This window comes from Paenibacillus assamensis DSM 18201, assembly GCF_000422445.1.
In the GTDB taxonomy this organism is placed as follows: domain Bacteria; phylum Bacillota; class Bacilli; order Paenibacillales; family Paenibacillaceae; genus Paenibacillus_B; species Paenibacillus_B assamensis.
This window is the reverse complement of sequence record NZ_KE383837.1, coordinates 346,029-403,699: the sequence shown is the minus strand read 5'-3', so window position 1 is coordinate 403,699 and position 57,671 is coordinate 346,029. Positions and strand designations below refer to the sequence as shown.

Here is a 57,671-nt window from a genome sequence, read left to right as displayed (position 1 = left end):
TAATGATGAATTTAAGTTCCACTTTAAACCATGGCATGAAGTTCTAATAAATAGATTCGAAGAACATGAAAAAATGATGGAAAGCTATTTTGAAAAATATTCAGCTTGGATGAACAATGATATGATGAAAATGTATTCAGGAGTCCTTGATATTAAGATTTCTAATTCTATTAGAGCACATAAGCGTTATGAGCAACTAAGGCTAGAAGAACAAGAGGAAGGTTTTGTGAAGTATAGAATCTCAGTAAGCTGTGGATATCATATTTTTGCACTAGCTAATACTTTGATAACTATTGATGAATATAATAGAAGTGCTTTTAGCAGTGTTGAACAAATTGCAGTTAATAAAAATTTATGGGCAAATCATATAGCACCTGGTATTGGAGAAAGCTTAATTTCAGATGAAGATGAAAAGAATTATATTCCAAGAGGTCTTATGGATTATAGTAAATTATCTAAGTTCTGAATATATCTTCAACTGACTGCAAATTCAAGGAAATCCCCTATTGGCATACTTATTGGGCAAGAAAAAGTTACACCAATCCTTAATTTCGCTGAGCTATAGGGTACTTCGTAACTTGCTTCTCATCAGGTGAAATGACTTGAAATAGATACAATAAAATATTTTGTTATACATAAAATTTTGATTTCGGAGGTTGTGTTTTGAGTCTTATTGAAAAATTTTTGAAAAGTTATTCAAAAGAATATGATTTTTATTTGAAGCTAGCTCAAATATGCGCGATGCAATGTGAAAATGTACTTGAAGGTAGCGGTATTAGAGCAATTGTAACGTATAGAGCTAAGCGACCAGATAGACTTAAAGAAAAGCTAGAGAAAAGAATTATAGAAAAACGATATAAAACAGTAGAATCAATCTATAAAGACATTGTAGATCTTGCAGGAGTTCGAATTGCAATATACTTTCCAGGTGATAGAGAAGTAATTGATAATTTCATCGAGAATAATTTTCTTGTACATAGCAAGAAAGAGTTTCCGGGCGAGGCTAAGCCATCGTATGATAAACGATTTTCTGGCTACTGGGCATATCATTATCGTGTTTCGCTAAAATCTGAACTAGTAGCAGATTCAAATAAGAGATATACGGACGTTATTGTTGAAATACAGGTTGCGTCTGTCTTGATGCATGCATGGTCTGAAGTTGAGCATGATTTAGTATATAAACCATTAAGTGGGGAGCTGTCTATAGAAGAGTATCAAATATTAGATGAACTAAATGGACTTGTTCTTGCTGGGGAAATTGCTTTAGAGCGGTTGCAGAATGCAGCAAAAATTCGTGTAACTGGAACCGGGAAGGAATTTAACAATCATTACGAGTTGTCTTCTTATCTTTATGATTCTATGAAAAGTCATATTAAAAAGGGAGATTATGAACCTATCATGGGTAGAGCAGATGTTTTGTATAAATTTCTACAAAATGTTGAATTGAACTCTCCTGAAAAATTATCACAGTTTACAAACGATTTAGACCCTGATACTGAAAACAGACCAGTTGTAGATCAGATTATAGATAGAATTCTGCTTGGGAACGAAGAATATTATAAGTTCTATAATAAAGCAAAAAATGAAATTGGTACTAGGAACCCTTACAGCACTAAAAATGAAAAAGCATCATTTCTGCTAGATACTAAAGCAGCCCTAGGATTCTTTCTATCTAGATGGATTGTTTTTGAGTCTTTGTTAGGGAATATTTCCAATCACCAGTTCAGTGGTACAATTACAGCATTTGAACGAATAAATCCAGGTTTTAATTTTAGGCGTTTAGAGTCAATGGAGATTTTTGATCAAGCATCATTATTTGAAATACAAAGTATTAGAAGGCTCAGAAATGAGGTAGTGCATGGGATTAGTAAGCATCCCGATAGTGTGTTAATAAACGCAGGAAATACATTAGAAGCAGTTTTAGAATATACAGTGAGGAATGTCCCAGAAGAATATAAAGATATAATAAATGAAGCTATTAGTCAGATGAAAAAAACTTGATAATAAAGTTTGAAATACTATGAAAATCTTTCAATTCTCATTCATATGGGCATCCTACTGCAACCTTGGTCTGCGAGATGGATTTTAAAGAGCAGATTACCTCTTATGGGGGAGTAATGTAGAAACGTTAGGTGAAAAGACCCAAATAATAAAGAAGGAGATTTAAAATGAATACAGCAATAGATCCAGAAAGCGGCAGACTTTTAGCGGTTCATGAATGGCTAAAGGTATGTGGGAATCGTAGAGAAGGATTATGTCCTGTATGCAGTGAACAGGTCTCTCTACGAGCTGATAAATCAGAAAATACAAGAACACATTTTACACATAGAAAAGGTTCAGAGTGTCCTACAATTGAAAAAAATCATAAGCCATTTGAACACTTAGTTGCTAGTGATAGTGATAATGAGAATGGAAAGTATATTAAATCACTTATTATTAACAACTCATATTTAATTTATGAAAAGTGCAAGAGTATGGCAGAAAATTTGAGTGTAAAAGAATTTAGAGAATTAATTGATTTTGCAACAGCGAAGGGAGTTTGGAACTTTAAAGGACTAACATTCATGTATGTACCGTATATCCTCTTGACTTGCCGAGAGAGGTTTATTAAGAAAGATAGTGAATATAGAAAAAAAGATTTTTATTTTGTATTGGATCCAAATGTAAAAAAAGTTGATGAACTATGGAATGATACTCAGAGCAAGAAACAGAAATTGTGGAAAATAAATCTTGATGATAACAATGTAATAGAATTTTTAATTAACGACTCTCTTGTGCCGGAATGGTTTACATATACAAAAGAACACATAACTAACAAACTTTCTTGAGATTATTTTAGGATGCTTGATATATCTCATAGTGGTGAGATCCTTTGGTCTAGCTTAAGTATTTCAAAGTATTATGTTAGGTAGATAACACTGCTAAATAGCGGTACCACCTAGTGACTCTATTCTAAAGCTATTAGGGTTCATAGATGATGAACTATAAAAAAATCTAATGGGGGCTCATCGATGAAGTTTATGAGTATCCAGGAAACAATGGTAGCGTTTCTTAAATATAAAATAAGTGCTCGAATTAATGACGGCACGTATAAGCCCAAGATAGATTCATTTGTAAAATATTTAATAGTACACAAAAATATTGACGAAAGAGATGATATATCAACAGATTTAAAAGCAATTACTTATTTAGATATACGTGAAAGTATGAGGTTTTATATTTGGACGACAAGAAAAGGAAACTCCAAAGAAGTAACATCAAAGGGGAATTTAGGAATATATTTAACAGTTGTAAATGAATATTTTAAGTTTTTACAGAACAATGGAATAGCAAATGAAAAACTATTAGCTTGGTTTGATTTATCGGAAAGTAATAAGCGATCTTTAGAAAGTATTATAAATGAGGTTGCTCATGACGAAAAACTTCGCGATAAATCGGTAATGGAGCCTTTGAGCCATGATGAATTGCGCATGCTGCTAAGGGTTTGTAACCATCATATTAATCAATTTACAGTAACAAAAATGTTTGACGGAAAGAAAAATACAATTTATCGATCTTATGTAAGCTCTCTTATTTGTAAGTTGATCTTTGAAACTGGAATAAAGTATAGAGTAATAAAAACAATAAAACCGGAAGATTTTTGTGTAAGTACGGGAAGAATTACTTTACATAAAAAATACAAGATAAAGTTGAGCAAACAATTAACCTACCAACTTACAAAGTACTTAGAAGTTCGTATGAATGTTGCAAGTGAAAAATTGGATGAAGAATTGTTTGTGCATTTTTATGATGAGTTAGATCCTGGTGTAAATACTTATGTTGGAGTGTTTTTAAGGAAAATCGGACGCAATGATACCACGGGTATTGGAAAAACAATGATAATTAAAATGATGCAGAACGGAATACCGGAGGTAATTATTAAAGAGTTAACATCGTACGAGTCAAGTGTGATTGATGATTGTAAAAAGCGTGTCCAAGAATATAAGGAAGATTATAGTTTAATTAATGAACTTATAAATAATACGTTGTAAGATAATTTGAAGAGCATCTTTGCTTAGCCGCTGTCGTACTATGATGTGGGTTTAACTCCCTTGGCTATATGTAATATGAAGAAGGGAGATTAGATAAATAGATCAGTTTCTTTAATTACCTTAAATATATTAATTTTGACGTCTCGGTAAGGCGTTATTTTTTTGAAAATTACTCGATTTTAAACCAAGGAAACAATATTAAAACTAAAACTAAAACCCTGCTCATCATTTAATTGACAACTTGTTTATTACAGTATATTTTAGGATATGGGTGAAAATCCCTTAATCCCCTCAAATTTTATCCCTCACATACGTTAACATAAATTTTTCGTTACTGATGTAATTTAATATTTCAATGAGTGGAAAAGGATGTGAATGTAAAGTGCCTACAACTAAGACGCTTGCATTTGGAGATCTGATTCGACATCACAGAAATAAGGCAGGATTATCTCTGAGTGAGTTTGCTGATATAGCAAAAGTAAACAAAGGAACCATTTCGAAAATTGAGAATGGTGAGGTAAAGAAGCCGGAATATAGAACGATTAAAATACTAGCAGATGCTCTCCAAATACCCTATGACGAATACATTCCTCATTATGTGGAAGCGGAGCTCAGTCCTGATGTTCTTACTCAGATACTGAATGATGCCATAAAAGATAATCGACCACAGTCGCTTATATCGAGAATTTCCATTAAATTTCTTCAATCTGAGCGATTAGACAGTTATGATGCTACCGCCCAACTCTTTGAAACCTCACGTGAAGTAACCGATTCCGAGACGAAATTGACTTTATTAAAAACAATCATAAATTATTCCCGAGGTCATGGGGTGATGCACTTTTTGGCTCGTTCCTTGTTTCAAGAGTATCTCATTGAGCGCAATGATTTTAGTAAATTACATGATACTTACCAATCAGGAAAATACATTCTTAAATATACAGAGTTACTTCCCGCAGGGGAATATGCTCAACTGCTCTATCGACTCGCCGGCCATGCTTACGCAATTCGTAAATACAGTGATAGTGCAAAATACTGCAAAATTTTCCTTGAAATAAGTGAACAAGAAACTAATGATTTACGAGTATATGCTGTCGATATATTGAGAGGCTCTTACTACCATCTAGGAAATTACGAACTTGCTGAAAAATATTCTTCAGAGTACCGAAAGTGTTCACCATCTGTCGAAGGGGAGAATGACCGTTTGATAACTGCGATGCTAAACGGGAAACGAGGGAATATAGAGCTTGCAATTGAACAGTTCGATAAGTGTCTTCAGCTTTGTACTGATAGATTCGTTGTACATACCGTAAATGAGTATATATCACTCTGTTTCGAGTACGATCATATAGTTAAAATAGAGAATCTCCTCGTAACCTATGGGAGAAAGATCCACGCTCAAATCTATACAACTCCTAGGGAAAGGAGTGAGCTTGCAAGGTTTTACAAAATTAAGGGGGATTTTTATACTCAAGCGGAAAGTTTTAATGAAGCAATTAGCGAGTATATCGAAGGAGCTTATGCATATGCATGTATAGATGATATTGATAGTGAACGCAATTGCTTGCGGCTGGTTTTTCAAGTGAGTAAAAAACATAACTTAACCGCTGATGTAATGGACCTAATCGGGGACTATTATAATCGTTTCAAATCAACAGGAGGGTCAATATGAAGAGGAAAGCTACAGTCTTTAAATTGCTGATCTCAACTGCTTTATTTGGAGCCATCCTCATTTCTAATCTCGGGGAAATTATTGACGGGGGAATAATAGCTTTTGATATTAACTATCCATGGTAAACCTAAAAAGACGCCAATCGGCGTCTTTTTTTGTTGCCTTGGAAGAAAACCATATACTCACAGGCAACCCAATATATGATGTCATTGGGGAGCAAGCCTGATTTGATAGGTGAGTGATTGAGGGGAATCGCTCACCTAAGTATCAAACTAAGGAATGATTCTATGCTGAATGAAATTGAATGCTTAAGGAAGCAAATGCAAAAGGAGTATGAAGACGGATTAACATTGCTGGATGTCAGAATGATCAACATGAGCCAAAGCCTAGACAGACTCTTAGTAGAGTATCACCATTCGCGAACTTTTGAAAGCAATTCATTACATGATTATTCAATTACTAGAAAAAGAAATTTAATTACATGAAGGAGGTGAGGCAGGTATAGTAATTAGCATGTAATCACAACTTCATAGAATTGCATCCTACTTCTATCACAGTATTTACAAACATTTAGGCTGTGAAAAAATAATAGGAGGTAGTGACTCGTGAAGAAAAAAACAGGTTTTAAAAAATTATTTGTACTTGTACTTACATGTTGTGTTATTCTATCGTCAACAACAGGGACGGCATATGCTACTGAACAAGGTGAACAAGACTTAAAACCTCGCTCATATCCAGAAAAAATAAATGTGCAACTACAAGGGCATGGCGAATATCATATTATAGAGAATACAAATAAATCATTCTCTAATGAAAGTGATGGCACAGAAGCTACGTTTATTGCAGAAGATAGAATGTATAAACTTCAAGATGGCCGATATTTATCTGTAATTGATGAGAATCGCTTACAACAAGTTAATAAGATTGAAATTAATTTAAGTGATACAGATAGCATTAATAATATAGCAGAGACGTATTCATTGAGTGATGATATTAAAAAAGATCTCTTAGCACAGTGGAATAAAATGAAAGCACAAGGAAAAACTGATGCAAAAGCAGCAGTATTTACCCCTACCACACCCACCATCGCTACATTGTCTAACCCGGCCCCATACTACTATAAATACGATAATAAAATGTTTAGAGACACCCAGATTATTTATTACAATGTCGATACAATGATGCAAGAGATTAAGTCAGGAGTAGGAACAAAAGAGGTTGCCAAGGTACTCAAAGACATCACTTTAGAAGTAGTGGGTAATGTGCAAATAGTAGCAAAAATAATGCCATTATTAAATGCTGCTACATCCGTCTTTAATGCATTTCTTGAACTGATCGGCTATCAGGAAATTAGAGGTTCATATCAGGATATGATACAAGTCGGTCTTAAATATGATATTTATAAAAAGTACACAGATGTTAATGTAGCCATGGATCTTGTGCATTGGCAGTCGGGAGCAAGAACTCAAAGTACAACAATTAAAAAAATTGATACCCGGGCTTATTTTATTGTGGGTAATCAGGGAGTAACCCATGAATTCACAAAACATTCATATGAAATATATGAAACGCCAAATTGGTCGAAATCATGGATAAAGGCAAATCAGAATTACCCATGGATGGCTTGGAATGAACAATTACAAATTAAGATTTTTAATGTTCCAATCATTTTTTAAAGTGTTTGATATGAATCAAAGTTAAAGAAGAGGTAAAGGAGAATTTTTATGTATATATTGAATTTGGCAATTTTACTGCTTATGTTAACGTCCATAATCATTATATGCCTACTTATATACAACATATTGAAAAAAAGATGGATACGTGCTAGTAAGTATTTAGCAATTGTAATTACTTCTGCGCTGATCATTATACTTTTTTATTCTCCTGTTACTATTCCAATACCTCAAAATGCTGAATATCAAATTTACCCTGATAACGGAAGCTATACAATTAAGGATGTTGAAAAAAAGAAAGAAATAGAGAAGTTGCTGCAAGATGCGAAGCTTACTCGAACGGTAAGGACAACGGTTTTTCGTGCTTCTCCAGTACCTGCTAAGGATACAGTAGAAATTTTTATTGTTCCGTCTCCGGTCGGGCTAATCATTCGCCTAGATCGTCCTGAATTATCATTGGTTAGGATTAAGGGTCAATTTTTCACCATTAATGGTGCGAATGAATTTGTAAGAGGGCTAAAAAAACTACTATAACCTTTGCTGGGTGTTCATAGTCATTATAGTGAATAAGGTTAATAGGAGACAGCAAGAAAGATAGCCAAATATTATTCGCAAATTAATAATGACAAGAGTTAGGGGACTCAATCTCTTTCAACTCTTGTCATTATTGTTAGAATGAAGTTCTCCCTTAACAGGATGGTGATTCTAATGCAGAGTAAGTTATCAAATCCACAGCGCCAAGCTATCGATTATATTACTCAGTATGCCAGAACACGAAAAAGTGCTGCTCGAAAATCACTTGTAGAAGTTCTCCAGATGTCCAATATCCCTTGGAGCACTTTTGAAAATGCTTGTACAAAGATCTTTGCGAACGCTAGGGTCGCATTGCATTTTCATCCTGACCGATTAACCGTGGATATGAAAACGGTGGCACAGTCATTGCTTGAACAGGGCATCTACAAGAGTCAGTTTGAAACTCATATTTCGAATGGGAGCGTATCCGCTTACTCGGGTGGCGCACGAGATCTGTGGGAGAAAACACTGTTTGGCGGTGCTTATCAGTTAGATGGTGTGACTGATGATCAGCGTCCGAAGTATGGGGCGTTGGATGTAATGCTGCGCCCAGATGGCCCAGCTCCGCGATTCGGCTCGTGTTACTTTCTCCTTGCACCAAATGTCTCAACGCGCTGTACGTATACGTATTTGGATTCACATCAAAACCCCGTAGAAAGAGGCACCTATGAAGAGTTTGAGGATATATTGGCAGCGACTTTTAAAGATGCATTTTTTCGAAATGAGGCTATCGGCGAGAAGGAGCTGACACCTCAGAAATTAATCGATCATCTATTAATAAATCTAGAACAACCATTAGAAGACCCTTCAAATCGTAAGCCTAGTCGAAATCTCAACCACTATATTGAGTCCCAGGTTCATGGTGATATTACATTAAAGAACGACGTGGATATTCTAGTTGCAGATCCTTCGTTCAAAGGTTCTTCCACGGGAGAAGTATTGGAGCAAATGTGTATGAAGTATTCTATTAAACTATATTGGCATATGGGATTCGTTATGAAGGCAGACGAAGTACCTTCAGATTTCAGGGGACCAACGATGCCTTCTTTAGCGAAACGGATCGCACAACATGGCTATATTGATGCCAATGTAATTGGGGCTGCCGCGTTAGATTTGAAACGTAACTCGGAGTTATGGAAGGATAGGGGAAGTAATGAGGAAGCTCTTCAAGAGCTCAAATATATGTGGCATATACTCGTTCGATACGGAAACCGACAAGTGAATAAACCAATATAATAGATTGTCAACATTAAACTAGACAACTTTCTTAAGGGCTGTTTTCTGAAATTAACTGGGCTTATATGGCCTTATGTTTCATGAAATGATTGTACTAATTGTACCAATTAATATAATCATATAAATCCAATATCAGATACTGCATGCTATTTCATTTCATTGGATAGGATTGCTATGACTCGTTACACACAGCCTTGTGAGGTGTATACTGGGCAACTATGTGAGAGGAGACAAGGCCTTTCGCCTTCATGATGCGGCCGATTCGTCTCCTAAGTAAAATAAACTAACTTAATCCGCTTCCCGCTCTTAAGAATGGGGGCGGGTTTGTCTCAAAATCTGATGAATTAACGCAAACGTATTGATTATTTTTTATTTTTAATTTAAACAAGTCTTGTTTCCATTAACACCATATTTATGTCATATTGACAACTGGTTGAAATATGATAAGATCTTGATTAATTGTATTCCCCCATGGTTTTAGAGCTTAATTTTCCATCATCCACTATACAAACCATTCCCCGACAATAAAGCTTGATCTGTTTAAACATCGATAATTTCAAAGGATGTGAATGTAAGATGAGTCATTCTTTAACCAAACTTACATTCGGAGATTTGATCAGACAACATAGAGTCAGTGCCGAGTTATCTCTGAATGACTTAGCATCACTCACTAATGTTAGTAAAGGTACCATATCTAAGATAGAGAATGGTGAAGTTAAAAAACCAGAATTTAAGACAATAAGAACCCTTGCTGAAGCCCTTAACATTCCGTACGATACATATATTGAAATGTATATTGAACTTGAAAGAAATCCTGAAGTACTTCATACGATGCTTGATGATGCAATAACCAGTTGTAAATCAATATTGCTCATTGACAAGATCGCAACTAAGTATCTTGAGTCAGATAGAGCAGATAGTTATGAAGCCGCAGAACGATTATTTCATACGACCTCATGCATACAAGATTCTTCCACAAAACTCATGCTGTATAACCGTATTGTTGATTATTCCCGCTCTCATGGGATTATGCAGTTCATTGCGAAGGGATTACTTCAAAAGTACCTCATTGAGCGTAACGATTTTAGTAAATTAAAAGAAACGTATCAATTGGGTCGCAGCACGCTAGACTATATTAATTTCCTAAGTGAAAAGGAAAAAACAACTTATTTTTATGCATTAGGAATTCACGCATTTAGTCTCTTGAATTTTAGGGAAGCTATTAGCCTAATGGAACGTATTGTACTTAATGAATTTTCAGAAAGCGTCTACAAAACTACTGCTTTATTTAATATGTGCAATTCATATTATTACTTAGGACAATATGATGCAAGTCAGTCATATCTTAATGAATATAGTGCGTTATCTCATCCTGATGTAGAGGAGAATGTCAGAATATTAAATGCACTGCTCTGTGGAAAAAGAGATACAACTGAGGGAATTAAACATCTTCAAAGATACATTAAAAATAAACCTCTGGATTACTATATTATTTTTGCAGTAACGGAATTAATGGAACTCTATTTAATAGATAAAGACTATAGTGCAGCGTTTGATCTATTATCATATGAAGGGCCTATGAAGAAAGCATTGAATGATGAGCGTACTACTCCCTTTAAAATTGCTACATTCGCTCATTTTTATAAGCTTGCAGGAAATTTATATATAAACAATGATCCTAACACGGCGTGTAAATACTATTTGAATAGTGTATCTGCATACGCTGGTATTGGGGATATAGAACGTGTGTTTCTAGTTATGGCGAATATAACGGAATTACTTACTAGTGATATCGAACTAAATCAAGAAACGCGAAATAAAATAAACGAGGTAATCAAATCAATAGGGAGGATTGGTTAGCATGAAAAGAAGGATACTGTTAGCTCCAACTTTTTTAATGCTGGCACTATTTTCGTTTACCTTGATGAATGTGGATTTAGTCGTAGTTTTAGTTGATACACCTTGGATTATTAAGTAGTAAAAGTAAACAGTATTACTCCCAGAAAATAGACACCAACTGAGGTGTCTATTTTTCGTGGGGTTTCTACACATTTTTTACCAATTTTTCGATGGAAACCCTCAATATAATGAGGAAGGGGAGAATACTTAATCATAGGTGGGAGAATGAGGGGATTCACCCACCGATATACTAATAACATAAGGATTCGATATACAATGTTAAATCATTTGAATCAGATGCGATTAAAAATTAATCAATCATACATTCAAGGCGTTAAATTAACCGACGGTCTGATGCTCTCAATGAGTCAGAACTTAGATCATTTATTAAATGACTACCATAGATTGAAACAGCATAGAAAACCAATAAAAAATGAAATCGGTAACAAAATCTATGGAAAATGGGAATAAAGCCGATCATACATGTGAGAGTAAGAAACTTGCAGTTGCGCCCAAGCTAATGGTCTTTACAATGTTTGAATTTCTCGGCCGAGATTCAAAAATAAAAAGTAAGAGGAGATTCAGCATGAAAATTAAAAGTATTGCTATGTTCATTCTTGCTATAGTTTTGCTTTCTGTGAATGCTATTGGTGCAGCCGCTACTTCAAACGAAACGTATGAACTACGTTATATGGATGGGCAGCAAGTTCTGAAAGACAATGTAAATAATATAACTTATTTAAAGGCATTTACACCCGATGGAAAGGAAGTTTCTTTATCTGAATATAAAGTTTTACTCGAAAGTTCCGAAAACCATTCTTTTTCTAACACGAGTCCATCAAATGCAGATGAAGACTTGAACTTGAATCCTCTAGTCGTATCCACTATTAAATATGAGGAAACACAAAAGTGGACAGAAGTAATGCCTCCAAGAGTAGCAACCCCAGTAACAGACTGCAGAAATAGTGCTGATAAATGTCCAATACGATTAGAACAAGGAATTACTACTACTGAGGAATTCTCTGTGGGAGTTACAACAATGGAAATTCCTGAAATTCGAGCAGCAGCGAGCTTTACATGGTCAAAGTCCCTGGCATCAACAACAACGATAGGTACTGATCTTTTCGTAGCTAAAGGAAAGCAGGGTTATCTAACCTGGGCACCTAAGTACACGTTTAGTAAAGGCAATTTGAAACACTATGTTACATTACCAGGTGGTATTGCAAGTGTCGTGAAGGAGAAGAAGGGTGTATGGGGTGCATCTCCTGTGAAAACAGCGACAGGACATGCTGATGGAGTTATTGCATTAGCAATTAAAAATTAAAAACCATTAAGAAAATAGATTGAATCCTATTTTTTGGGATTCAATCTATTTCTTAACTAAGGAGTGTTACTGTGAAAAGATCTACTATTTTAGGTGTATGTCTTATTGCTCTCAGTGGTTTAGAACAAATATTGATTTATATGATAAACAGTAAAGCTGACAGTTATGAAATGCTCTTACAGCTTACCCCCGAATTTATTTGGAGTATTCCTATGATTACATTTCTGCTTGGAATTCTACTCATCGTTTTACCTCTAATACCATACAATAATCAAAACACGGCTGATAGGAAAAAAAAATAAGGTAAGAGGCATTTTTAAACTTCTCTTTCTGAATATATTACTCAATGCCAGAATACGAAATAGCGCTACTTGAGAATTATTAATGGAAGTTTTCTATATGTTTAATATATCTTGGCATCCACTCGTTCGATACGGAAACCGACAAGTGAATAAACCATTAAAATGACAAGCAATTGATGAAGGTATTTCCGTCTATACTCATCAATTCTTGTCATTTGGTCGTATTTCAATAAGCTATAGCTAATGGCGACTGAAGCTATTTTTGAAAACTAATTAACTGAAATTTGAAAGCCAAGGCTTAATTATAGGCAGAATGATTTCAGGCTGCATTGCCTTGGTATAATCCTTACCCGTTCCTTCTAAGATGAAAAGATTCCATCCCAGTGCACCAACTCCTATTTATTTCGTTGCAGGATACCGATAATCTCAACCGTTACATTGCCAATGTTCTCTCCATATCCAATTGTGTCTTATTCGCCGACAAACGTAAGTTTCGTAATGGTTAATTTTGGTTGACAATATGTCCTTAATAGAATTACATAAAACCAAGGAGTTGAAAATATATGTATATGATTGCTCAGAAAAATATAAAGGTGTTAAAGCAATTAAAAGAAATTTTTACACAGTTAGAGGACTTGTACGAATCCGAGCAAAATTTATCTGTAACAACGCAGCATACAATCAAAATAACAGAGTTCTGCTCAAAATTAACTGCAGTTCTTCATTCTTGCAGGCTGGAGGACTTGAGAGTTATATATGCAATATGTTCTATAGGATATCATGAAAGAGGAGAAAGACATTATTATGAAAATAATACGAGAGAAATTATCGAATTAGAGCTTAGTGAAAGTGAAGAGGAACTACTAAAGAAGCATAGTAAGTACATTGAATTTCTTAATGAAGAAGAGTTAAGCGATTATTTCTTATCCAGAGTAAGATTAACTCAAGATTTAAATGAAGGAATGAAAATCTTAAAATTAATATAGAGGTGGTAGATGTATGATTGTTTCGATCATGATTCAAGAAACTCCCTTCTTCTATGACGTAATAGATGAAGTGGGGAATAATCTATATAAATTGCAACTTGAGTTTGGACAATGGCTTAGTGAAATTGAGGGGAATCATCCATTTAAAAAATATACAGAAATTATTGAAAGCAACGGAGAAGTGTCATTTGCTGGCTATATAAATATATATGGACCAGATGCTTTTATTGGATGGGTTAATGTTGAAAAATATGGTGAAAAAGTTGCAGTTAAAATCAAAAATGATACCCATCTAACACCGGCAGTAACGATTCATTTTTGAAAAAATAAAATGCATTAAGGCCCTTAAAATACAAAAAAGAAGGACTGAGTCCCCCTTTTTCTCAATACGTATATTAGACTTTAACTGTACCTGTTTGTCTGTCTGATGCAATAAATATGTGATTGCCAGCCTCAGAATGCTTCTCGCTTGCATCTGAAGTAAAGAGGATACCAACAGAAACCATCAAAAATAATAAGGCACTTACCAATAAGCTTGTAGATAAAGATTGGGAGCTTGAACTTTTCAAAAGTACCACACCCTTTACATAAATATGCTTACAGATTGTATGATATCGCCCACCGCTTATTCGTGTCAAGGCTGAACAACACGTCAATGGTGGTAGAAGCGGTGAGAAATATAGTATAATTTTCCCGTATTTCAATAAGAGAGGTGCATTAATTGAATAAAACGGTTCTGAATAATGGAATGACGATCATTACAAATAAAGTCTCTTCGAAAATTGTAGCCTTGGAGTATGTCGTTCAGGTAGGGGCGTTTCACGAAGAAGGATATCCCTTTGGTATTTCTCATTTTCTAGAGCATATGATGCTCAACGGGACAACTAGTAGAAGCAAAGAAGATATATTTGACACGATCCAGTACCTTGGTGGGGACATCGATGCCAACACATCTTTTTATAGTACAAGTTATCAGTGTACAATCATGAAGAAATTTTGGAAAGACGGGTTAGAAGTGGTTTCAGACATTGTTTGGAATGCGGCAGTGCCAGAAGGTGAGATTGAGAAAGAAAGAAAAGTCATTGAACAGGAAATCAAAATGCTTTCAGATGATCCAATAAATCATTTACAAGAAGGTATCTTTGCAAACTTATTTAAAGATAATCCTGAAAAATACACCGTAATCGGCACGGTTGATTCCATAAGTGGTATTAATAAGGCCAGACTTGACGCGTATAGAAAACAATTTTATACACCTGATCGAGTAGCACTTGTTGTTTCTGGGGATATCGAGCATAGTGAGATTGTTTCATTTTTTGATAACTATGATATACAACCTTCAAGCAAATACATTGAAGATCTTCGTCCTGAAGCTTTTAACACACTGGGTTCAGAAACCTATACCATTCGTAGTGATTTTGACCAAGGGTACTTTTCATGTGCAATGATTGCTCCATCACGACAAAGTGCAGATTATTATGCTTTTCAGTTAATCATTAATTTGCTATCGGAAGGACTTTCTTCGAGACTGTATCGAAAGCTGAGGGAAGAATTAGGATTATTATATGGACTAGGCATGGAGTATTTAGAGCTCAAAGATAGTGGTCTGGGTTTGTTTACTGCAATCACAGATGCTAAAAATTTTGCAGAAGTAAAAGATAATTTTATTAAGGAACTGAACAAATTAAAGGAGCAACCGCTCCGTGAGAAGGAATTGCAACAAATTAAAAATGTTTCTACCTATTATTTGTATAGTGCCTCAGAAACGAGCTCTAGCATAAATGAAATAATAGTTACAGATTATATGTTTGCAGAGATTCAAGATATTGAAGATACCATTCAGACGATATCATCGATTACAGCTAACGATATTATGAACTGTGCAAATAAATATTTTGTAGAAAGTAACTATATGTTTGTCGAAATGATTCCTGAGTGATGAACAATTACGATCGGAACACTTGTACGAAGAGGCCTGGAAAGGTAAAATATAACTACAATTGAATCTTGGGTGAGCATGATTTTCAAGAAAAAGTAAAACCCACCCCAAGGTTGCAGCCAAAGGTGGGTTTATCTCCGTATTGACTAAGAAGGGAATACCCATCCAAGCCAATTGTATGGACCAAGTGTTCGCGCACTTGGTCTTTATTAGTTATATAATACCACATAAATGAGTATGCATCAAAGCATTGAGTGATCAGAAAGTTCCATCAATTCGGATATTAACAAATACGTTCATTGGGTATTAGGCTCGTAAATAATTGAACATATCTGACTTATCGCTAACTAAGACGACTTTTTCCGAGTCGTCTTTTCTGTCTTTCCTTACATTTATGACAAAGGTGACAAAATGGTAAGGTAGCTGTCATGCTATTCTATGGTTGGTCAGTTTAAATTCCTGCACAATAGAGACAACAGCCAAACAAAGTGTAGGGGGATTTACAAATGCAAGCACCTGTCGTTGACATTCAAGATGTTAAAAAAGTATATGGAAAATCAGGCGCGAATCAATCGTATGCATTGAAGGGCGTATCATTCTCGATTCAAGAAGGTGAATTCGTCGGTATTATGGGACCGTCGGGTTCGGGTAAGACAACACTGTTGAACGTCATTTCGACGTTGGATACAGCTTCGGATGGTGTTATCAAGATTGCAGGCACAGATATTAGCCATATGAAATCAGGACAGTTGGCGGACTTCCGTTCGCAGAAGCTGGGCTTTATTTTTCAAGATTTCAACCTTATTGAGAATTTGACGGTCTATGAAAATATTGCGCTGCCGTTGTCTTTGCAAGGTGTTCCATCGCGCAAGATTGGACCTAGCGTTAACAAGGTAGCGGCAACACTAGGCATTGCTGAACTATTGCAAAAATATCCTGCGGAGTTGTCAGGCGGTCAGAAGCAGCGTACAGCAGCAGCGCGTGCACTTGTGCATGAGCCAGCGATCATCCTCGGCGATGAGCCGACAGGGGCGCTCGACTCTAAAAATGCAACGAGCATGCTCGAAGCGATGACGAATCTCAATGAGCAGCACGGCGTGTCCATTATGATGGTAACGCATGATGCATTCAGCGCGAGCTACTGTCAGCGTATTCTGTTCATCCAAGACGGAGAGTTATACAAAGAAATTCGCCGTACCTCCACTCGTGAAGTATTTTATCGCGAAATTCTAGATGTACTTGCCGACTTGGGCACGCAAAAATGACAACAAAGGATGGTTACACATGTTAGTTAAACTTTCGATGTCAGGACTGAAAAGCAAGCTCAAAGATTATTTGGTGCTGCTCGTCGGTCTGGTCATATCGGTTTCGATCTTCTATATGTTCCAGACGCTGGCGTTAAATAAAGCGTTTATTGAATCTAACTCAGTCATTAGCAGCATTCAATTTGTGTTCCATGCAGGTTCTGTGCTGTTGGCGATTATTACGTTTTTCTATATATTGTACGCGAACTCGTTCTTGATGACCTTGCGACAGAAAGAATTCGGCATGTACATGATGCTAGGGGCCAAGAAGCATAAAATAATGATGCTTATGTTCCTAGAAACGATGATTCTCGGTATTGTATCGTTAGTTATCGGTAATACAATCGGGATTGGCTTGGCACAAGGTGTCGGTCAACTACTGATGAAGCAGCTGGAGTTTACGGCTGGCGGCTATGAGGCGTTCTATATGCCATCGCTGCAAATTACGTGTCTGTTCTTCTTGGTGCTGTTTATACTATCTGCAATTATGAATACATTGAAGTTGTCACGTATATCGGTGTTGCAGCTTGTACATGCGGAGTCGCATACCGACCGCCCTGCTGTAAAAGGGATCATGACAGTAGTGACGGCTGTTCTGTCGATTATATTGCTGGCTATCGGGTATTGGGCTATGTTCAATATGGAGATGTTGGCACAGCTAGGCATTATTATTTCGTTAATTACGACGACATCAGGAACGTATCTGTTGTTTATGACATTCCTGCCGCTTATGATAGGTAGATTGAAAAAGAATAAGAAAAGAAATGAAAAAGGTCTTAATTCGTTTACGTATGCGCAGCTCAGCTTCCGTGTAAATAGCTTAACAAAAGTACTTGCTACCGTAGCAATGCTAATTGCACTAGGTGCAGGTGCGATAACGGCGGGAATGGGATTCCAGAACAATGTCATGACGACAGTTAATGGATTCACTCCATATGACACGGTGATTCATCAGCCGACGGAGCAGGAGAAGGCAGTTCTTGACTCGATTACATTTACAAACAAACAAGAGTACCGCTATAAAGTAGATGAGAAATACGTATATTATGTAAAAACAGACTTGGAGCAGCACCCTCCGCTCGCTCCATATGGAGTAGGAAGAGAAAGCTTTGGTCAGTACAAGCCTGTAACGGAAGCGATCTCAACAGGGGTCATTGAAAGCGGAAATTGGGCTGAGGCACTACGAATGATTCAACCGCATGATTTGCATCGAGGGAAAGAAGTACAAATTGTGGATGAACAGAAGTATAATCAGCTTCAGGCAGAGGAAAGCAGTGTGATTGTAGGTATATCGGATGATTTTCTTACCTACAAAGAGAAGTGGGCTCAGCTTGATGAATTAGAAATGGAAAAACGTCAAGTACAAGAAATGATGCTGGATAGTAAGTATGCATCGTATCGTATGATGCACGGCTTCTCCAGCGGAACGGTATTTATGGGCTTCTTCCTTGGAATTGCGTTCTTAGCGATGATGGCAAGCAGCTTGATGTTCAAAATATTGTCTGGCGCTACGAAAGATATTAGTCGCTATCAAATGCTGCACAAAATCGGTGTGCGCCGCGAACGACTGGTACGTTCGATTTATAAAGAGCAATTCCTGGTATTCTTGTTCCCAGCGATTATTGGAATTGCCCATGTTGTACTTGGCATGAAGATGTTCTCATTTATATTGCGCAATCCATATGATCGCATTTGGGTGCCGCTGACGATATTTGCGGTTATATATGCGGCTTATTATTTCATCACGGTTCAATTGTACAAGCGTATTGTTCTTCCATCTAAATAGAAACTAACAACGAGATGAGGCAGATGAAAGTATGAAGAAAAAGAGTGTCACAATTATGATGCTAGTCGTTCTTGTATCGATCTTACTGGCTGGCTGTAATATGCAAAGACTAGGTGCAGATCAATATTACGTGCAAATTAAAGGCGAAGGTAAGTTAGAAGACGGCTCCCGCTATTATACGTTGAAGGGCTATACATCGGATGGAGAAGATAAGGAAATTACATTTATAAGTCATAAAGATAATGCAGGCAAGCTTCGAGAAGATGCTTATCTACGTATTTATGCCAAGCCAAAGGATAAAAAAGCAAAACAAATCAACGAAGTTACATCGTATGAAGAGGTTAAAGCGGAAGATATTCCTGCCAGAGCGAAAGAAATGCTGGACGCACAGTCACCGTAATCGAATGTCATTATTTGATTGCACGGTGGATATAGAGTAGATAATCAAATGAAGTGTGGATAGGGCAGGCCGAAATGGTCTGCCTTTCGCTGTATGCTGCGCTAATTTCTTATAACGATGTTCGGGTACTTTTGGCTGGTTAGTACCTTGTTTCGATAGGAACAGGCAAATGTAAATAACGTTTCAATAACGTAGTCACTTCAGTGCGGAGCAGTCCGCGCAGTAGGTAAAAGGAGTGCTCGTAACCTTGCACGACATATTGCACACGCACGCCGTGAGGTTGACGCTCTTCTTTTAGTACTTTAATGCCAGTACGGCGAAATTGGGTACGAATTCGGGATAAATCCGCATTGACTTCATCTTGAGCACGACATAAGGATTCCATATATACATGCGCCATTTTTAAAGTGGAACTTCCGATATGGGCGATGTCGCGTTCCAGCACATCCAAGACAAGGGCGGAAATAATATACTGCTTTACCGCCATCTTATGTTGGGTGCGATGTGGAGCAGTCGCTTGAGGTTGGGGTGCTTGATTGGCCAACTTATTTCTTCCTCTCTATTCGGGGATATTAAATGAATGCGAACTAACGTTCTTATTTATATCCAATATAACGAACGAATATTCGTTTAGCAATAGAAAGTTTATATGGTTATAATTGGATTGACGCAAATGAATTCGGATGCGTTACCCTTATAGAAGGGAATATGAGCAATGCAACACATAATCAACAGATAGAGACAAAGGATGAGAAAGAAATGAACAACGTACAATTCCAATTACAATCGCAAGAAGGGGACACGGCTGTTTATCTATTTCAGACGATGAATCACGACAATAAGCAAGTAGAAGGAATGTTTGAAGTCAATCTCCCTGCGTATTGCAAGCTGAGTGAAGAGGGAGCAGAAGATGCGGAGCAGCAGGCCATTTATTGGTTGACGCCGATCCAGTCGGATGAGCAGTATTGGAGCGGGATGAAAGTCTTTTTCCGCGTGTATAAGCATTATTTAGAGCATCGTGCATACATAGGCAGCAGCGAGTAAGAGGCACTGCCATATATGCAGTGTACAATTCATTATTATGTATGGAATCGATAATTCAGTGGATGGAAAGGAGGGGGGGGGCGCTTGCGACTAACGTTGCATCGAGGAGAAGTGTTATTTCGGCAGGGGGATCCGGGAACGTATTTATATCGAATTGTGAGCGGCGTGTTCAAAGTAACTCGGCTGCATGAGAATGGCAATATTTTATTGTTCAATTTATTATTTCCTGGAGAAATCGTGCCCCATCATTCCTTGCTGTCAGCGAAAGATTGTCATGGCACGGCTACAGCGCTCACGACAAGTGAGGTAGAGCGCATACCAGCCGATGACTGGTATGCGGAGGTTGCTATGCAGCCGGAGAAGGCGATTGAAGTAGGCAGAGTATTGCAGGAGAAGCTGCGCTTTATGCAGCAGCGCATCGATCATTTGACAATCGGTTCACCAGCCGAGAGGCTGAAGCTGCTAAAGCAGTCGTTAAGTGGCTATACCGAACAACGACCACTCACCGACATTTTGACACAAGAAGAAATCGGACAGTTTATCGGTGTTCGTCGGGAAACGATTAATCGCTTATTACGAAGTGATGTGGAATAGTGCAATTTATTTTTATAAAAGGGTTAGGCTGAAGGCGCATGATGGGTATGTGTGGATTTGCTGCTTACCATCACATAAATCATGATGATCATGGATAACGTAATCAAACCAGCAGGAATCCAGAAGATGTTCGGTGTAACGCCGTCGATAAACAGAGGCAAATGGTAGCCGATAAGGGTTGCCGTTTGTGAGATGAAAATGTACAGGCTGGCGCCGAACCCTGCCCGATGCACAAACATACGCTGCACATAGCCCATGCCGACGCCGTATAGAACAGATACAAAGACAGAGTATATCGGCTGCACAACAAAGAACATCGTCAATGAATCGCTCCAGCTATATACGATATAGGTCACAAGTGCGAACATACTTCCGAGCCAAATAACAGGCTTATACCCGTACTTTGCAGCCCAATAGCCGGCCGCTGTCATGAACAGCAGTTCGAACACTGCTTGAATACTCCACATATAAGACATGAGCCGCGGATCACCGAATAATTCATGGACGACGAGCGGCAAATGTAAGCCTCGAATCGCATCTGAACAGCTTAGCAGTAATATGGCCAGCAGCATGAGCAGCGAAAATGGCTCGGTTGCGTTGGAGCGAACTTGCTGGGCTGAGCTGTCCGTTGTTACTTCTTGATAGAAGAGCAGCAGCAAGCAAAGTGCAGCGTATCCCGCAAGATTTCCCCACAACACACCTTGGAAGGTAGCAAGCAAATATAGATTGGCACCTAGCAGCAGTCCGCTGAAGAAACCGATGCTGTACGTTGCCCGCAGCCATATTTGCGCGATTTCGACGATAGTGGGTGCTTTGCTCGTAAAATGATTGCGTGCCATAGCAAATAATTGCCCGAAAATTAGACCAGATGGAGATACTGCCAATATCATCCCGACGAGTGCAGAGGTATAGCTGTCGGCCCTCATATATAGGAAGAGCCCAGTCATACAGAGTAGGGATGCGATAATCGGCAGTCGTTTCTTATATTTCATTTTATCGCTAATGAATCCGACCGAGATTGTTATGATCATATTGAGAAACAGAGAAATCGCAAAGACAGATGTAATCTCCTCCTTACCAAGCCCAACCGAGTCTTGCAGGTAAATCGCATTCATTGGCGCTAAAATACCTGTCCCTATCCCGTAGATGAAGAGTGTTAGCAGTAACGTTCGTGCCCCTTGAATATGTACAAATGATTTCAAATCCCGCCATATGCGCATTGCTGCTCCACCTTTCTTATTTCTCCTTATTCGTATTTTAAGGAACCCAACAATGTCGTGTGATATTTTTAACATTTTTCAACAAAAAATCACATTTAGTTCTTGCCTTTCTCCTAATTATGCCATAATCTAATTTCAAGCCAATAAGTGGAATTGGCTAAGTGTCATCATGTGAGCTACTAGTTAGTTGCTTAGGAATGAAATTCCTAATTTTTAGGATTGGAGGTGAAATAGGTAACGATGCTGCCCATTGAAAGAAGACAACAGATTTTAACATGGGTTGAACAAGAAGGTAGTTTGCGTGTGACAGACATTAGCAGTCGGTTGCATGTATCGGAAATGACGGTGTATCGCGATATTAAGCCTTTAATTGATGAGCAGAAGGTGATTAAGACCTCGAATGGAATTGCTTCGCTGCCTCATCGTCATGCTGCGAGTGCAGTCCCGACTTGTTCGTATTGCTATAAGACCGCGAACACAAGGTACTCCGTTAAGCTTATCACGAAGAGCCAACAGATTGAACATACTTGCTGTGCACATTGTGCGCTGCTTCGTTATGAAGATGTCGAGTGTGATGTGATTCTTTGTCATGATTTTTTGACGGACACGACGATTAGTGCCAAGATGGCTACTTTTCTGTTCCATGCGGATGTAAACATCAACTGCTGCCAACCAACGATACTTACTTTCGATTCCTACCAACAAGCTATCAAGTTTCAAACGGGCTTCGGTGGGGAAATTTATCGCTTTGAGGAGGCTGTCCAAACACTAAGACAACAAATGAACGCACAATCTTGTGCGAATCGAAACCGTTAATAAGGGGGTTATTTATATCGTGGAAGCGAACCAAGCGGTTCAGACGAATGCTGTGTCCGTGAAGACGAAGACCAAGGCGTCTTTTTACCAAATTGTGTGGAGATGGCATTTTTACGCAGGCTTGTTCGCTGCACCATTTCTTATCGTACTTGCCATAAGCGGAGGCGTATACTTATTTAAGCCTCAAATTGAATCGATGCTGTACAAAGATTTGTACTACGTAGAGCAGGCATCGGATGCGCAAGAAGCGACGGCACTGGCTCCGTCCGCACTTATTCATTTTGTGCAACAAATGCATCCAGATGGGCAAATCAATTCGATTATGTTTTATGATGATAGAACGAGAACCGTAGAAATCGGTATGACTGAAAATGATATCGCGTCTTCAGTATTTATAAATCCATATAGCGGTGAGGTACTGGGCTCACTCGTTAGCGGAGAGAGATTTACAGATATTTTTGTGAAAATGCACAGCGAACTCATTATTGGTGGAACAGTTGCCAATTATCTTGTAGAGCTAGCGGCCTGCTGGACAGTTATATTGCTGCTGACAGGTTTATACATGTGGTGGCCGAGAAACCGCGCCTCCATCTGGGGGACGGTACTGCCAAGATTTCGTCAGAAGGGGAAAGTGTTTTGGCGTGATATGCACGCAGTGCCTGCTTTTTGGCTGTCGCTGTTTATTCTTATTTTAGTACTAACAGGGCTTCCGTGGTCTGCAGTAACGGGCAAGCAAATCAGCAGTTTGGCTACATCTACGAATACAGGATATCCGCCTTATGCGCTTGGCCATGGTGCCAAGCCTGAATCGACCTTAAAGACGAAGGACGTTGCCAAAGGCGGTCCATGGGCAACAGAAAATTTGCCCGTTCCCGTTTCGATGGCAAGCAGTTATGTACCCTTGACAATTAATGAGGCAGTAACGATTGCAGAAGGCGCGAAGGTAGAGAAGCCATATCGAGTCATGATGCCGAAAAGTGAAAAGGGCGTGTATACGGTTACGACTTCGCACACGGTTCCTGGTGGAGAAGCAACGTTGCATCTAGATCAATATTCGGGCGCCATATTGAGCGATGTTCGATATGCCGACTACGGCCTGATGGGTAAAGCGATCACGGTGGGTATTGCGCTGCATGAAGGGCGGTTGTTCGGCCTTGCTAATCAACTGCTGGGTCTTATTACTTGCTTAGGTGTAATCGGTATTGTCATTAGCTCCTTTGTCATGTGGCGCAAGCGCAAGCCTCAAGCGAAGCTTGGCTCGCCGACGCCGAGCAAAGATAAAAATCGGACAAGAGTCGTATTTGTCCTTATGCTCGTCATGGGTATTTTAATGCCTTTAGTAGGCATTTCGATTATCGTCGTCTTTGTGCTGGATCGATTCGTGTTATCGCGTATCCAACCAGTAAAAGCGTGGCTGCATGGAGCTTAGGAGGCGTCATCATGATAAAAAAAGTAGCGGTTAGCATTATGCTTGCGTTCGTTCTCATTAGTTCGGCAGCGTGTACAGCTAGTACAGATACGCAAAAGAAGCAGCATGTATCCAGTCAGCTGTATGCGGAGATTATTACGCCTGAATCAATCGCTTTGAAGCAGGACACTGTGCTCCAAGTGCGTCTTACCGATCATAATGAACCTGTAACAAAGGCAGACCTTGTACAGTTTGAAATCTGGGACGCGAAAAAAGGACAGGGCCAAGAAGGAAGTCAAATGATCCCTGCTCAGCATGATAAGGATGGACTTTATACGGTGACAACAACGTTCGATCAGAATGGAGTCTATTTTGTTCAAACCCATGTTTCCGTAGGCGAGCAGCATGTGATGCCGAAAAAGCAGTTGATCGTGGGCGAAGTATCCGCGGAAGAGTTGAAAGCAGTTCAAGAGGAAATGCTCAAGCATGAACAGGGTGCTTTTGAAGGGCACGGCGGTCATCATCATTAATGGTTAGTATACCTTTTCAATGTGAATGATGATGTCCCACATCGCATATGTAAAATGAAATTTCTGCGATTGTGCATCCTTTTCTGGCCGACAGCTGACTTGCGTGAAAAAGGATGCAGATGTGAATGTTTATCCCGTCATTAGCACTGAATCTTATAGATATAAGAAAAATGCCTGCATTTGAGCAGGCATTTTTCAATTTTGCGTCTATATCTGCTTAAATACCTGCATATTTACATGTTTCACAAACATCTAGATAGAGGCGTTTAAAAGAGCGTATTTTATAAATTACATATAATCACGTTTTACAACTTTTTTGTAAAAATGATTTCTAGAGCAGGATCAATGTCCATTAATAAACTCCCCGAATCTTTGTACCCCAACTTGCGGTAGAAGTGCTGCGCATCTTCATTAGATTGAGAGGAAGTCATTACTTGTTTATGCCCCATAGCTCTCATTTCCGCTTCCCAGAACGCAACGAGCTTGCGACCGTGTCCTTTATTTCTGTACGCATCATCAAAGTAAAGCATATTCATAAACGGAAAGAGGTCCCAGAAGTAGCCGTAACGCAGCCATCCGACTGCTTGCTCTTGCTCGTTTATAGCTATAATAAACTCTTTATCTTTTAGCTTTCTCATTATTAGCGATTTACACATATGCTTGTCACGTTCAAGTATAAACGGGTAGTAGCTTTTATCTGCAATTTCAAATCTCATTGGAATCCCCTCACATGATGATGTTGGATAAGTAAAGTGACCTTCTATGTAAAAATAAAACTATGAAAATTATACCATAATTACAGGTGCTCTATCATGATATTTTTCTCTGGGTAAATTAAACTCGGAATAGGGCAGCAATGGCATCCCCCTTAAAACGGCGATCCGTCTTAAGAGGGCTTAGCTACCTAAGCGTTAAAGGCGGAAGGAAACTGCTGTATAAAACCTTGAGAAAACATATCTGCCATTGCCAGAGCTTGCTGTTCGATTCGATCATAGATAGCAATATCAGAGGCATATTGTTTGTTCAATCGATATATAACTTCTGCTTTTAATAAATCTAGATGTTCACGCATCATTTTTTTCATTTCCGCTTCTGGCCAGTATGGATTTATGCTGCTAAAGAACGTAGCGAGCTGATCGGCATTTGCATACCATCTTTTCTCAGCATCAGCTGCTTTTACGCTATCTCCTGCTTTGGCTGCTTTGACAAGCTCGGCTGCTATAACAAGATGATCGCGGAACAAGGTCTCAAATTGGGAGGCAACTTGATTCCCATAGAAAAGTCGAAATACAGCCCCCATATCTGGGACATTGCGCAATAGTCGCTTGGTGGTCTCTTCTTCATCAGCCAAGCCTTCCGCAATACTAATCACTGTCATTCTCGTCCATGCTACATGCTGTTCCCAGAGCATGCGCATCAAATTCATAAATTGCACAGCAGTACTGCTAATGCCCGTTCGAGACCATGAGTGGAAGAACAGATGGTTGTCAGGGTGGATAGGATGTGGGTAAACAGGAATCCCTGTTGGATACATATACATTATTTTGAACTCCTTCACCTTTTTTCACAGCATATGTAAAGATATTTCTTTGGGTGAATGTCACGAACGGATGATCAATAAAAGCTATTTATTGGTAAGTTAATAGAATAAAATCGAAATAAGAGTGAATTTTTGGTAAAATAGAAGAGGTATGATAGCCATAAGGGGAATTACTGAATGGATGCAGCAGATAGCAGATAGTCAATGAAAGGAAGAACGTAATGATAAGCCATCTATGAATGACATAAGATTGAAAGGATACGACGAGTGAATACACAAGCATTAATAAAAATGATTATTGCAATGTCCATCTTCGGCTCGGTTGGCTTCTTTTCGGTTCAAACAGGGATACCTGCGTTGGAGCTCGTATTTGTCCGATGTATCTTTGCGACGATGTTTCTAAGTCTGGTTTGGTACGTGACAGGAAGCTATAAATCGGAGCAGTGGAAGTCAAAAGAAATCATGCAAATTTTGTGTTGCGGGTTATTTTTAGTATTAAACTGGGTGTTCTTGTTCAAGTCATTTGAATTAACGTCGATAACGATTGGGATTACGATTTATCATCTTGCGCCTGTTATTGTACTTATTGCAGGCAGTATCTTTTTTAAAGAGAAGCTAACGATGTTTGCGGTACTGTCTGTTGTCACTTGCTTTGTCGGCACAGTGCTTATTGTGGGTGTAGATGCATCAATATCGTGGACTGTACTCATGTCATCTGGATTACTATGGGCCTTTTTGGCGGCGGTTTGTTATGCGCTCTTGATGATGCTTGGTAAAGGTGTACAAGAGATGAGTTCATACACGGTGACTTTTTTGCAGACAGCATTAGGTATTGTTATTCTACTCCCGTTTGTTAATTTTACGGAATTTTATGATTTGACCTCTGCAAATTGGTTTTATATTATCGCGACAGGCATTATTCACACTGGCATTGTTTATTTGCTTTTCTTTGATAGTTTGCGTGAACTGCCTACCGCTGTTATTTCGGCTTTGGTATTTGTGGATCCAGCGGTTGCGATCTTACTGGATATCGTTATAACTGGTTTTGTGCCTAGTTTGATTCAAGGGGCAGGAATCGTTCTTATTTTTGTAGGGATGGTGTTTGCTGTTAGAAAGCCACCGACCAAGCATCGCTTAACGGAAAAGGCTTAAATACATACTACCTAGCTAGTTTATAAGGAGCAAGCAGGAGGAGGCGCATAGATGAACAGACAATATCCCATAGGGACATTTACTTGGGAAGGAACCATTACATCTGAACAGAGACAGCAGTGGATTGCAGAAATTGAGCATTTGCCAGCGAAGCTGCGTGCACTTGTGGAAGGGCTTAGCGAACAGCAGCTAGAAACTCCCTATCGGGAGGGTGGCTGGACGATTCGGCAGGTGGTGCATCATATTGCGGATAGCCATATGAATAGCATCGCTCGCTTTAAGCTCGCGTTGACGGAGGATGTGCCAACGATTAAACCTTATGATGAAGCGAAGTGGGTAGCACTTGGGGATTCGATTGATGTGGATGTTGAGGTGTCCCTTGCTTTAATTGAAGCTTTGCACAGGAAGTGGGTTATTTTATTACAGTCGATGACGGAGCAAGACTTCCAGCGGACATTCTATCATCCTGATTCGCAGCAGGAGATTCGTCTCGACTATAATGTTGGCCTATATGCATGGCATGGCAATCATCATGCCGCTCATATTGAGCTGGCTAAACAGAATATAGCCGTAGGCAATTGAAGCGTATCTTATCAATTGATTCTGCTCTTACAATAAACAGGAAATGAGTGATGGAGATGAAGAAGAAAGTTGTCATAGCCGGCGGCACAGGGTTTATCGGGAAATACTTCGAGAAGCAATTTCGCAGCATGGGATACGACGTCATTATCATCTCTAGACAACCACATCATTTGGCATGGGACGACAAACAAGGAATTGTAGAGGCAGTAAATAACGCCGATATGCTTATCAATCTAGCAGGCAAGTCTGTGGACTGCCGCTACAATGAGAAGAACAAGCGCGAAATTATTCGTTCCAGAACGAGTACGACCCATCTGCTTGGTAGGGCAATTTTAGCGTGTTCCCATCCACCTACCTTATGGATCAACTCCAGTACGGCAACGATTTATCGGCATGCAGAAGATCGTCCAATGAGCGAGGAAGGCGGAGACATTGGGACGGGCTTTTCTGTTGATGTAGCGAAGCAGTGGGAAGAAGCGTTATTTTCCTTTAACCTGCCTGCTACACGGCAAGTTGCCTTGCGGATCGCCATTGTACTAGGCAAAGATGGCGGGGTGATGACACCGTTTAAGAACTTAGTACGATTTGGGCTTGGCGGTGTGCAGGGTTCGGGCAATCAGCGTTTTAGCTGGATTCATATTGAGGATTTGTTTGGAATCGTTATGTTCCTGCGCGAGCACGAAGAGCTGAGTGGAGTGTTCAATTGCTCTTCTCCTTATCCAGTTACGAATCGCGAGTTGATGGAGCAGTTGCGCAAGACGATGAAGGTAAAGGTTGGACTGCCTTCGCCGCGCTGGCTGCTTGAGATTGGCGCCGTCTTTATTAAGACGGAGACAGAATTAGTGTTGAAAAGTCGCTGGGTCATTCCTGAAAGGCTGGAGCGGGCGGGCTACACGTTTACGTATGATAGATTGGATAAGACCCTTGATGATTTGCTGACAACTTAGAATAACCTTTGTGCATGTACGCATCACAATTATGAAGAGGTGAATCTAGTTGAAGCGGACGCTGCTGCAAGCCTTTCTATTTTCCGTTGTTATCTGTCTCCTTTACTTCGTTATTCAAATCGCAATTGGTATGTATAACACGATTACTTATGTACCAGACATCGTGAAACATTATGAAACCGTTGAATATGTATCCGAAGAAGTAAGTATCGGAGCTAAGGGGGGCATAGTTGAAACGATTGTTCCGATTGCTATTATATTGGTTGCTGGGATGATTAGCTTTGTTGCTGGTAAGTATGTAATGAAGAAAGTAAGACGTAATATGTAATTGGGCAATATAGGGGGATTTTCTATCGTAGGCGAATAGGTTCCTTTCCCCAAATGATATAAATGCATATCATTTAATTAATAGTGAGGTATGTAATGGAGAAAAAAATAGTTAAAGCGGGATTGTACGGCCTTATTGTTGGTATATTATTTTCTATTGTCTATTATCCAGATGTAATAACCGTACAGCAATCGATGGGGTATACAAGTTATGTAATTCCACTTAGAGAGTATGTACTAAAAGTGCTGCGCAATGCCATTAAAATCTGTTTTTCTGCGATGATATTGGTGGGGATGGTTCACTTTTATAAGTCTCTTCCCAAAGCAGAGTATTCCAACAAACAGTTTGTATGGGGTGTTATAAAGTCATTTCTTATTGGAACGATTCTCTTTTTCATTGTTTTTTCCTTATTCGGTCTACTGACTTGAGGTTGTTCAACCTGAGTAAGCTGACGAAGTGTATATAGAGATAGGTCGTTTATAACCGCTCACATGTTGCGTCATGTGAGTGTTTTTTTTCGTTTTTTATATTACGCATTACTCTTTCATTATACTTGTAAAAAATGGCCCGAATGCTGCTTTGCATCTATCTATGTTGAATTTTGTGAGGTGTATCAATCGTTATTATGTGATATAGGGAGCCATTGTAAGCTTCGTCTTTGTTGCTGAGATGCTTATATTTGTCTCGTAAACCACTAACTATTTTATACGCATATACGAGATTATCAGCGAATGTTGGATGCAAGTACATCTACAGGTTAATATGATGTCTCTATAAGTTAAATAGTTTAGTAGTCCGGGAGGGTTAGCTAATGTCACAATCGAACATTCCGAATATTACACCTATCATATCTGTGACACGCGATGATGCAATCACGCTGCTCTTGTCATCGATTGCTTTGGAGGAACTTGGTTTAAGTCATATTTTGAATGCTGAAGGAGAGAAGCTGCAGTATGTGCTTGGCACGCTGCCAGGTGTGACTTCACCGCCAGCAACCATTAGTGACTTGCTCACGATGAATACGAGTGTACGAGATACGATACGTGAGTTAACGAAGAAGGAATATTTATTGGACAGCAAGCTAAACAGCATTTTAAACACACCGATCTCGATTGGTCCGACAGGTCCTCCAGGCCCCACTGGTCCATCAGGTGGTCCAATTGGACCAACAGGTCCAACCGGAGCAGGAGCCACAGGCGCGACAGGGGCCACGGGAGCGACAGGGCCGGCAGGAGCTACAGGAGCCACTGGTGACCCGGGTCCAACTGGTCCGACAGGTCCAGCAGGAGCGACGGGCGCGACCGGAGCAGCAGGGGCAGCAGGAGCGACTGGTGCAACCGGTCCATCAGGTCCAGCAGGAGCAACAGGAGCAACTGGGGTGACGGGAGTAACAGGCCCGACCGGACCGCTGGTAACGGCGAACAATGCCACTGTATTTAACCCACTGAACGTAGCCGTGGGAGCTAATGGCAGCGTAGTGTTCTCTACCAACGGGACAATCAACGGGACGGCCATATCACACGTCCCGGGCTCTACGGATATACTTCTAGATCCGAACCAGACTTACTACGCGACTTGGAATGCCAATGCGAACACATTGGCTGCTGGTCAGCTTCGAGCGTTTGCCTTGTTCCTGAACGGCGTGGCAATACCGGGGTCGATTCAATCCGTTGCGAATACTGGAGCTAATGACCCTATCCAACCGACAATTACGGGCGGTGCTGTATTTAATACGGGTGCAGGGGCAAACATTTTGACGCTACGGAATGCCTTAGGAGCGGCAACAACGATAGCAGCACCAAGTGTTACAGTTATCAAGCTCGTATAAATATATAGAGTTGTCAATGGATATGTGGCTGGCTACATCCATCGCTAAGAAGATAATAAAATAAGAGTTAGTAAGCGGCGGTCATTTCCCAATGCCATTTGGGGATTGGTCGTCTATTTTTTTGAGCTGTATATGGCGGTAGAAGGTAATTTATTTCTTTCTAAGGTTGTTATTTTATAAAAATTAGATCTTAAGAACTATGCAGAAGTAGCTATTGAAAGTTTTAGAATAATAATTTACAAATTATCGAGTGAATTCCTTGAAAACAAGTAATAAAGTACTATGAAATTTGATCTGAATGGTGAATATTCAGCTTCATTCTTAATTTAGTATAATCATAATATTGTTTATACACGGAAGTACGATTCTAATTGTGTTATTCAAAGTACATACATAGAAAAATTTTATAATTTTACATATTTGCTTATAGAGAGACTACAATGGGGGCAACTGCTATGAAATCTAGTGTAAAGCGCTGGCTTGTGCTAAGCGTGAGTATGCTTTTTGTGATTCTAATTGGTGTATCGCAAACGGCTTATGCAACGGACTATACTTACAATCTAGCCCCAGGTGAATCCGCTCGGGTCAGTTCGAAAGATGGTAGGACAGTAACAGTTCATGTAAACGGACTAACGTTTGATTTCGCGACAAACAGCGATTTGAGAGGGGCTAGTGGCTACGGGAAATCGACAACGTCATCCACACATCCTGTTAAGAATGACGAACGTCTCATTATTACAAATACATCAAATGAACTTGTTACGATAGCTGCTGATCAAAATAAGGCAGATATTGTTCGCTCGAAATCTCCTGCTCTTGTAAGCACCTTGCTTCAGCCAGGTGAAAGCGCGGAAATAACGAATATCGGGATAACGGATGAGTATTTTTATGTAGGTGGTAAAAATGATCATGCCGACTACGATGAATATAATATGCTGCAATCCTATAAAGTGGATCATACAGGCGGGCAAATGGTTCTAGATATCGCTAAAAAGATAGCGATAACTAATCGGGAGCAAGAGGCGATGGAAGTATACGCGCCGTATTCCTATTTTAAAATAGAGTCCAGACAGCAGCCTGCTGTGTTTCATCGATACATAGAGGAAAATAAGACGCTGGAAATCAATGATGTAAGCGATAACATATATTACGTATATTTTGATGCGGCTAAAGGAACGATGCAGTACGATTATGTCTCCTATTTGAATAACGAGATAGACCGCTATGGAAGCTCGTCGGATTCCTCTCGCCAGATTGGTAAAATCAAATATGTCGTAACGAACAAAGAAGTTGAACCTTTGCATGTATATGGTCCTTATGAAGCATTTGCTCTCTATGAGAGAGATGATTTTGCCTTGGAAACGAAGACCTTGCACAAAGGGGAAAGTATGCAGATTAGGAATACGTCTGCTCAATCTCATTCGCTCAACTTTAAAGGAACATATAATTTTGCTGAGTACGATAGCTACGGACAGGTCGTTGATTTTGACAAAGGGGTGTTATCCAGCAGTAAAACGATTGAGGCTGGAAGCAAGCTAATCATTAGCAATAGTGGTGGAGTGGATGTTGAGATTATCGGGCCGAAGGATGTGTTGCAGTATGAAACGATCTTCTATCCTGCCCTAATCATGAATAATTCGAAGCAGCCTGTGGTGTTTAACGAGAGTTCGATTATTCGAGAATCGGTAAAAGTGCAGAATACAACGACGAATCATACTAATGCTCCTGCTCATGATTTGCGTCAAAATGCTATTCAAAACGGGCAAAATTATATACATATATTTGATCAATCGTTTACAACAGACGGCAATCATGCAGCAGATAACGGGGAGAACGTAGTTCATTTTACAGAACAAGTACTTCGAGCTGAGAATGCTATTTTAGGTAATGAAGTCGTCATGGATAAAGTGAATAATGGTCTTACAAATGAATATACTGCGGAGCAGACAACTAGTTATCGTAGGGTGAAGGATGGTCAACGTATTGCTGTCATGAATGACAGTTAGAAAGGCCAGTGATCATACCTTTTATTTGGTGAACGTAATTTTACCAGCGGCTAAACGGGATTTCTCGCGAATTGAATACAGTCTATCAAAAAAATGACTATCCTTAGATTCTGGATATATGTTAATCCAAAATAAATCGATAAATCTAAAGGACGTGAATGTAAGATGAGTAGCTCTTTAACGAGACTTACAATCGCAGATAGGATTAGACAATATAGAACCTCTACCTATCGATTTCAGAAAGCCTGGTGTTCAACCTCAAAATGGAATATAAAGTTATAGTGTCCTGATTATTTGCCAAGGTGTTGAATATTGGATGTGGGATTTCTACAATTCAATGGAGTTCAAGAATAATTAGAAAATGACAACAGGTAATTACTTAGAAGCTTTAGATACGCATGAAATTGGACATACCATTAAACTGGGATATAACTCGGGTTGGTCGAGTATGAACAATTCTTGGCTGACTAGCATTACAAATCCAGCAGCCGTTTCAGTTCCTATGAAATGAAAGCATCGGGCAGTTCTTATCTGTTGTGCTAAATATGTTACACTATCACTATATGCTGTGCAGTACTCATTAAATAGTAGATAGGATGGTTCATACGGTATAGCACTGCATCCCAACGATGTAGAACTAACAAATGGCAAGGAGATATTATCGACGATGAAGCTTATTTCATGGAATGTAAACGGCTTGCGGGCTTGTGTAAATAAAGGGTTTATGGACTATTTTCAGGAAATGGATGCAGATATCTTTTGTGTACAGGAAACAAAGCTGCAGGAGGGTCAAATTGATCTGGACCTAGGCGAGCAATATTCGCAGTATTGGAATTATGCGTTGAAGAAAGGTTACTCTGGTACTGCGGTATTTACGAAGCATAAGCCATTATCTGTACGATATGGAATTGAGGAAAATGAAGAGCCGGAAGGTCGTATTCTCACGCTTGAGTTCGAGACTTTTTATTTGGTTAATGTATATACGCCTAACGCGAAACGGGATTTGTCCCGTCTCGAAGAGCGGCTCGTATGGGAGGATCGGTTCCGCAGCTATTTGCAGCAGTTGGATGCGATTAAGCCGGTCATTATTTGCGGTGACTTGAATGTGGCGCATCAAGAAATAGACTTGAAAAATCCGAAGTCGAATCACGGCAATTCAGGATTTACAACAGAAGAACGGGGAAAGATGACGATTCTTCAGGAGGCTGGATTTACGGATACGTTCCGCTATTTCTACCCTGATCAGACGGATGCATATTCATGGTGGTCTTATATGCCAAAGGTAAGGGAGCGGAACATTGGTTGGCGTATTGACTACTTCCTTGTTTCTTCGAGATTGCATGATTCCTTAGTGGATGCACGCATTGATTCAGAAATACTAGGTAGTGATCATTGCCCTGTTCATTTGATTATGGATGCTGAGAAGCTGCTCGCAGCAAATGGAAACACAGCAGGTGCAGCGATTTAATACCGGATTAAATTGAGCAAAGTAAGTGATTTCATATAAACAGTTGTTTACTCTATCAACATTGCAAATTTGAAACATAAACTAGAGTAGTGGACCGAATAAATCGGTCCATTTACTTTATTTTGGGAGGCGGTACGCCTATGATAGAAGAACATCAGGATGAAAACATTCCCTTTGCAGCGCAATTAACGGTGACAGCTATAACCAATGATCGCGAAGGAGCGGTTACCGATATACTCATATCCTATCGCCCTAATGCTATTTTGGCACTTGGAGCTGTTGTATTTACACTGCCAGCAGGCTTTACAGCGAATACAAACGATACACTGAATGGTACAACATTGTTAAGCAGCCAAATATCCAATAACGGGGGCAGAGTAACACTTGGGTTAACACTTGATTTATTGGGGCTTGCCCAATTTGATTTGCTGCTCAAAGCCAAAACGCTGCCGACTGCGGGGACGTATCGATTTAAAGCTGAAAATACGTTGTTATTTCTCGGCTCACAGGGGGTCGCAGAGACGGATTTCGAGGTGGAAACCGATTCGCTTGCTTATGTAACGAATAATATAGATAGTACGGTATCCGTTATTCGACTCTTGAGCGCCACAACGGTGCAGACGATAACAGGTATTACGTTTCCTGCGGGATTAATTGACACACCAAGCGGGGGCTATGTTTATGTCACGAATTTATTAACAAACCTCGTCTCGGTCATTGATACAGCCACCAATACAGTCGTTCAATCTATTTCAGTAGGGATATCTCCTATTCGCTTAGCTGTTTCGCCTAACGGAGCATTCGTGTACGTAGTGAATCGAGACAGTGGAACGGTATCCGTGATTGATACAGCAACAAATACGGTGACGGCTACGATTTTAGTAGGGAATAGTATTAATGGGGCGGCGATAACACCTAGTGGAACTTTATTATATGTAACAGATTCGATTGAAAATGAGGTGCATGTAATCAGCACCGTGACGAATACAGTTATCCAAACGATCCAAGTAGGTTTTTCCCCGATTGCGTTAGCAATTACGCCTAATGGTCAAAGGGTGTATGTGCTTAATTCTGGAGACAGCACAATAACGGTTATTAGTACCCCTACGAATACAGTGGTGCAAACGATTACTGGAATTGGGGCGTCACCGCAAGGAATAGCGATTACCCCGTCTGGCAACTATGCATATATTACGAGTGTAAATACGAATGAGGTTTACGTACTTGATATTGCGACGAATACAGTTACTACTACTTTTCCTGTAGGAAATGGCCCAATTGGCATTGCTTTATCTTCAGACGGTACGAAAGGTGCCGTTACCAATTATTATGATGGAACGGTCTCGGCAATTGATTTGTTAACAAATACAGTGCTTCACACGATTACGGTTGGTGCGGGGCCTTTTGATGTTGCTGTAAAGTAACGATTATATTTTATGAGAAAATTAGATTTTGAAGCGTATGCCGTTTTATATCACATTGTGATTGAGCTGGTACATGTGATGTAAAGGGCTATTTGTGTTGTTTATGAATAGCAATGAGCGAATTGACCTTATGAAAAAGGATTTAGGAGGAGCTGGTGGCTCCTCCTAAATGTTAAACGACGATTATACAATTTGGTAACAGGACCAAACGATACCTTGGTTCGCATCGCCGCCTAGACTTAATCCAATCGTCAATCCGTTGGCGAGATATTGTAAGGCGATCGTGTCGCCGGCATTCAGTTCCACGTCACCAGCTAATACGACCTCACCGCTGCCCAATATAGCTCTGAGTGTAAGAATTAGTGCTACGTTTACGTCTAGGACAGGGAACAGGCCATTTATAAGATCAGTTGCAGTTGGGGTTAAACGTTGTATAGCAAATGCGGGTTCTACACCTGCGCCGAGTGAAATAGAGATAGTTGCCGTTGTTCTATAGTTAATCGTAGCTTTCATGGCATATCTTCCTGTAACAGGTACGGTAAATATCCCGGTCGTTGCATTAAAGTTAGGGCTGCTGTAATATGGGCTTGCTGTTGACCAGTTCGTTAAAGTGGAAGTAGCTGATAATGATAATGCATTTATCCGAGCAGAGAATCCATTTGCACCAAATGCAGACCCAGTAGCACCAGTGACGCCCGTGACACCTGTAGCCCCCGTAACGCCAGTAACACCAGTTGCGCCCGTATCACCGGTAGGTCCGGTGACGCCCGTGACGCCCGTGACGCCAGTAGCGCCTGTGTCACCCGTAGGTCCGGTAACGCCAGTAGTACCAGTTGCGCCCGTATCACCCGTAGATCCGGTGACGCCCGTAACACCAGTTGCGCCCGTATCACCCGTAGGTCCAGTAACGCCCGTCGCCCCAGTTGCACCTGTTGGTCCAGTAGGGGAGGTTAATAACTCAATCTGAACGTTTGCAGAACCTGGAGTTACTTCGATTTCCAATGTGTTGGAATTAAAAGAGATGAAGTCTCCTAATCCAACGGGAGCACTTCCCGTAGTGCCGCTGACAGAGAAGAGTACAGCAGGCAGTACACCCGTCGCACCCGTTGCCCCGGTAGCACCTGTATCGCCAGTCGGTCCCGTGACGCCCGTCGCCCCGGTAGCACCTGTATCGCCAGTCGGTCCTGTGACGCCCGTCGCCCCGGTAGCACCTGTATCGCCAGTCAGTCCTGTGACGCCAGTCGCCCCGGTAGCACCTGTATCGCCAGTCGGTCCAGTAACACCGGTAGCACCCGTATCGCCAGTCGGTCCCGTGACGCCAGTCGCACCGGTAGCACCTGTATCACCAGTCGATCCAGTAACGCCAGTCGCGCCGGTAGCACCCGTATCGCCAGTCGGTCCCGTGACGCCAGTCGCCCCAGTGGCGCCTGTGTCCCCGGTAGGTCCAGTTGGACCTGTGTCACCCGTGGCGCCCCCGGCCGGTCCAGTCTCGCCCGTCGCGCCCGTCAATCCAGTGGCGCCAGTTGCACCAGTCTCACCCGTCGCGCCAGTTAATCCGGTCTCGCCGGTCGGTCCCGTGACGCCAGTAGCGCCAGTTGCCCCGGTCTCACCCGTGACACCAGTCGGTCCCGTAAGGCCGGTAGCCCCTGTGTCCCCGGTAGGTCCAGTAGGTCCCGTCGGCCCTGTATCGCCGGTAGCCCCACCAGCAGGCCCGGTTGCACCTGTTGCACCCGTAGCTCCAGTCTCGCCCGTGACACCAGTCGATCCAGTAACGCCGGTGGTCCCCGTATCACCCGTAGGTCCAGTAACACCGGTGTCACCCGTCGGCCCAGTCGGTCCAGTAACACCGGTAGCCCCCGTGCCCCCTGAAGGTCCAGTAACACCGGTGTCACCCGTCGGCCCGGTTGGTCCCGTAAGACCGGTAGCCCCCGTACCCCCAGAAGGTCCAGTTGGCCCCGACGCTCCTGTTGGCCCAGTGGCTCCCGTCGGCCCAGTCGATCCGGTAGGTGAACCTAACAAATCGATCCGTACGTTTGCGGAACCAGGTGTAACTTCAATATCCAATGAACTGGTACTAAAGGAAAGAACATCTCCAACTCCCATTGGAGCGGTTCCTGAAGGGCCGCTTACAGAGAAGAGAACAGCTGGCAGCACGCCTGTCGGCCCCGTAACACCCGTCGCCCCAGTCGGCCCTACCGAGATAGGGGTGGACAAGATAGCATCTAGCTTGTTGCCTAGAATGTATTCTTTTTTCGTAAGAGCGCTGAGCGTGTCGCGTACGCTGGCATTCATTTGAAGAATATCACTGATTGTCACAACAGGTGGTGTAACTCCTGGTAGAGTACCTAGAACATACTGTAGTTTTTCACCTTCTGCATTTAAGATGTGGCTGAGCCCTAGTTCTTCAAGTGCGATAGAAGAGAGCAACAGGTTAATCGCATCATCCCTAGTTACGTTAATAACCGGAGTAATATTGGGGATGTTTGATTGCGACATAGGAACACTCCTTTCTCTTGTGATGAGCATTCTACTAGACGCCATAATGGATACAATTCTATAGAGGTCGGACGAACTAATTTGTCAAATGACCTGTCAAGTACATAAGCGTCTATAGTCGTTTGATTGCTAACATAGGATATTCACGGATATAGCTTATGCTTGGGTGTAGAGACAAATTAGGTGGTATTCCCAAATGGCTGGGTAAACAAAGATGCTAGAGATGTTCATTCATCATTTGGTATATTCACCGAATTGCTTCATCTAACATACTCATGGTTTATAGCCTATACATAGGCAATATTGAAAAGAGGGAGCAGCATGTTACAGTCATGGTTGGGAGTGCTTGTGTTTTTGCAAAAGGGGAAGCGAAACATGGAGGAGCAACATATTTACGAAAAAATGACTATTGCTGGTCAAGATATAGGGTTGAATGTATGTATAATCAATCCAGAAGACGTTAATTACCGCTTAAATAAGGTCAATGCACTCATCTATTTGCCTTCCTCTCAAAAATGGACAAGAAAATGGATGGACATACCTCGATTTATTTTTGATCGATGTCGTAGTTTTAACAGGGAAAAATATTATATCGTCAGGAAATTTCGTATGAGGTACAGCCATTTGACCTTTCTCAATTCCCCGCTCCGCAACAAATGGCTTATCTATAGCGCGCTGCATGAACAGCCAGCCTTCCAACCATTGCTGCCGAACACGATACTATTCAATAGAGCTTGGGATATTAAGCACATGATAAATAAGTACAGCATGGTCTATGTGAAACCGGCTAGTGGGACAGGTGGAAGGGGGATTCTTCGCATTGAACACCATAACAAACATCCCGGACATCTGTTTGTGGAAGGGCGGGATCGCCATCGTCGTATTATTAAACCCCAATATGTAAAATTCGATCGCTTGGGCAGATATATGTATACATGGGTAAAGAAAGAGCGTTACATTGTCCAGCAAGGTATTGATGTAAAGCTTCCTAACGGACGAGTTCATGATTTAAGGATGCTAGTTCAAAAAAATGAGATTGGAATGTGGTCGTTAACAGGCATAGTAGGCAGGGTAGGTGCACAACAAAGTGTAACCTCCAATCTTCATGGCGGCGGACGTGCAGTTCGTATGAGGACATTGCTTGAACGATGGATTGGAGACCGACAGTCTATTTATGAAATCGAGTATCAATTGGAGCGGTCCGGTATGCAGATTGCGAAATACTTGGAAGCGAAATATGGTTCGTTATGCGAATTAGCCTTGGACTGGGCTGTAGATAAAAATGGGCGTCATTGGCTCTTAGAAGTGAATCCCAAGCCTTCACGTGAAGTGTTTCAAGATAGTGGGGACAAAGCTGCCTATTTTAAGGCAATTACAAAGCCGATTCAGTATGCGAAGTGGATGATGTCACAACAAAAGGTTAGATAGCATCAAACGGCTCTCTTCTTCATAGACTCATACAAGCAGCGTATGCCTGTCACTCTGGTATACGCTGTTGTCATGGTTATAGGACAAATATTTTGGATGCAACTCTTTTTTACTTGTAATCATAAAAAAAGCATTGTCCTCATAGAATTAGGATAAGCATAGCAAGCCTGCTCAGTTAACGCTGGGGTTTGTGATAAAAAGGGATGAGCTTAATGAAAAGGGAGATGAAAAGGTAATGTCAATGCCAACTGTTCCGGATATAAAACCAGAAATCGTCTTAAGACGCCACGAGGTAATCAACTTGCTGCTAACTTCAATCGCCCTTGAAGAAATTGGTTTGTCACATATCATCAATGCAGAAGGTGAGAAAATACAAGCACTTCTTAAAGATTCATGTGTTAGCTTGGATGATGCGTTAAAAATAAACCACAGCGTAGAACGAATGATGCGTAGTGTCATTAAAAATCAAATGCTGCTTCAATTTAAGCTGGAGGACATTATCGCTCTGGAAGACCGTGAAGAATATTTTGAAGAATAAAGGATAAAGGCAGTAATTGGATAAGAAAGGAGGAGCGTCGTGAGGAAGAAAAATGATCTGATTTATGAAGACCCGATATCCAAAGAAGAAGCAGCTGCGCAGTTAATTAAGGCAATTGCACTCGAAGAAGAGGCATTATCTAATCTCATTAATATGGAAACAGACAAAGCCGCAGCCTTTGTGGGTAAGAATCTTGATTTTCCTACAGGTCCTTCTAATTCAGAAATTATTCAATTTAACCACACGGTCGTTCAGTTTTTAGATACGCTGCTTATGGCTGAATGGCTGCTGCTGAAAAAAATCGATACGGTCACAAGTATGCGGGACTTTGATTGTGAAGACAGCCTAGAAGATAGGGATTTCAGGCGATTCACAAAACGAGAAACGTATAATGACGATGTATTTGACTATTAAAAACAATGAATAAATGAGGCGTTATATATGCTGCTCTCTAACATTGGAAATTATGATACCCCTTACTATCGTATGGAACGTGCCATTTTACGCTTAGTGCGTGGAAGCTTGTATAGACGCTTATCTGCAACTGAACGAGAAGCTGCTGCTATAGAAGCCAAAGTGTATTCTTTAGTCCATTCGATTATCGATCTTCATCGTTTCCGAGATCGACGGTTACTGACTAACCGTTATAGGGACAAACGCTCTATCGAGTCAATAGATGCACATGCGCATATCGCTGCAGATATCGTAGAGAATATTCAAATTGTTAAAGAGGAAATCCTATATCATCCATTTGAGTGTGACCTACATATGGATTTTATTTTAACGAGTTTGGACAAGATTGTAGATCATTACACAGAAAATAAAGGTCAAATCCATTCAAAACCTAGTTCTTTATTAGAAGCGGAATCTGTTGATAATATGGTTGAAGATGTGGTTGAAGATATGGATCTTGAGATTCTCGGTGAGACAGATGAACTACCAAAATTAGAAGATTCAGAAATGCTGGAAAAGCCTGAAATACTAGAAAAACTGGAGAAACAAAAACCGAGAACGATAAAGGCGAGGAAAAATGATAGTCCGGCTGTACAAAATCAGTTGGAATCGAAAAAGCCCTCAGTTCCATCTTTGCCCAAAATAACTACATTTCTCACTGCAAATGTAGGAAATATTTTATACGAACAAGGCGAATATATGGATATAGGAACCTTGAACAAAGGGGAATCTATACATGAAAGAAAAGAGTCTAGAGCTAATTAACGGTAACAGTTATCTATTCGAAGAGGATTTAACGGTCGGGGTTTATATGAATAAATCCAATCAATCCGCAGTTCTTATTGACAGTGGTGCTAATAAAGAAGTTGCGAAACGGATTGATCAAGCCTTGAAGCAAAGTGGTTGCCAAGTAGCAGCCATTATTCTTACACATGGTCATAAGGCGCAATTGGGTGGGGTCAGTTATTTTAAACAAAAATATAAACAAATAAAAGTGTATGCTACATCATGGACGGCGCAATTTATGGAGAAGCGAGCACTGGAAAATTGGCTGTCTGGCCATATTCCTTGCGTAACAAAGGAACACGAGCAATCTGAGGCTGCGGATATGATTACGGATATTATCCCTTATCGTGATCGTCATCTGGTTATCGATCAGGTATCCTTTTCCATCGTTACGCTGCCCGGCCATTTTCCTGGCATGATTGGTGTGATAACTCCTGATCAAGTCTTTTATTGTAGTGATGCTGTATTTGGAAATAAGACATTGATTAAACAAAAATTGTTGTACTATACCGATGTGAAAGGCGCTAGAGCAAGCTTGCGCAAGATCGCGCAAAGCAAGCGGTATGCTTATGTTGTGTCTCATGGGGGAAAATGCAAAGATATTGCCTCGCTCGTGCAGCAGCATCAGCAGCTAATTGATGAAACCTCTAATTATATACTCGGCCTTATACGTGAACAGCCAATGACATTGGAGAGCATTGTTCAAAAAGTAATGAATGAATATCAGCTGCAAAATAAATCAGCTCACTTCGCACTGGCTAATTCCATCGTCAGGTCTTATTTGACAGAGCTAAGCGATAGTTCAAAAGTACGCGCTACCGTGAATGATGGGATTTTGCAATATTATGCGCGTACATCGGCGGCGTTGCTATAGTGGGAAATATTATTGTTCGCCATAACGTTTTCACATCTGAACCTGTATGGTATCAGCCGTACTGGTATGTGGAGACGTTATTTTTTATGTCCATTTAGATTAAATCGGCAGCAGCTCGTATTTTGTACATATTGTCCGTAAATTCGACTTGAACGAAAGTTTTTACGTACAGGCAAATTGCTTAACAAGTGCTCATATATTCTAACTACACCATAAGAGTGCTTATTTTCCCCTTAGATTAATGTCGTTAGAGCAATGTATGGACTACTCATATCGACACTTGATTAGCGAAGAATAGCGATATTTCCACAACAACATATATGGAGGGAGGCTGTTATATTCGCTTAAGTAACAAAAAAAGCATCCTAGAGGAGAGATCGACATGTCACAAGCTAATATTCCTAACATTACACCTACGATAACGTTGACACGTGATGATTCCATCAACTTGCTATTGTCTTCGATTGCATTGGAGGAATTGGGATTAGCCCATATCATTAATGCGGAAGCGGAAAAAATACAATACGCTGTCGGCACAATACCGGGTTTATCTGTACCGGCAACATTAAGTGACTTATTACTTATTGATGACAGCGTCAAAAGTATGTTGCAAGAGGCAATGAAGAAAGAAATTTTGCTTTCAAGCAAATTGGACACCGTCGTTTCGGTTATTCCAGGCAGCACTGGTACGGGAAGTGTAGGTCCGACAGGTCCAACTGGTCCACCGGGGACTGGAGCAACAGGGGCAACTGGGCCAACAGGACCCGGAGGCGCAGGAGCAACAGGAGCTACTGGTCCGACGGGAGCTGCAGGTACAGGAGCAACGGGAGCTACCGGCCCGACAGGACCTGGTGGTACAGGAGCAACGGGAGCTACAGGTCCGACAGGGCCTGGTGGTACAGGAACCACAGGAGCGACAGGGGCTACGGGGGCAACAGGAGTAACAGGAGCTACAGGTGTCGGTCTATCGGTAACGTCAAGCAATGCGAAAGTAGTGAGCTTTATTCAGCAAACGGTGGCCCCAGGTCAACCTTATGTATTTGAAGCCAATCTGGCTATTAACGGTCCAGATATTTCTCATGTCGCTGGTACCCCAAATGTCCAACTCTCTGCGAATCAAACGTATTTGATCATTAGTTATTTAGAAGGATTTCAGATGCCATCTGAAGGCATTGGATATGCGCTTCGCTTGGATGGGATTCCGTTGGTGGGCAGTCATGTAGGCAATGGAGGAGCTGTTGGTGTTGAGGAACAGTTGTCAGGCAGTTACATTTTAACGACAGGTGTAGGATTAAATGTGCTGCAAATGTACAATGACCGTGCTTCTGATACGACCACGGCGTCAGATGGTGTACCAGGTCCATCATTAACGATCGTTAGGCTTGCTTAGGTAACGGAAGGAGAGTTAAATAGAACAGTTAAAGTAAGAAAAAAAATTACTTGATGATGGTTCAGTTTTATAGATCAGTGCGCATAGACATAGAAAGAGCGAGTTGAGATGAGGCTATACGGCTAGTCATACAAAAAGGATGGAGATGCGGCTAGGCTGTAAGCTCCAGCAGTAATAAACAATAGTAATTAGCCACACAAGTTATAAGAGAGAAAAGGAATTATATTTTATTACAGAGGTGATTTGAGTATGTCACAAGCTAATATACCAAATATTACACCTACGATTTCCATCACAATTGGTGATTCGGTTAACCTGCTATTAGCGTCCATTGCACTTGAAGAGTTGGCTTTGGCGCATATTATTAATGCTGAGGCTGAAAAAATTCAGTATGTGCTAGGCACTTTGCCAGGCAGCGATGGATTATCTCCACCTGCTACACTTTCTAACTTGCTTGCTATTGACCGGAGTGTTGAAAGAACATTGCAAGAAGTGATTAAGAAAGAAATCTTGCTTCAAATCAAGTTGGATAACATTGTAAATGGATTGCCGATTTCACCACCACCAAATCCATAAGCGGTTATTAACTAGCTTACCATTCATCAGGCTAGTGTACATTCATACATGTTTGATTACTTTAGAAGTGTCCGCACATCCATAATCCTAGTATGCAGGCCAGACTCTACTCATCTTGCTCGTTAAAGATTCATGTTGTAAGTGTAGTGTCAGTTTTAGCTTATTACCTTTAATAAAGTCGCAGCGAGAAATATGCGAAAACGATATAGAATAGGTTGCCGTAGTGGCAGGCAGCCTATTTGCTTTGTTCATCTTCGCTGCAGGTTCTGATATCTATGCGGCTCACCTATCATTTGCAAATAGAAACAGCGTATCAATTATCCGAAGCGTCGGGATCGGGAGGAACTAATAGTGGATACAGTAAAAATATCATTATGCATGATCGTGAAAAATGAAGAAGATTGCATTGCTCGTTGTTTGAGCAGTGTGCAGGATGCAGTGGATGAAATTATTGTCGTAGATACCGGCTCTTCGGATCGAACGATTGATATATGTCTATCTTACGGTGCGCAGGTGCTTACGTATGAATGGAACGATCATTTTGCAGAAGCTCGTAATTGTGGTTTGAAGGCGGCCACAGGAGATTGGATATTATGGATGGATGCCGACGAGGAATTAGATAAGCAGGATGCAAGCCAACTAAAGCAGTTACTAGCGAAGCAAGAACAACCGATTTGCTGGATTCATCTGGTCAACTTTATTGGAGATTCGCCTAACGAGAACGATGCATTCCATATTGCCCATTCTCGTATTTTCCGCAATCATATCGGCTTTACATTCAAGAATGCGATTCATGAGATGCTGAATCTTGATGAAGTACTCCCTCATTTTACAGATACGGAGCAGCAAACATTACCGATTAAAATGTACCACTACGGCTATATGAATGAGTGCGTAGAGGTGAAGAAGAAGTCAGAACGAAACATTCGCTTGCTTGAAATCGAAATGCAAAAAGAAGACCATCATCCATGGATCAAATATCATTTGGCAACTGAATATTATCGTATGAAGGACTATGTGAAGGCATTTGAATATTTGAATCTTGCCATTGTTCACTTTTTGCAAAGGGAGACAGCACCTCCATCGCTGCTCTACAAGCTAAAGTATTCCATTCTCATTACTTTAGGTAGTGTGGAAGGCGCTTGGCAAGGAATAGATCGTGCGATTCAAATGTACCCGGATTATGTGGATTTGCATTTTTACAAGGGTGTCATCTATTTTCTGAAAGAGTGGTATGTTGAAGCCATCTCTATTTTTGAACATTGTATTGAACTTGGAGAGCAAAATATAAAGCATCTTACTTTAAAAGGAGTAGGAAGCTTCCACCCTTGGTATTATATTGGGTTGTGTCAGGAGCAGTTAGGCCATCCCGAATTAGCCGCACAAGCATTTGAACAAGCGACTCAAATATTCCCGGATTACACACCGGCTCTGGAGCGTCTCGAATTGAAGGTTGGCTCACATCACGCTGTAGAGTAGTAAGGCTTCTGCCAATGATGGTAATCCCTTCCGTACAACACAGGTCCCATCCTTACACTCATGCATGCAGTGGAAAGGATTAGACACAATGGGATTGCAGCGAATTTTGTTTGTTATGTGTGTGAATGATGAAGCGTTATTTCAACAAGCACAACGACAGATTGCTAATTTATTAGTACCGCCAGGATTTAAGGTAGAAGTGTATGATGTTCGAGGCGCAAAAAGTATGGCGAGTGGCTACAATGGCGCGCTTAACCTAGAGGCTGCTTATCGAGTTTATATTCATCAAGATACGTTTCTCATTCATAGAGGCATGCTCTATGATCTGATTCAATTGTTTGAACAACATCCGCAGTTAGGCATGATAGGACTTGCGGGATGTGTAGAGCTTCCTGCCAACGGAATATGGTGGGAAGGGAATAGACTGGTTGGTCAAGTAATTGAACATCGGCGTGAGGTGTATCAGCTGCTGCGGTTTGATCACGGAACACTTGAATCAACCGATTATGTGGAAGTCCAAGCGATTGATGGTCTATTTATGGCGACAAGAGTGAATATTCCATGGAGAGACGATATATTCGATGGCTTTCACTTTTACGATTCTGCTCATTCCAAAGAAATTGAGCTGGCAGGTTATAAAGTAGGTGTTCCCGTACTGCAAAGTCCATGGTGCATCCACTACAATGGCGATGAGTTTGATCAAGTTTCGTATGAGCGCTACCGGCAGTTGTTCGTCCGACAATATATGTAATCATTAGCTACAAGGAGTCAAAGTTATGACGAGTATGCGCATCGAATGTGTATTTTCTTAGGAAGGATGAGAAGTATGCATCAGACTGACAATAGGGTCACAGAAACTCGCATATCTTTATGCTTGATTGTTAAGAACGAGGCATTCCTGATTGGAAAATGTCTGGAAAGTGTTAAGGATGTCGTGGATGAGGTTATCGTTGTCGATACAGGTTCAACAGACGATACGATAGCCATATGCGAATCCCATGGCGCAAAAGTATTTTCATTTGAATGGCAGGACGACTTTGCGGCTGCACGTAATTATAGTTTGCAGCAAGCTTCAGGGGATTGGATTTTTTGGCTGGATGCAGACGAGCAGTTGGATCAGGATACAGCCCAATCTTTACGTGAAATATGGGATGTGCAGGAGGCAGATATTGCCCTCATCGAGTTGATTAACTATATTGGGGCTGCCGATAATCCTGAAGAAGCTTTTTTGCTGCATCATCATCGCGTATTCCGTAATCATAAAGGCTTTCAATTTAAAGGACGTATTCACGAACAGCTTAATGTACAGGAAATACTAGGAACGGGCTTTGCTGTTCACAAGCTACCTGTCAAAGTTCATCATTTTGGTTATATGAATGTTGTTGTTGAGGCCAAGAGCAAATCGGAGCGAAATAAGCAGCTGCTTCTGAAAGAGAAGCAGAACAAGGATTACAGTCCATGGGTCGACTATCATTTGGCAAGCGAGTACTACCGACTTGGGGAGTACGAGGAAGCTTATGATACTGTGAATTTGGCGATCAAATCATTTATTGAGAATCAGCAGTTACCCCCCTCACTTTGCTACAAGCTAAAATATGACACACTTCTCTCAAATGGCTCCTATGAAGGAGCGTGGCCTTCTATTGAACGGGCTATTCTACTTTACCCCGATTACGTTGATCTTCATTTTTATAAAGGCCTCATTCTTAATCAGAAAAATAAGCCGGAGCTGGCCCTTGAAGTTTTCCAACACTGCATCGAATTAGGCGAGGGGAACTTGCAGCATCTTACGTTACGAGGAATGGGCAGTTTTCACGCATGGTACCATATAGGTCTATGTTATGAAAAGTTAGAGCGGCGAAAAGACGCGATTCACGCTTATGAACAAACTCTTGCGAGCAACGCCAAGCATGAAATGGCGCAGCACGCCCTTGAGCGCTTGCGGGAGCAGGAGCAATTGGACGCGTCAGCGATCAAGATCAGCTTGTGCATGATCGTGAAGAACGAAGAAGAAAGCTTGCAGCGCTGTTTGGACAGTGTAAGTGGGATCGTGGATGAGATCATTATTGTCGACACGGGTTCTACGGATAAAACGAAGCTGATAGCAAGTGAAAATGCAGCCAACGTATATGATTTCGAGTGGATCGACGATTTTGGCGCAGCACGAAACTTTGCGTTCAGCAAGGCGACACAGGAATACATTTTGTGGCTGGATGCGGATGATGTTATTGAGAGCAAGGATCGCCAGGCATTAAAAGAGCTAAAGCGTGAACTGTCTCGCGATATTAACAGTGTAAGTATGCCTTATGTGTTGACGACGAATGAGTCGGGAGAACCATTGTATTCATTGAGACGCAATCGACTTGTTCGAAGAGATGCGAACTTTAAATGGATAGGTCCGGTGCATGAGTACCTAGAGGTGTACGGTCCTATTTTCCATAGTGAAATATGCATTTACCATAAAAAAGATAAGCACTATACCGATCGGAACTTGCGAATCTATGAAAACAGGCTTGCGGCAGGTGAAACGTTTACAGCACGAGACTTGTACTATTATGCAAATGAGTTAAAAGATCATGCACGGTATCAGGACGCCTTGGACTATTACGAAAAATTTCTGCAAACGAAGCAAGGGTGGTACGAAGATTGTATTCAGGCTTGCTTGAAAATGGAATCCTGTCACGAGAAGCTCAATCAGGAGTCCGAGCGGCTGCCAGCATTGTTCCGGTCTTTCGAATTTGATAAGCCCCATTCTGATATTTGCTGCCAAATTGGCGAGTGGATGCTGAACAATAAACGCCATCAACAAGCGATTTACTGGTTTGAGCAAGCGACACAGCTTGCGATTCCTTCTGACCAATTGACGATGACACAGTCATCGACGTGGACTTGGATTCCACATCTGAAGCTTTGTGTGTGCTACGATCAAATTGGCCAGCCTGAAAAGGCTTGCTATCATAATGAGCTGGCATTGAGTTACCTCCCTGATCATCCAAGCATGTTGTACAATCAGACCTATTTCAAACGCATCTTGGGAGAAAAATATGAACTGGCATCAGTTAGTTCCGTTCATGCTAGCCGCGGCGATGGGGGGAGCGAAGTGTGAGAACAGGCAAGACGAGTATTATTATCCTTACGCTTAATCAGTTTCATCATACGGTACTTTGCTTGGAAAGCATTCGGAAATATACATCTGAGCCTTACGAAATAATCGTAGTGGATAATGGATCGACGGATTTGACGATCATGTATTTGAAGCAGCAGCCAGATGTAACTCTGATCTGCAATGGTCATAATAAAGGATTTGCTGCAGGGTGCAATCAAGGTCTGGCTATTGCATCAGGAGACAACATTTTATTTTTAAATAACGATACGGTTGTGACTCCGAATTGGCTGACCCACCTGTTGGATGCTTTACATGCAAGCCCGGATATTGGAATGTCAGGTCCGCTTACCAATTATTCAAGTGGTCATCAAATTATCCCTGTACCGTATAAGGATTTGCTGGATCTGAATGCATTTGCTCATGAACATCAAATACGTAATGCGGGGAAAATGACGGAGGTTAGACGCCTGATTGGATTCTGTTTGCTGGTGAAGCGTGCTGTTCTGGATGAGGTCGGAGGTTTTGATGAACGGTACGATATAGGCAACTTTGAGGATGATGATCTCTGCTTGCGGGCGGCGCAAGCGGGATACAGGCTTTATATCGCCAATGCCTGCTTCATCCATCATGTAGGCCATGTGACAATGAAAGATATTCAGACGGATGAACAGAGGAACAATGTTCAGTATTTAATGGGGATTAATCGGCAAAAGGCAAAAGAGAAGTGGGGTGAAGATATTTTTGATTTGATTTACAAAGAAGACGCTAAGCTGAGCTGCTGTGTGATTGCAGCCACAGATTCTTCGTTAATGAGAACATTGGACTCGATTAAAGAAATTGCAGATGAAATTATTGTGGTGGATAAGACAGGGGCATGTAGTGAGGTGGCTGCTGCGTACGCTGCTAAATATATATCGGGACATGCGGGCGAGAATAAAATGATGCAGTGGGAACGAGCCGTGGAAAAAGCAGATAGTCCTTATGTGCTGCTGCTTGATGTTGGGGAATATGTATCTGACCAAATGCGGAGAAAGATTCGGATATTAAAACGCTCTATTACGGTTGATACGGTTGGTGTGAAGATGCTGTGCGAGCATGCGGATGACTTGCAGAGCAGCTCGCAAGTACGACTTATCCAGAAATCGTTCCCATTGCGCTATATGGAGAATCCGACTGCTTATAACGAAAATGTGCTGATCAGTGATATCGAAATAGTAGGTGAGTCTATTTTTCAAGAAAAGGATGCGATTCATTAGTGCAATATTGGTGGCCTAGTCGTTATTGTGAGGTTATTGCAGCGTTCACATACAAGAACAACAAAAGCGCAACTGCCTGTTAGGGTAGGTTGCGCTTCTTTGTATAGAAATTTGTAAAAAAGTTCGTGTTAGGTTTGGTATGCTTGCTTGTGTTCTAACCAGTGCTGCTCCAGTGCGTGATAATGCTGATTGATTCCTTTAGGAAATAAAATGCCTAATCCGCCGGAATGTTCAAATTGCAGATGTGGATGCTGATCCTTCAGCTCTTGCCATAGCTTCCATACGCCGAATCCGTATGCTTGAATCGATATGTCGTGGAACCATACGACGCCGTGTGGGGCAAGCTTAGGCAGCCAAGATTCGTAATCATGCTTTGCCGCTTCATATTGATGAAATCCGTCGATATGAAGTAGGTCAATCGATCCATTGGCGAACTGGCTCAGCGCTTCGTCAAAGGTTGTGCGCAATAGATGGCTAATGTTGGGATACAAAGTGGAGGCAATCGTGGAAACTTGTTCGTAAACTTCATTTCCATATTGGCCGGAGTGTGCGTCTCCCACCCAAGTGTCTACCGCATAGCATGAAGTAGGTAATGCAGCGTCCTTCACCGCTTGGCACATGCTAAAAAAGGAAGCGCCCCAGTGTGTACCCAATTCTACAGCTATATTCGGTTCATGCAGCCGAATGAAATCATAGCAGAAATGGCGATGTCCTACCCAAGCAGAGTGCTGCAATATACGAGGTTCAAGCTCCTCATATTCAAAAGTAGGGTTATGTTTATGCCAGTTGGTCATAGGTCACCTTCTTTTTTTCATAATTCAGCTTAACCATTCAAACAAAGGGAATGCATGATAGCAGGCTATAGGTCTATGTATATGAAGCCATTTGTTATTTCGTTCATGGATTTAAGAAAAATGGAGGACAAGAAAACTACAAAGCGTAAGGCTCTCTAAAGTGGAGTGCCTTATTTGTGCTGTTGGTGTATGTGAACTGCCGCCACGAATTCTTTCCTATCTCCATATTTCTAGTATAGACGATTGAAATAGAACTGCGGGCACTAGGGGGGAGCTTATATGTCTCAGTCAAACATACCGAATATTACACCCCAAATTAATCTTACTCGTGATAATGCCATCAATTTACTACTGACTTCCATTGCGATGGAAGAGCTTGGACTCAGTCACATTATTAATGCAGAGGCAGAGAAGTTGCAATATTCGATCGGAACACTGCCCGGGCTTACGGTACCATTGTCAATAAGTGAACTATTACAAATGAATACTAGTGTTCTTGATATGCTGCGCACGGTCAATCAAAAGGAAATGCTGTTGACAGAAAGACTGGAAACCATCTTAAGCACCAATGTACAAGTAGGTGCAACGGGAGCTACTGGTGCAACAGGGGCAACTGGAATTGGTATTAGTGGAGCTTCGGGGGCTGCTGGTAATACAGGGGGTACAGGAGCTGATGGGCCAACAGGCCCGACAGGTTCAAGTGCGGCGGGAGCTACAGGCGCTACGGGACCTATTGGCGCTACTGGTGATACAGGGGTCACAGGAGCCACGGGTGATCCAGGTATTACAGGCACAACTGGAGAAGTAGGTGGAATAGGCCCAGCGGGTGCGACGGGTGTCACGGGAACGACGGGGGCAATTGGACCAACGGGAGTGACAGGAAATACAGGCCTCACCGGACCAATTGGGCCAACTGGGGACACGGGAGCTATTGGAGCTACTGGGCTGACAGGACCTTGTCCGCCAGATTGTCCACCGGGTCCAACGGGACCTACAGGTCCAGATGGGGTTGGAGCAACAGGAGCGACTGGGGCGACAGGTGCAACTGGAGTAACCGGAGCCACAGGTGTTACAGGTATAACGGGCGTAACGGGTGCGACAGGAGAATTGATTACCGTAAACAACGCCAATTTCGTTACCGTAGGTACTCAAACGGCCGCAGACGGAGCAGCGCTCATTTTAGAAACGAATCAAACGGTAAATGGAACTTTAATCACACATACACCACTTACATCGACCATCACTTTGGCACAAAACCACACTTACTTTGTAGACTATGAAACGCAGGCCACGGTAGCAGGTACAACTGCTGCGGCTACGCTTCGTTTTAATGGCATTAATGTAATTGTAACAACAGCCAGCTACGATACATCAGCAGGTGTTCCTGTAGAACTGTCCAATCATACGATCATCCAAACAGGAGGAACACCTGGGACGCTGGAGCTTATCAACACATCTGGAGTGGCCACAGATTTCTCCAACATTTCGATATCGATCATCGCATTACAATAGAATCATTTCATAAATTCAATCTTATCCATGCGAATTGTCCGCAATTATGTCTCCGTCTAGAGAACAATGTGGAGGATAAAGGGGTGAGGGCATCTTGTCACAATCGAATATTCCTAACATCACACCTACCATTTTGGTTACAAGAGATCAGGTCATTCCACTATTACTGGCATCCATAGCTTTAGAAGAGCTAGGTTTGAGTCATATTTTGAATGCAGAAGGAGAAAAAATTCAATATGCTTTAGGCACATTAAGCGGATTAACTGGACCAGTGACATTGAGCGACATTTTACAAATTAATGCTAGTGTTGCAGATACGATCAGGCTGTTGACCAGAAAAGAAGCATTGCTGGAAACGAAGCTGTCGCAAATCCTTGCTCAGGATGTGTCAACAGGAGCAACGGGACCAACAGGAGCGACGGGACCAACAGGTCCGACTGGAGCAGTGGGGCCAACGGGAGTCACTGGACCAACAGGAGCAACGGGAGCGACAGGCGGGGTGGGTGCATCAGGTCCGACAGGTCCAACAGGAGCGACGGGACCAACTGGTGAGACAGGTCCTATCGGACCAACAGGAGCGACAGGTGAGACGGGACCTGCGGGAATAGCAGGAGCATTTGGAGCAGTTGGAAGCACAGGTTTAACAGGCCCAACAGGGCCGACAGGGGTAATTGGCCCCGCAGGTGTTACGGGAGCAACAGGAGATACGGGCGGTATCGGGGTTGCAGGGGCGACGGGTGATACGGGTGCAACAGGAGCGATTGGACCAACAGGAGAATGCCCGATCAACTGTCCAACAGGCTCGACAGGAGCGACAGGAACGCCAGGTGCAGCGGGCCCAACAGGAGCAACAGGTGTGACTGGATTAACGGGTGCTACTGGCGATACAGGAGCGACAGGTGCGACAGGTCCCACGGGTGCTGCGGCTCTCGTCACTGCCAATTTTGGTAGTTTTGTTACTCCTGGAGATGCTGGCCCTTCGGATTTTCTCCCGCTTGCTATTAATCGCTTATTGAATGGCACACTCATTTCTCACGTACCAGGATCACCGGACATTCTTTTAGAAGGGGGTCACACCTATTACGCAGCAGCCTCAGTCGATGTGGATACCAATGCATTAGCCGGTGGACTCGATATCATTCTTAGTTTGAATAGCGTCGATCTGGTTACCATTTTCATGAGCAATCCCGCGGGAGACTTTATTACGTTGAAAGGTAGTGCGATATTTAATACCCCGATAGGCGGCCCATCTACATTGAACTTATTTTCTCGTTCTGATTTTAATGAAAATGTGAATATTAGTGTTTTCGCTATCAGTTAACTGATGTCAGTGGCAAAAGGGAGGGATACGATTGTCACAGGCTAATTTGCCGAATATTACACCAGAAATATCGATTACGTTGAGTGACTCGCTTAATTTGCTGTTAGCGTCGATTGCGCTAGAAGAATTGGGGCTTAGTCATATTATTAATGCAGAGGCTGAAAAGCTCCAATATGCCGTAGGTACATTACCAGGATTAACGACGCCGCTTTCACTAAGTGAGATTCAGCTTGTAAATGATAGTGTGAGACAAACATTGATGGCTGCAATTAAGCACGAGTACATCTTGAATTGTAAGCTGCAGGCGGTAATTGAAACCCCTCTTCGAGGAGCGACAGGAGCTTCGGGCGTAACGGGTGCGACGGGCTTAACAGGAGTGACAGGTGCCACGGGAGCTGCGGGAGCGATTGGGCCCACAGGAGCAACGGGACCAACGGGCAATACAGGGTTGACTGGTGAACCGGGTCCAACTGGCTCCACAGGTCCAGTAGGAGCACTTGGTCCTGCGGGAGCTACGGGCATTACCGGCCCAACGGGAGCGACTGGACCGACAGGTCCGACGGGAGCCACGGGAGTCACAGGTTCGACGGGCCCTACAGGCCCAACAGGGTTAACGGGGGTGACAGGAGCAATCGGGGCCATCGGAGCACTTGGGCCAACAGGACCAACGGGAGCGCTAGGTTTGACAGGTCCTACAGGACCAACAGGTGTGTGTCCCTGCGTTACGGGTCCAACCGGTCCGACTGGTGCCAGTGTTACAGGTGCTACGGGAGCTACAGGAGCGACAGGCGCTGCAGGTGTTACGGGAGCCACTGGAGATCCGGGAGTGACAGGTCCAACTGGGGCTACTGCTGTACAAATCACGGCCAATAATGGTTTCTTTAGAAACCCTGGTTTCGCCAGCGTAGCATCGGGCGATGCCATTCCATTTACAGAAAACTTTACATTGAATGGTACACAAATTACGCATACCCCTCCATCGACAGATGTGCTGCTGGCACCTGATCAAACGTATTATATCGCCTATCGAACGAAGCCAGAGCTTCCTACTGCGGGGACCATTACGCCAGAAGCTGCACTGCAGATAAATGGAGTTACCATACCGGGGACAAATTCACAAATGCAATCGCTGCCTGGTGCGCCTCAGGCCATTACTGCGCTTCTGTCCAATACGATCATCAATACGAGCAGTGGAGCGCCGAGCGTGTTGACATTGGTTAACTTGGAAGGTGTAACTCGTGCATTTGACCAGACAACATTGACAGTTATTAAGCTTGCTTAAAGCAAGTCTGTGGAGGTGAATCAAGTGGCAAGCAGCGCAGATTTCGGATGTTCGGGTGGATGTGGGTCCATCCCTAGTAATGGTGCCCCAGCCATTATTTTTACCATTGTACAAAATGGGAGTGGAATTCAGCTTCAAGGATTGTCCAATATTACACTGGCACCGAGTCGAACCTATTTAGTGGAGTACAATGCGGAATTCAGCACACCATTGACAGGTAGAGTCGTATCCGCAGAGCTTCGCTTAAATGGATCGTTAGTACCCGGCTCACAAACCTCTTCTTTTCCTACAGCCATGCCTCCAGGGCAAAACACGCCAACCGCTTCTGTATCAGGCGGTGTCATATTCAATACACCATCCATCCCCAACCCCAGCATCTTGCAATTGGTTGGTTTTCCTCCAATAGGCACGACTGGTACGAACTTTAGCAGCGTCAATATTCGAGTAACCGATATAACCGATTACGGTAGTGTTTCGTTGACACGAAATAATGCAGCAATTTATGGCTATGGGTATGTTGATGTTGCCTATAATGAAGCGGTCCCCTTTCTAGAGGCCGAAGTTGTAAATGGAACGGGCATTTCGTTTTCTGCTGCTGCTCCAACCATTATCTCATTAGCTCCCAATGCAACTTATTTTGCTGCCTATAATTTTATTGAATGTCCGCTGCTGGCGGGTCTTCCGGTAAGGGTCCAATTTACTTTGAATGATCAGTCCTTGTTCCAGAGCTTGTCTGTAGCGCCACCGCTCGTTGATGGCAACTCGCGTTCAGGGGGAGCGGGTTCCGCTGTGTTTAATACGGGCGCTGGTGTGAACCAACTGAAGCTTATAAATACAAATCTAGAGACGATAAAGTTTGTTGCAGCGAACGTAAACATTTTGCAGATTGGTTGAGTAGAAGGAATTTCTAATACTGTACATTCTACAATTCAAGTGGCTTTCAATATTGTAACTAGCAAAGAAAACACCTTCTTAATTGAGGGTGTTTCTTGTCTTTTTAGTTATTGTTTCTATATTTTAGAAAGATTTAATTAATTGACAACATGTAAAAATATGCTATAATCGTTTTCCAGAGATAGGTTTCCCCGGACCCCATAAAGAAAATTACCTCGAAACATCTTTTCTGAGATTCATATGTTACTAACCCTTCTTAGATACTCATAATTCTCAACTCTTTTGTAATTGTTTCAAAATAATAAAGGATGTGAAAGTGAGATGATTGATACTTTTGCAGACATAATTAGACACCGAAGGTCGAATTTAAAGTTGACAATGGACAAGTTAGCTGAGAAGGCGCGTGTGAATAAAAGTATTATCTCCAGAATTGAAAATGGAGAAGTCAAAAAACCTGAAATTACTACAATAAAATCGCTTGCTGAGGCACTAGAAATAACTTATGATGAGTACATAAGGATATACATCTCATTAGAGCGTAATGCAGAGGTTATTCTAAAAATACTTCAAGAAGCTATATCAATGTCATCTCCTGCATCCCTCATCACAGAAATCGCCACTAGATATCTAGAGATTCCTCACGTAGATAGTTATGAAGCTATTGAAAATATTTTCACCACAGCCAACGATGTCAATCATACTTCCACTAAATTAGCTTTATTTAATACCGTAGTGAATTACTCACGTGAACATGGTGTAATGCCTTATATTGCAAGAGGTATGTATCAGGTTTATATGATTGAGCGAAATGATTTTACAAAGCTCTATAAAACGTATTACTTGGGCGAAAAAGTTTTAGATTACGTCCGATTCTTAGATGAAAGAGATAGGATAAGGTTCCATTATTGCATGGCTGTGCATGCATATTCGTTGATGATGTATGAAGTGTCGATTGAGTACAGTCAATACGTTGTTGAACACGATACGTTCAGCCTTTTCAAAGGCGAGTATAAGGCACTTGCAATTAATAACATTATATTTTGTTTGTATCATTTAGGACGCTTCAATGAAAGTAAACGTTTGATAGAAACTTATGGGAAGTTGCCTTATATTGCAGACAATACAAAGATGTTTGAAGGTTTTTTGAATGCGAAGAATGGAGATTTTGTAGTCGCACTAGAAAAATTAAGTGAATGTCTAGAATCTGTTTCAGAATATAATTTAGTTTATGTCGTATCTGAATTAATGAACATTTACGTACAACTAAATAATTTTGATAGTGCAGTCTCTTTACTAGAATACGAATCAAAAATGATAGAATCTGTAAAAGATGCACGTACAACACCTGACAAATGGGCGCGGTTAGCTTATTTTTATCAATTAGAAGGTAATATACTTCTTGGTCAAGATGCTGACAGGGCTTTTGATTACTATTTAAAAGGTGCGAAATATTATCTAGAAATAGGACTTACTAACA

Annotated in this window: 56 protein-coding genes (2 of these 56 cut by a window edge); 49 read left to right on the top strand and 7 right to left on the bottom strand. The window is 41.4% G+C overall.

What is annotated here, in order from left to right; all coding sequences use genetic code 11:
- The 15 genes from H580_RS0116175 to H580_RS0116100 form a co-directional block, all read left to right on the top strand.
- Positions 1-466 carry the 3' portion of a hypothetical protein gene (locus H580_RS0116175; RefSeq protein ID WP_028595704.1) on the top strand. The gene continues 416 nt to the left of window position 1, outside the view, so 466 of the gene's 882 nt are visible here — the last part of the coding sequence; its start codon lies beyond the left edge, outside the window; its stop codon occupies positions 464-466.
- Positions 467-663: 197 nt separating this feature from the next.
- Complete coding sequence (locus tag H580_RS24550) at positions 664-2,001, top strand: GTP pyrophosphokinase (RefSeq protein ID WP_051217501.1); 1,338 nt, start codon at positions 664-666, stop codon at positions 1,999-2,001.
- Positions 2,002-2,168: 167 nt separating this feature from the next.
- On the top strand, positions 2,169-2,828 hold the full coding sequence (locus tag H580_RS24545; protein ID WP_051217500.1) for a hypothetical protein: 660 nt from the start codon (positions 2,169-2,171) through the stop codon (positions 2,826-2,828).
- Positions 2,829-3,011: 183 nt separating this feature from the next.
- The gene (locus H580_RS0116160; RefSeq protein ID WP_028595703.1) at positions 3,012-4,031 is read left to right on the top strand and encodes a site-specific integrase; all 1,020 of its coding nucleotides are present in this window, start codon (positions 3,012-3,014) and stop codon (positions 4,029-4,031) included.
- A 382-nt stretch (positions 4,032-4,413) separates the two neighbouring features.
- Entirely contained in the window at positions 4,414-5,700 is a 1,287-nt protein-coding gene (locus H580_RS24540; protein ID WP_051217499.1) for a helix-turn-helix transcriptional regulator, read from the top strand.
- Entirely contained in the window at positions 5,697-5,825 is a 129-nt protein-coding gene (locus tag H580_RS26840; protein WP_281167982.1) for a hypothetical protein, read from the top strand. Before H580_RS24540 ends, H580_RS26840 begins: the two co-directional genes overlap by 4 nt.
- A gap of 162 nt (positions 5,826-5,987) precedes the next feature.
- On the top strand, positions 5,988-6,185 hold the full coding sequence (locus H580_RS27065; RefSeq protein WP_084509291.1) for a Spo0E family sporulation regulatory protein-aspartic acid phosphatase: 198 nt from the start codon (positions 5,988-5,990) through the stop codon (positions 6,183-6,185).
- A 120-nt stretch (positions 6,186-6,305) separates the two neighbouring features.
- Complete coding sequence (locus H580_RS0116145) at positions 6,306-7,376, top strand: DUF5022 domain-containing protein (RefSeq protein WP_028595702.1); 1,071 nt, start codon at positions 6,306-6,308, stop codon at positions 7,374-7,376.
- A 48-nt stretch (positions 7,377-7,424) separates the two neighbouring features.
- On the top strand, positions 7,425-7,907 hold the full coding sequence (locus H580_RS0116140; protein WP_028595701.1) for a hypothetical protein: 483 nt from the start codon (positions 7,425-7,427) through the stop codon (positions 7,905-7,907).
- Positions 7,908-8,081: 174 nt separating this feature from the next.
- Positions 8,082-9,182, top strand: coding sequence for a DUF3626 domain-containing protein (locus H580_RS0116135; RefSeq protein ID WP_028595700.1), 1,101 nt, complete (start codon positions 8,082-8,084; stop codon positions 9,180-9,182).
- Positions 9,183-9,758: 576 nt separating this feature from the next.
- Positions 9,759-11,042 (top strand): helix-turn-helix transcriptional regulator, encoded by a 1,284-nt coding sequence (locus H580_RS0116130; protein WP_028595699.1) that lies wholly within the window; start codon positions 9,759-9,761, stop codon positions 11,040-11,042.
- Between the two features lie 625 nt (positions 11,043-11,667).
- A complete protein-coding gene (locus tag H580_RS0116115) occupies positions 11,668-12,405 on the top strand; it encodes a hypothetical protein (protein WP_028595697.1) in 738 nt (245 codons plus the stop codon).
- 71 nt (positions 12,406-12,476) lie between these two features.
- On the top strand, positions 12,477-12,707 hold the full coding sequence (locus H580_RS0116110; RefSeq protein ID WP_028595696.1) for a hypothetical protein: 231 nt from the start codon (positions 12,477-12,479) through the stop codon (positions 12,705-12,707).
- 563 nt (positions 12,708-13,270) lie between these two features.
- Entirely contained in the window at positions 13,271-13,693 is a 423-nt protein-coding gene (locus H580_RS0116105) for a hypothetical protein (protein WP_028595695.1), read from the top strand.
- Between the two features lie 13 nt (positions 13,694-13,706).
- Positions 13,707-14,015, top strand: a complete 309-nt coding sequence (locus H580_RS0116100; protein ID WP_028595694.1) for a hypothetical protein — start codon at positions 13,707-13,709, stop codon at positions 14,013-14,015.
- A gap of 73 nt (positions 14,016-14,088) precedes the next feature.
- Here the strand turns inward: H580_RS0116100 and H580_RS26250 are convergent, their stop codons facing one another.
- Entirely contained in the window at positions 14,089-14,262 is a 174-nt protein-coding gene (locus H580_RS26250) for a hypothetical protein (RefSeq protein WP_157282949.1), read from the bottom strand.
- 152 nt (positions 14,263-14,414) lie between these two features.
- Here H580_RS26250 and H580_RS0116095 point away from each other — a divergent pair, with 152 nt between their 5' ends.
- The 4 genes from H580_RS0116095 to H580_RS0116080 all read left to right on the top strand — a co-directional run bounded on the left by H580_RS0116095 (position 14,415) and on the right by H580_RS0116080 (position 19,122).
- Entirely contained in the window at positions 14,415-15,632 is a 1,218-nt protein-coding gene (locus H580_RS0116095) for a M16 family metallopeptidase (protein WP_028595693.1), read from the top strand.
- A gap of 506 nt (positions 15,633-16,138) precedes the next feature.
- A complete protein-coding gene (locus H580_RS0116090) occupies positions 16,139-16,897 on the top strand; it encodes an ABC transporter ATP-binding protein (protein WP_028595692.1) in 759 nt (252 codons plus the stop codon).
- A 19-nt stretch (positions 16,898-16,916) separates the two neighbouring features.
- Complete coding sequence (locus H580_RS0116085; RefSeq protein WP_028595691.1) at positions 16,917-18,722, top strand: FtsX-like permease family protein; 1,806 nt, start codon at positions 16,917-16,919, stop codon at positions 18,720-18,722.
- Between the two features lie 31 nt (positions 18,723-18,753).
- On the top strand, positions 18,754-19,122 hold the full coding sequence (locus tag H580_RS0116080) for a YxeA family protein (RefSeq protein ID WP_051217498.1): 369 nt from the start codon (positions 18,754-18,756) through the stop codon (positions 19,120-19,122).
- Positions 19,123-19,261: 139 nt separating this feature from the next.
- Here the strand turns inward: H580_RS0116080 and H580_RS0116075 are convergent, their stop codons facing one another.
- Positions 19,262-19,666 (bottom strand): YhjD family protein, encoded by a 405-nt coding sequence (locus H580_RS0116075; protein WP_245583581.1) that lies wholly within the window; start codon positions 19,664-19,666, stop codon positions 19,262-19,264.
- 215 nt (positions 19,667-19,881) lie between these two features.
- On the opposite strand from H580_RS0116075, the gene H580_RS0116070 reads away from it, so the two are divergent.
- Both H580_RS0116070 and H580_RS0116065 read left to right on the top strand, forming a co-directional pair.
- Positions 19,882-20,166, top strand: coding sequence for a hypothetical protein (locus H580_RS0116070; protein ID WP_157282946.1), 285 nt, complete (start codon positions 19,882-19,884; stop codon positions 20,164-20,166).
- Between the two features lie 84 nt (positions 20,167-20,250).
- On the top strand, positions 20,251-20,760 hold the full coding sequence (locus tag H580_RS0116065) for a Crp/Fnr family transcriptional regulator (RefSeq protein ID WP_028595687.1): 510 nt from the start codon (positions 20,251-20,253) through the stop codon (positions 20,758-20,760).
- A gap of 23 nt (positions 20,761-20,783) precedes the next feature.
- On the opposite strand, the gene H580_RS0116060 is transcribed toward H580_RS0116065, so the two are convergent.
- Positions 20,784-21,980 carry an MFS transporter gene (locus H580_RS0116060; protein ID WP_028595686.1) on the bottom strand — a complete coding sequence of 399 codons (1,197 nt, stop codon included), beginning with the start codon at positions 21,978-21,980 and terminating at the stop codon, positions 20,784-20,786.
- 240 nt (positions 21,981-22,220) lie between these two features.
- Between H580_RS0116060 and H580_RS0116055 the strand changes: the two genes are divergently transcribed.
- From H580_RS0116055 to H580_RS0116045, 3 genes are read left to right on the top strand one after another with little or no spacing between them, the layout of a single operon-like run.
- Positions 22,221-22,796 carry a DeoR family transcriptional regulator gene (locus H580_RS0116055; protein ID WP_028595685.1) on the top strand — a complete coding sequence of 192 codons (576 nt, stop codon included), beginning with the start codon at positions 22,221-22,223 and terminating at the stop codon, positions 22,794-22,796.
- A gap of 19 nt (positions 22,797-22,815) precedes the next feature.
- Positions 22,816-24,225: a PepSY-associated TM helix domain-containing protein gene (locus H580_RS24535; RefSeq protein WP_036605367.1), complete on the top strand. Its 1,410-nt coding sequence runs from the start codon at positions 22,816-22,818 to the stop codon at positions 24,223-24,225.
- A gap of 11 nt (positions 24,226-24,236) precedes the next feature.
- Positions 24,237-24,734: a FixH family protein gene (locus H580_RS0116045; protein ID WP_051217497.1), complete on the top strand. Its 498-nt coding sequence runs from the start codon at positions 24,237-24,239 to the stop codon at positions 24,732-24,734.
- Between the two features lie 305 nt (positions 24,735-25,039).
- On the opposite strand, the gene H580_RS0116040 is transcribed toward H580_RS0116045, so the two are convergent.
- Together H580_RS0116040 and H580_RS24530 are read right to left on the bottom strand one after the other, a co-directional pair.
- The gene (locus H580_RS0116040; RefSeq protein ID WP_028595683.1) at positions 25,040-25,450 is read right to left on the bottom strand and encodes a GNAT family N-acetyltransferase; all 411 of its coding nucleotides are present in this window, start codon (positions 25,448-25,450) and stop codon (positions 25,040-25,042) included.
- Between the two features lie 188 nt (positions 25,451-25,638).
- Positions 25,639-26,274, bottom strand: a complete 636-nt coding sequence (locus H580_RS24530; RefSeq protein WP_245583580.1) for an acetylglutamate kinase — start codon at positions 26,272-26,274, stop codon at positions 25,639-25,641.
- A gap of 291 nt (positions 26,275-26,565) precedes the next feature.
- On the opposite strand from H580_RS24530, the gene H580_RS0116030 reads away from it, so the two are divergent.
- The 9 genes from H580_RS0116030 to H580_RS24525 all read left to right on the top strand — a co-directional run bounded on the left by H580_RS0116030 (position 26,566) and on the right by H580_RS24525 (position 36,009).
- Positions 26,566-27,426: a DMT family transporter gene (locus H580_RS0116030; protein WP_028595682.1), complete on the top strand. Its 861-nt coding sequence runs from the start codon at positions 26,566-26,568 to the stop codon at positions 27,424-27,426.
- Between the two features lie 51 nt (positions 27,427-27,477).
- On the top strand, positions 27,478-28,008 hold the full coding sequence (locus H580_RS0116025) for a YfiT family bacillithiol transferase (protein WP_028595681.1): 531 nt from the start codon (positions 27,478-27,480) through the stop codon (positions 28,006-28,008).
- A 56-nt stretch (positions 28,009-28,064) separates the two neighbouring features.
- Entirely contained in the window at positions 28,065-28,955 is an 891-nt protein-coding gene (locus tag H580_RS0116020) for a TIGR01777 family oxidoreductase (RefSeq protein WP_028595680.1), read from the top strand.
- 49 nt (positions 28,956-29,004) lie between these two features.
- A complete protein-coding gene (locus tag H580_RS0116015; protein WP_028595679.1) occupies positions 29,005-29,283 on the top strand; it encodes a hypothetical protein in 279 nt (92 codons plus the stop codon).
- Between the two features lie 95 nt (positions 29,284-29,378).
- A complete protein-coding gene (locus H580_RS0116010) occupies positions 29,379-29,711 on the top strand; it encodes a hypothetical protein (RefSeq protein ID WP_028595678.1) in 333 nt (110 codons plus the stop codon).
- A gap of 383 nt (positions 29,712-30,094) precedes the next feature.
- Positions 30,095-31,111, top strand: coding sequence for an alpha-helical endospore appendage domain-containing protein (locus H580_RS0116005; RefSeq protein WP_028595677.1), 1,017 nt, complete (start codon positions 30,095-30,097; stop codon positions 31,109-31,111).
- 455 nt (positions 31,112-31,566) lie between these two features.
- Positions 31,567-33,117: a hypothetical protein gene (locus H580_RS0116000; protein ID WP_028595676.1), complete on the top strand. Its 1,551-nt coding sequence runs from the start codon at positions 31,567-31,569 to the stop codon at positions 33,115-33,117.
- 667 nt (positions 33,118-33,784) lie between these two features.
- Positions 33,785-34,585: an exodeoxyribonuclease III gene (locus H580_RS0115995; RefSeq protein WP_028595675.1), complete on the top strand. Its 801-nt coding sequence runs from the start codon at positions 33,785-33,787 to the stop codon at positions 34,583-34,585.
- A gap of 140 nt (positions 34,586-34,725) precedes the next feature.
- On the top strand, positions 34,726-36,009 hold the full coding sequence (locus H580_RS24525) for a BslA/BslB family hydrophobin (protein WP_051217496.1): 1,284 nt from the start codon (positions 34,726-34,728) through the stop codon (positions 36,007-36,009).
- A gap of 183 nt (positions 36,010-36,192) precedes the next feature.
- Here H580_RS24525 and H580_RS24520 read toward each other — a convergent pair whose 3' ends face one another.
- A complete protein-coding gene (locus H580_RS24520; RefSeq protein WP_036605366.1) occupies positions 36,193-38,505 on the bottom strand; it encodes an alpha-helical endospore appendage domain-containing protein in 2,313 nt (770 codons plus the stop codon).
- A gap of 321 nt (positions 38,506-38,826) precedes the next feature.
- Between H580_RS24520 and H580_RS24515 the strand changes: the two genes are divergently transcribed.
- The 11 genes from H580_RS24515 to H580_RS25565 all read left to right on the top strand — a co-directional run bounded on the left by H580_RS24515 (position 38,827) and on the right by H580_RS25565 (position 50,391).
- Positions 38,827-39,933: a YheC/YheD family endospore coat-associated protein gene (locus H580_RS24515; protein ID WP_036605365.1), complete on the top strand. Its 1,107-nt coding sequence runs from the start codon at positions 38,827-38,829 to the stop codon at positions 39,931-39,933.
- Positions 39,934-40,168: 235 nt separating this feature from the next.
- Positions 40,169-40,471: an alpha-helical endospore appendage domain-containing protein gene (locus H580_RS0115975; protein ID WP_028595674.1), complete on the top strand. Its 303-nt coding sequence runs from the start codon at positions 40,169-40,171 to the stop codon at positions 40,469-40,471.
- Between the two features lie 39 nt (positions 40,472-40,510).
- The gene (locus H580_RS0115970) at positions 40,511-40,885 is read left to right on the top strand and encodes an alpha-helical endospore appendage domain-containing protein (RefSeq protein ID WP_036605364.1); all 375 of its coding nucleotides are present in this window, start codon (positions 40,511-40,513) and stop codon (positions 40,883-40,885) included.
- A 27-nt stretch (positions 40,886-40,912) separates the two neighbouring features.
- Positions 40,913-41,689 (top strand): hypothetical protein, encoded by a 777-nt coding sequence (locus tag H580_RS0115965; protein WP_028595672.1) that lies wholly within the window; start codon positions 40,913-40,915, stop codon positions 41,687-41,689.
- Positions 41,661-42,584, top strand: coding sequence for an MBL fold metallo-hydrolase (locus H580_RS0115960; protein ID WP_028595671.1), 924 nt, complete (start codon positions 41,661-41,663; stop codon positions 42,582-42,584). Before H580_RS0115965 ends, H580_RS0115960 begins: the two co-directional genes overlap by 29 nt.
- 382 nt (positions 42,585-42,966) lie before the next feature.
- Positions 42,967-43,974 (top strand): alpha-helical endospore appendage domain-containing protein, encoded by a 1,008-nt coding sequence (locus H580_RS26700; RefSeq protein ID WP_028595670.1) that lies wholly within the window; start codon positions 42,967-42,969, stop codon positions 43,972-43,974.
- A gap of 249 nt (positions 43,975-44,223) precedes the next feature.
- The gene (locus H580_RS0115950) at positions 44,224-44,550 is read left to right on the top strand and encodes an alpha-helical endospore appendage domain-containing protein (RefSeq protein ID WP_028595669.1); all 327 of its coding nucleotides are present in this window, start codon (positions 44,224-44,226) and stop codon (positions 44,548-44,550) included.
- A 351-nt stretch (positions 44,551-44,901) separates the two neighbouring features.
- On the top strand, positions 44,902-46,029 hold the full coding sequence (locus H580_RS0115945) for a glycosyltransferase (protein WP_342663195.1): 1,128 nt from the start codon (positions 44,902-44,904) through the stop codon (positions 46,027-46,029).
- Between the two features lie 88 nt (positions 46,030-46,117).
- Positions 46,118-46,780 (top strand): glycosyltransferase family protein, encoded by a 663-nt coding sequence (locus H580_RS0115940; protein WP_028595667.1) that lies wholly within the window; start codon positions 46,118-46,120, stop codon positions 46,778-46,780.
- A gap of 75 nt (positions 46,781-46,855) precedes the next feature.
- Entirely contained in the window at positions 46,856-49,135 is a 2,280-nt protein-coding gene (locus H580_RS26695; protein ID WP_245583579.1) for a glycosyltransferase, read from the top strand.
- Positions 49,132-50,391 (top strand): glycosyltransferase family 2 protein, encoded by a 1,260-nt coding sequence (locus H580_RS25565; RefSeq protein WP_051217495.1) that lies wholly within the window; start codon positions 49,132-49,134, stop codon positions 50,389-50,391. The genes H580_RS26695 and H580_RS25565 overlap by 4 nt, the downstream gene beginning before the upstream one ends.
- A gap of 128 nt (positions 50,392-50,519) precedes the next feature.
- Here the strand turns inward: H580_RS25565 and H580_RS0115920 are convergent, their stop codons facing one another.
- Positions 50,520-51,185, bottom strand: coding sequence for a class I SAM-dependent methyltransferase (locus H580_RS0115920; RefSeq protein WP_028595666.1), 666 nt, complete (start codon positions 51,183-51,185; stop codon positions 50,520-50,522).
- Positions 51,186-51,464: 279 nt separating this feature from the next.
- Between H580_RS0115920 and H580_RS24495 the strand changes: the two genes are divergently transcribed.
- The 5 genes from H580_RS24495 to H580_RS0115890 form a co-directional block, all read left to right on the top strand.
- The gene (locus H580_RS24495) at positions 51,465-52,697 is read left to right on the top strand and encodes an alpha-helical endospore appendage domain-containing protein (protein WP_036605363.1); all 1,233 of its coding nucleotides are present in this window, start codon (positions 51,465-51,467) and stop codon (positions 52,695-52,697) included.
- Between the two features lie 94 nt (positions 52,698-52,791).
- Complete coding sequence (locus H580_RS26835) at positions 52,792-54,018, top strand: alpha-helical endospore appendage domain-containing protein (RefSeq protein ID WP_084509285.1); 1,227 nt, start codon at positions 52,792-52,794, stop codon at positions 54,016-54,018.
- Between the two features lie 31 nt (positions 54,019-54,049).
- Positions 54,050-55,300, top strand: coding sequence for an alpha-helical endospore appendage domain-containing protein (locus H580_RS0115900; protein WP_036605362.1), 1,251 nt, complete (start codon positions 54,050-54,052; stop codon positions 55,298-55,300).
- A 24-nt stretch (positions 55,301-55,324) separates the two neighbouring features.
- Positions 55,325-56,194 carry a hypothetical protein gene (locus tag H580_RS0115895; protein WP_028595662.1) on the top strand — a complete coding sequence of 290 codons (870 nt, stop codon included), beginning with the start codon at positions 55,325-55,327 and terminating at the stop codon, positions 56,192-56,194.
- Between the two features lie 321 nt (positions 56,195-56,515).
- Positions 56,516-57,671 carry the 5' portion of a helix-turn-helix domain-containing protein gene (locus H580_RS0115890; RefSeq protein ID WP_028595661.1) on the top strand. Its footprint extends 116 nt past the window's final position, so 1,156 of the gene's 1,272 nt are visible here — the first part of the coding sequence; it begins with the start codon at positions 56,516-56,518; its stop codon lies off the right edge, out of view.

Bases quoted from the DNA above. Each gene is read 5' to 3' on its own strand.
- H580_RS26695 (WP_245583579.1), top strand. From the start codon at position 46,856: ATGCATCAGACTGACAATAGGGTCACAGAAACTCGCATATCTTTATGC.
- H580_RS0116020 (WP_028595680.1), top strand. From the start codon at position 28,065: ATGAAGAAGAAAGTTGTCATAGCCGGCGGCACAGGGTTTATCGGGAAA.
- H580_RS0116040 (WP_028595683.1), bottom strand. From the start codon at position 25,450: ATGAGATTTGAAATTGCAGATAAAAGCTACTACCCGTTTATACTTGAA.
- H580_RS0116070 (WP_157282946.1), top strand. From the start codon at position 19,882: ATGAACAACGTACAATTCCAATTACAATCGCAAGAAGGGGACACGGCT.
- H580_RS27065 (WP_084509291.1), top strand. From the start codon at position 5,988: ATGCTGAATGAAATTGAATGCTTAAGGAAGCAAATGCAAAAGGAGTAT.
- H580_RS0116130 (WP_028595699.1), top strand. From the start codon at position 9,759: ATGAGTCATTCTTTAACCAAACTTACATTCGGAGATTTGATCAGACAA.
- H580_RS0115940 (WP_028595667.1), top strand. From the start codon at position 46,118: ATGGGATTGCAGCGAATTTTGTTTGTTATGTGTGTGAATGATGAAGCG.
- H580_RS0116045 (WP_051217497.1), top strand. From the start codon at position 24,237: ATGATAAAAAAAGTAGCGGTTAGCATTATGCTTGCGTTCGTTCTCATT.
- H580_RS0116140 (WP_028595701.1), top strand. From the start codon at position 7,425: ATGTATATATTGAATTTGGCAATTTTACTGCTTATGTTAACGTCCATA.
- H580_RS0115965 (WP_028595672.1), top strand. From the start codon at position 40,913: ATGCTGCTCTCTAACATTGGAAATTATGATACCCCTTACTATCGTATG.
- H580_RS0115960 (WP_028595671.1), top strand. From the start codon at position 41,661: ATGAAAGAAAAGAGTCTAGAGCTAATTAACGGTAACAGTTATCTATTC.
- H580_RS0115950 (WP_028595669.1), top strand. From the start codon at position 44,224: ATGTCACAAGCTAATATACCAAATATTACACCTACGATTTCCATCACA.
- H580_RS0115975 (WP_028595674.1), top strand. From the start codon at position 40,169: ATGTCAATGCCAACTGTTCCGGATATAAAACCAGAAATCGTCTTAAGA.
- H580_RS0115920 (WP_028595666.1), bottom strand. From the start codon at position 51,185: ATGACCAACTGGCATAAACATAACCCTACTTTTGAATATGAGGAGCTT.
- H580_RS0116160 (WP_028595703.1), top strand. From the start codon at position 3,012: ATGAAGTTTATGAGTATCCAGGAAACAATGGTAGCGTTTCTTAAATAT.
- H580_RS24530 (WP_245583580.1), bottom strand. From the start codon at position 26,274: ATGTATATGTATCCAACAGGGATTCCTGTTTACCCACATCCTATCCAC.
- H580_RS24545 (WP_051217500.1), top strand. From the start codon at position 2,169: ATGAATACAGCAATAGATCCAGAAAGCGGCAGACTTTTAGCGGTTCAT.
- H580_RS0116000 (WP_028595676.1), top strand. From the start codon at position 31,567: ATGAAATCTAGTGTAAAGCGCTGGCTTGTGCTAAGCGTGAGTATGCTT.
- H580_RS0116105 (WP_028595695.1), top strand. From the start codon at position 13,271: ATGTATATGATTGCTCAGAAAAATATAAAGGTGTTAAAGCAATTAAAA.
- H580_RS0116060 (WP_028595686.1), bottom strand. From the start codon at position 21,980: ATGCGCATATGGCGGGATTTGAAATCATTTGTACATATTCAAGGGGCA.
- H580_RS24525 (WP_051217496.1), top strand. From the start codon at position 34,726: ATGATAGAAGAACATCAGGATGAAAACATTCCCTTTGCAGCGCAATTA.
- H580_RS0116115 (WP_028595697.1), top strand. From the start codon at position 11,668: ATGAAAATTAAAAGTATTGCTATGTTCATTCTTGCTATAGTTTTGCTT.
- H580_RS0116135 (WP_028595700.1), top strand. From the start codon at position 8,082: ATGCAGAGTAAGTTATCAAATCCACAGCGCCAAGCTATCGATTATATT.
- H580_RS24495 (WP_036605363.1), top strand. From the start codon at position 51,465: ATGTCTCAGTCAAACATACCGAATATTACACCCCAAATTAATCTTACT.
- H580_RS0115995 (WP_028595675.1), top strand. From the start codon at position 33,785: ATGAAGCTTATTTCATGGAATGTAAACGGCTTGCGGGCTTGTGTAAAT.
- H580_RS0116080 (WP_051217498.1), top strand. From the start codon at position 18,754: ATGAAGAAAAAGAGTGTCACAATTATGATGCTAGTCGTTCTTGTATCG.
- H580_RS0116025 (WP_028595681.1), top strand. From the start codon at position 27,478: ATGAACAGACAATATCCCATAGGGACATTTACTTGGGAAGGAACCATT.
- H580_RS0116005 (WP_028595677.1), top strand. From the start codon at position 30,095: ATGTCACAATCGAACATTCCGAATATTACACCTATCATATCTGTGACA.
- H580_RS0116100 (WP_028595694.1), top strand. From the start codon at position 13,707: ATGATTGTTTCGATCATGATTCAAGAAACTCCCTTCTTCTATGACGTA.
- H580_RS0116090 (WP_028595692.1), top strand. From the start codon at position 16,139: ATGCAAGCACCTGTCGTTGACATTCAAGATGTTAAAAAAGTATATGGA.
- H580_RS0116055 (WP_028595685.1), top strand. From the start codon at position 22,221: ATGCTGCCCATTGAAAGAAGACAACAGATTTTAACATGGGTTGAACAA.
- H580_RS24515 (WP_036605365.1), top strand. From the start codon at position 38,827: ATGTTACAGTCATGGTTGGGAGTGCTTGTGTTTTTGCAAAAGGGGAAG.
- H580_RS26840 (WP_281167982.1), top strand. From the start codon at position 5,697: ATGAAGAGGAAAGCTACAGTCTTTAAATTGCTGATCTCAACTGCTTTA.
- H580_RS26700 (WP_028595670.1), top strand. From the start codon at position 42,967: ATGTCACAAGCTAATATTCCTAACATTACACCTACGATAACGTTGACA.
- H580_RS24520 (WP_036605366.1), bottom strand. From the start codon at position 38,505: ATGTCGCAATCAAACATCCCCAATATTACTCCGGTTATTAACGTAACT.
- H580_RS0116085 (WP_028595691.1), top strand. From the start codon at position 16,917: ATGTTAGTTAAACTTTCGATGTCAGGACTGAAAAGCAAGCTCAAAGAT.
- H580_RS0116010 (WP_028595678.1), top strand. From the start codon at position 29,379: ATGGAGAAAAAAATAGTTAAAGCGGGATTGTACGGCCTTATTGTTGGT.
- H580_RS0116030 (WP_028595682.1), top strand. From the start codon at position 26,566: ATGATTATTGCAATGTCCATCTTCGGCTCGGTTGGCTTCTTTTCGGTT.